At 46.4% G+C, this 57,671-nt stretch carries 50 protein-coding genes (2 of these 50 only partly in view); 44 read left to right on the top strand and 6 right to left on the bottom strand.

The features are described 5' to 3' along the window. Positions 1-620, top strand: the 3' portion of a protein-coding gene (locus ADS79_RS17570) for a YitT family protein (RefSeq protein WP_049739706.1). 268 nt of this gene lie to the left of the window's left edge; the window shows 620 of its 888 coding nt (coding positions 269-888); its start codon lies beyond the left edge, outside the window; its stop codon occupies positions 618-620. A 102-nt stretch (positions 621-722) separates the two neighbouring features. On the opposite strand, the gene ADS79_RS17565 is transcribed toward ADS79_RS17570, so the two are convergent. After that, the gene (locus tag ADS79_RS17565; RefSeq protein WP_049739705.1) at positions 723-1,226 is read right to left on the bottom strand and encodes a DinB family protein; all 504 of its coding nucleotides are present in this window, start codon (positions 1,224-1,226) and stop codon (positions 723-725) included. A gap of 297 nt (positions 1,227-1,523) precedes the next feature. Between ADS79_RS17565 and ADS79_RS17560 the strand changes: the two genes are divergently transcribed. The 10 genes from ADS79_RS17560 to ADS79_RS17515 all read left to right on the top strand — a co-directional run bounded on the left by ADS79_RS17560 (position 1,524) and on the right by ADS79_RS17515 (position 12,002). Continuing rightward, positions 1,524-3,554: a peptidoglycan D,D-transpeptidase FtsI family protein gene (locus ADS79_RS17560; protein WP_049739704.1), complete on the top strand. Its 2,031-nt coding sequence runs from the start codon at positions 1,524-1,526 to the stop codon at positions 3,552-3,554. Positions 3,555-3,656: 102 nt separating this feature from the next. Then, positions 3,657-4,574 (top strand): class A beta-lactamase, encoded by a 918-nt coding sequence (gene bla / locus ADS79_RS17555; RefSeq protein WP_049739703.1) that lies wholly within the window; start codon positions 3,657-3,659, stop codon positions 4,572-4,574. 269 nt (positions 4,575-4,843) lie between these two features. After that, positions 4,844-6,616, top strand: a complete 1,773-nt coding sequence (locus tag ADS79_RS17550; RefSeq protein WP_049739702.1) for a BlaR1 family beta-lactam sensor/signal transducer — start codon at positions 4,844-4,846, stop codon at positions 6,614-6,616. A gap of 109 nt (positions 6,617-6,725) precedes the next feature. Next, entirely contained in the window at positions 6,726-7,106 is a 381-nt protein-coding gene (gene blaI / locus ADS79_RS17545) for a penicillinase repressor BlaI (RefSeq protein ID WP_049739701.1), read from the top strand. Positions 7,107-7,351: 245 nt separating this feature from the next. Further along, on the top strand, positions 7,352-7,837 hold the full coding sequence (locus ADS79_RS17535) for an RrF2 family transcriptional regulator (RefSeq protein ID WP_049739699.1): 486 nt from the start codon (positions 7,352-7,354) through the stop codon (positions 7,835-7,837). A gap of 56 nt (positions 7,838-7,893) precedes the next feature. Continuing rightward, entirely contained in the window at positions 7,894-8,811 is a 918-nt protein-coding gene (locus ADS79_RS17530) for an NAD(P)/FAD-dependent oxidoreductase (RefSeq protein WP_049739698.1), read from the top strand. Between the two features lie 132 nt (positions 8,812-8,943). Continuing rightward, positions 8,944-10,260: a D-alanyl-D-alanine carboxypeptidase family protein gene (locus ADS79_RS17525; RefSeq protein ID WP_236700021.1), complete on the top strand. Its 1,317-nt coding sequence runs from the start codon at positions 8,944-8,946 to the stop codon at positions 10,258-10,260. Between the two features lie 226 nt (positions 10,261-10,486). Next, positions 10,487-10,744 carry a hypothetical protein gene (locus tag ADS79_RS36180; RefSeq protein ID WP_236700020.1) on the top strand — a complete coding sequence of 86 codons (258 nt, stop codon included), beginning with the start codon at positions 10,487-10,489 and terminating at the stop codon, positions 10,742-10,744. Then, positions 10,657-10,848 (top strand): hypothetical protein, encoded by a 192-nt coding sequence (locus ADS79_RS36850; protein ID WP_476727177.1) that lies wholly within the window; start codon positions 10,657-10,659, stop codon positions 10,846-10,848. The genes ADS79_RS36180 and ADS79_RS36850 overlap by 88 nt, the downstream gene beginning before the upstream one ends. Positions 10,849-11,021: 173 nt before the next feature. Then, positions 11,022-12,002, top strand: a complete 981-nt coding sequence (locus ADS79_RS17515; protein WP_049739697.1) for an NADPH:quinone reductase — start codon at positions 11,022-11,024, stop codon at positions 12,000-12,002. A gap of 158 nt (positions 12,003-12,160) precedes the next feature. On the opposite strand, the gene ADS79_RS17510 is transcribed toward ADS79_RS17515, so the two are convergent. After that, complete coding sequence (locus ADS79_RS17510; protein ID WP_049741039.1) at positions 12,161-13,525, bottom strand: FAD-binding oxidoreductase; 1,365 nt, start codon at positions 13,523-13,525, stop codon at positions 12,161-12,163. Positions 13,526-13,881: 356 nt separating this feature from the next. Here ADS79_RS17510 and ADS79_RS17505 point away from each other — a divergent pair, with 356 nt between their 5' ends. The 5 genes from ADS79_RS17505 to ADS79_RS17485 all read left to right on the top strand — a co-directional run bounded on the left by ADS79_RS17505 (position 13,882) and on the right by ADS79_RS17485 (position 20,860). Then, a complete protein-coding gene (locus ADS79_RS17505) occupies positions 13,882-14,946 on the top strand; it encodes an AAA family ATPase (protein WP_049739696.1) in 1,065 nt (354 codons plus the stop codon). A 3-nt stretch (positions 14,947-14,949) separates the two neighbouring features. After that, the gene (locus ADS79_RS17500) at positions 14,950-16,755 is read left to right on the top strand and encodes a vWA domain-containing protein (protein WP_049739695.1); all 1,806 of its coding nucleotides are present in this window, start codon (positions 14,950-14,952) and stop codon (positions 16,753-16,755) included. Positions 16,756-16,777: 22 nt separating this feature from the next. Next, positions 16,778-17,905, top strand: coding sequence for a hypothetical protein (locus tag ADS79_RS17495; protein ID WP_049739694.1), 1,128 nt, complete (start codon positions 16,778-16,780; stop codon positions 17,903-17,905). A gap of 214 nt (positions 17,906-18,119) precedes the next feature. Continuing rightward, entirely contained in the window at positions 18,120-20,003 is a 1,884-nt protein-coding gene (locus ADS79_RS17490; RefSeq protein ID WP_049739693.1) for a sigma-54-dependent Fis family transcriptional regulator, read from the top strand. Positions 20,004-20,029: 26 nt separating this feature from the next. Further along, positions 20,030-20,860 (top strand): lipoate--protein ligase family protein, encoded by an 831-nt coding sequence (locus ADS79_RS17485; protein ID WP_049739692.1) that lies wholly within the window; start codon positions 20,030-20,032, stop codon positions 20,858-20,860. A 16-nt stretch (positions 20,861-20,876) separates the two neighbouring features. On the opposite strand, the gene ADS79_RS17480 is transcribed toward ADS79_RS17485, so the two are convergent. Continuing rightward, positions 20,877-21,125 carry a cysteine-rich CWC family protein gene (locus tag ADS79_RS17480; protein ID WP_049739691.1) on the bottom strand — a complete coding sequence of 83 codons (249 nt, stop codon included), beginning with the start codon at positions 21,123-21,125 and terminating at the stop codon, positions 20,877-20,879. A 297-nt stretch (positions 21,126-21,422) separates the two neighbouring features. Between ADS79_RS17480 and ADS79_RS17475 the strand changes: the two genes are divergently transcribed. From ADS79_RS17475 to ADS79_RS17405, 15 genes are all read left to right on the top strand, one after another. Next, complete coding sequence (locus ADS79_RS17475) at positions 21,423-22,415, top strand: thiamine pyrophosphate-dependent dehydrogenase E1 component subunit alpha (protein WP_049739690.1); 993 nt, start codon at positions 21,423-21,425, stop codon at positions 22,413-22,415. An 18-nt stretch (positions 22,416-22,433) separates the two neighbouring features. Beyond that, positions 22,434-23,471, top strand: a complete 1,038-nt coding sequence (locus ADS79_RS17470) for an alpha-ketoacid dehydrogenase subunit beta (protein ID WP_049739689.1) — start codon at positions 22,434-22,436, stop codon at positions 23,469-23,471. Positions 23,472-23,568: 97 nt separating this feature from the next. Then, positions 23,569-24,894: a dihydrolipoamide acetyltransferase family protein gene (locus ADS79_RS17465; RefSeq protein WP_049739688.1), complete on the top strand. Its 1,326-nt coding sequence runs from the start codon at positions 23,569-23,571 to the stop codon at positions 24,892-24,894. A 12-nt stretch (positions 24,895-24,906) separates the two neighbouring features. Continuing rightward, positions 24,907-26,286 (top strand): dihydrolipoyl dehydrogenase, encoded by a 1,380-nt coding sequence (gene lpdA, locus ADS79_RS17460; protein ID WP_049739687.1) that lies wholly within the window; start codon positions 24,907-24,909, stop codon positions 26,284-26,286. A 192-nt stretch (positions 26,287-26,478) separates the two neighbouring features. Next, positions 26,479-28,086 (top strand): staphylopine-dependent metal ABC transporter substrate-binding lipoprotein, encoded by a 1,608-nt coding sequence (gene cntA, locus ADS79_RS17455; protein ID WP_049739686.1) that lies wholly within the window; start codon positions 26,479-26,481, stop codon positions 28,084-28,086. A 48-nt stretch (positions 28,087-28,134) separates the two neighbouring features. After that, positions 28,135-29,067 carry a nickel/cobalt ABC transporter permease gene (gene opp1B / locus ADS79_RS17450; protein ID WP_049739685.1) on the top strand — a complete coding sequence of 311 codons (933 nt, stop codon included), beginning with the start codon at positions 28,135-28,137 and terminating at the stop codon, positions 29,065-29,067. After that, on the top strand, positions 29,068-29,961 hold the full coding sequence (gene cntC / locus ADS79_RS17445; protein WP_049739684.1) for a staphylopine uptake ABC transporter permease subunit CntC: 894 nt from the start codon (positions 29,068-29,070) through the stop codon (positions 29,959-29,961). It abuts the gene before it with no gap. Positions 29,962-29,968: 7 nt separating this feature from the next. Continuing rightward, on the top strand, positions 29,969-30,790 hold the full coding sequence (gene cntD, locus ADS79_RS17440; protein WP_049739683.1) for a staphylopine uptake ABC transporter ATP-binding protein CntD: 822 nt from the start codon (positions 29,969-29,971) through the stop codon (positions 30,788-30,790). Further along, on the top strand, positions 30,777-31,520 hold the full coding sequence (locus tag ADS79_RS17435) for an ABC transporter ATP-binding protein (protein ID WP_049739682.1): 744 nt from the start codon (positions 30,777-30,779) through the stop codon (positions 31,518-31,520). Before cntD ends, ADS79_RS17435 begins: the two co-directional genes overlap by 14 nt. Positions 31,521-31,551: 31 nt before the next feature. Then, positions 31,552-32,766 carry a staphylopine family metallophore export MFS transporter CntE gene (cntE, locus tag ADS79_RS17430; RefSeq protein ID WP_049739681.1) on the top strand — a complete coding sequence of 405 codons (1,215 nt, stop codon included), beginning with the start codon at positions 31,552-31,554 and terminating at the stop codon, positions 32,764-32,766. 144 nt (positions 32,767-32,910) lie between these two features. Further along, positions 32,911-33,789 carry a hypothetical protein gene (locus ADS79_RS17425; RefSeq protein ID WP_049739680.1) on the top strand — a complete coding sequence of 293 codons (879 nt, stop codon included), beginning with the start codon at positions 32,911-32,913 and terminating at the stop codon, positions 33,787-33,789. 89 nt (positions 33,790-33,878) lie between these two features. Beyond that, entirely contained in the window at positions 33,879-34,931 is a 1,053-nt protein-coding gene (locus tag ADS79_RS17420) for an NAD(P)/FAD-dependent oxidoreductase (protein WP_049739679.1), read from the top strand. Between the two features lie 423 nt (positions 34,932-35,354). Beyond that, positions 35,355-36,188 carry a MurR/RpiR family transcriptional regulator gene (locus ADS79_RS17415; RefSeq protein ID WP_236700018.1) on the top strand — a complete coding sequence of 278 codons (834 nt, stop codon included), beginning with the start codon at positions 35,355-35,357 and terminating at the stop codon, positions 36,186-36,188. Between the two features lie 19 nt (positions 36,189-36,207). Next, on the top strand, positions 36,208-37,314 hold the full coding sequence (gene menC / locus ADS79_RS17410; protein ID WP_049741038.1) for an o-succinylbenzoate synthase: 1,107 nt from the start codon (positions 36,208-36,210) through the stop codon (positions 37,312-37,314). Positions 37,315-37,430: 116 nt separating this feature from the next. Next, on the top strand, positions 37,431-38,519 hold the full coding sequence (locus ADS79_RS17405) for a serine hydrolase domain-containing protein (RefSeq protein ID WP_049739677.1): 1,089 nt from the start codon (positions 37,431-37,433) through the stop codon (positions 38,517-38,519). Positions 38,520-38,806: 287 nt separating this feature from the next. Here the strand turns inward: ADS79_RS17405 and ADS79_RS17400 are convergent, their stop codons facing one another. Next, positions 38,807-39,622, bottom strand: coding sequence for a MerR family transcriptional regulator (locus ADS79_RS17400; RefSeq protein WP_049739676.1), 816 nt, complete (start codon positions 39,620-39,622; stop codon positions 38,807-38,809). A gap of 204 nt (positions 39,623-39,826) precedes the next feature. Here ADS79_RS17400 and ADS79_RS17395 point away from each other — a divergent pair, with 204 nt between their 5' ends. From ADS79_RS17395 to ADS79_RS17385, 3 genes are all read left to right on the top strand, one after another. Beyond that, complete coding sequence (locus ADS79_RS17395) at positions 39,827-40,675, top strand: MerR family transcriptional regulator (protein WP_049739675.1); 849 nt, start codon at positions 39,827-39,829, stop codon at positions 40,673-40,675. 255 nt (positions 40,676-40,930) lie between these two features. Continuing rightward, a complete protein-coding gene (locus ADS79_RS17390) occupies positions 40,931-41,692 on the top strand; it encodes a GNAT family N-acetyltransferase (protein WP_201783413.1) in 762 nt (253 codons plus the stop codon). 57 nt (positions 41,693-41,749) lie between these two features. Beyond that, on the top strand, positions 41,750-43,801 hold the full coding sequence (locus tag ADS79_RS17385) for a serine hydrolase domain-containing protein (protein ID WP_049739673.1): 2,052 nt from the start codon (positions 41,750-41,752) through the stop codon (positions 43,799-43,801). Between the two features lie 183 nt (positions 43,802-43,984). Here ADS79_RS17385 and ADS79_RS17380 read toward each other — a convergent pair whose 3' ends face one another. Then, positions 43,985-44,626, bottom strand: a complete 642-nt coding sequence (locus ADS79_RS17380) for an NAD(P)H-dependent oxidoreductase (RefSeq protein WP_049739672.1) — start codon at positions 44,624-44,626, stop codon at positions 43,985-43,987. 302 nt (positions 44,627-44,928) lie between these two features. On the opposite strand from ADS79_RS17380, the gene ADS79_RS17375 reads away from it, so the two are divergent. From ADS79_RS17375 to ADS79_RS17365, 3 genes are all read left to right on the top strand, one after another. Beyond that, positions 44,929-45,798: a sigma-70 family RNA polymerase sigma factor gene (locus tag ADS79_RS17375; RefSeq protein ID WP_049739671.1), complete on the top strand. Its 870-nt coding sequence runs from the start codon at positions 44,929-44,931 to the stop codon at positions 45,796-45,798. A gap of 54 nt (positions 45,799-45,852) precedes the next feature. Further along, positions 45,853-46,866, top strand: a complete 1,014-nt coding sequence (locus ADS79_RS17370; RefSeq protein ID WP_236700017.1) for an AraC family transcriptional regulator — start codon at positions 45,853-45,855, stop codon at positions 46,864-46,866. Positions 46,867-47,079: 213 nt separating this feature from the next. Next, on the top strand, positions 47,080-48,552 hold the full coding sequence (locus ADS79_RS17365) for an MFS transporter (protein ID WP_049739669.1): 1,473 nt from the start codon (positions 47,080-47,082) through the stop codon (positions 48,550-48,552). Between the two features lie 284 nt (positions 48,553-48,836). Here the strand turns inward: ADS79_RS17365 and ADS79_RS17360 are convergent, their stop codons facing one another. Beyond that, positions 48,837-49,655, bottom strand: a complete 819-nt coding sequence (locus ADS79_RS17360; protein WP_049739668.1) for a MerR family transcriptional regulator — start codon at positions 49,653-49,655, stop codon at positions 48,837-48,839. Positions 49,656-49,844: 189 nt separating this feature from the next. Between ADS79_RS17360 and ADS79_RS17355 the strand changes: the two genes are divergently transcribed. The 7 genes from ADS79_RS17355 to ADS79_RS17325 form a co-directional block, all read left to right on the top strand. After that, positions 49,845-51,050, top strand: coding sequence for an MFS transporter (locus ADS79_RS17355; RefSeq protein WP_049739667.1), 1,206 nt, complete (start codon positions 49,845-49,847; stop codon positions 51,048-51,050). 397 nt (positions 51,051-51,447) lie between these two features. Continuing rightward, positions 51,448-52,695 (top strand): dipeptidase, encoded by a 1,248-nt coding sequence (locus ADS79_RS17350; RefSeq protein ID WP_049739666.1) that lies wholly within the window; start codon positions 51,448-51,450, stop codon positions 52,693-52,695. A gap of 231 nt (positions 52,696-52,926) precedes the next feature. Then, entirely contained in the window at positions 52,927-54,978 is a 2,052-nt protein-coding gene (locus ADS79_RS17345) for a sigma-54 interaction domain-containing protein (RefSeq protein WP_049739665.1), read from the top strand. A gap of 87 nt (positions 54,979-55,065) precedes the next feature. After that, positions 55,066-55,620, top strand: coding sequence for a nitroreductase family protein (locus ADS79_RS17340; RefSeq protein ID WP_049739664.1), 555 nt, complete (start codon positions 55,066-55,068; stop codon positions 55,618-55,620). Between the two features lie 14 nt (positions 55,621-55,634). Next, positions 55,635-56,213, top strand: a complete 579-nt coding sequence (locus ADS79_RS17335; RefSeq protein WP_049739663.1) for a nitroreductase family protein — start codon at positions 55,635-55,637, stop codon at positions 56,211-56,213. A 120-nt stretch (positions 56,214-56,333) separates the two neighbouring features. Beyond that, complete coding sequence (locus ADS79_RS17330) at positions 56,334-57,569, top strand: M20 family metallopeptidase (RefSeq protein ID WP_049739662.1); 1,236 nt, start codon at positions 56,334-56,336, stop codon at positions 57,567-57,569. Positions 57,570-57,617: 48 nt separating this feature from the next. Then, positions 57,618-57,671: the beginning of a M28 family metallopeptidase gene (locus ADS79_RS17325; protein WP_049739661.1), read on the top strand. It continues 1,689 nt past the right edge of the window; 54 of the gene's 1,743 nt are visible here — the first part of the coding sequence; it begins with the start codon at positions 57,618-57,620; its stop codon lies beyond the right edge, outside the window.

The following is a 57,671-nucleotide window of genomic DNA, read 5'->3' as shown; positions in this document are numbered from 1 at the left end:
TTGCAATCAGTATGCTGTATGGGATCATAGCTCTTTCGGTGGCGACTTCCTTCATGCACCATGTAGAACCGATGGTTGCGAATGAACTGCTGGCGATTGTTTTCGGTGGGTTAATACTTGGATTAGGTGTAGGCTTGACCATTCGTAATGGTGGGGTCTTAGATGGAACAGAAACATTAGCAATTTTGGTTGAGAAACGGCTTCCATTTTCTGTTGGTGAAATCATCATGTTTGTCAATGTGATTATTTTCACTATTGCAGCTTTTGTATTCTCTTTGGAAAATGCGCTATTTTCGATGCTCACGTATTATGTGGCCTTCAAGACAATTGACATTGTTGTAAAAGGCTTAGATGATATGAAATCGGTCTATATCATTAGTGATAACACGACTGAGATTGCGGATGCGATTACAGAACGGTTAGGTCGAGGCGTAACGTATTTACACGGGGAAGGTTCTTATAGTGGGGAAGATAAGCGAATTATCTTGTGCGTCTTTACCAGATTAGAGGAAACCAAGCTAAAAGATATCATCAAGGAATTAGACCCTCAGGCATTTATTATTGCAACAGATGTATCTTCTGTTCACGGCGGTCGATTCAAGAAAAGAGATATTCACTAGTACGAAAACAGCGACAAAACGTAAGACCAGTAAAAGTCTTGCGTTCTGCCGCTGTTTTCCATTTTTATTGAATGCAGAAGTAGGAGCTCATGCTTCTCAGGGCTACATTTTCGGTGCTTGCATACCATATTTGGCCCATTCTTCTTTTGACGGACCATAAATGCCTGGAACGCTCAATCCTGCTTGTCGCATAAGAACCGTCATTTGTCCGCGATGGTGGTTTTGATGCAGGAGCAAAAACAGCAAAAGAGACCCATTCGGCATTTTTTGACCTAAAAAATCTATACATTCTTCCAAGGTCTGATCCGTCCATTGCGCTTTTAATGCATGAATAAAGGCATCACTGGTACGGTGATAGCTGTCTGCTATAAATTGGGCCGAAGCAGGAACCGGCCAATCTTCCTTCGGGGCTTCAAACGTTAGATTTGTATTTGAGGCAATGATATGAATAGCAGCTACCGTATGCCAAGCAATACGTCCTAATGTCCAATTTTCTGGCGTGATTTCTTGGTTAAGTGACTCATCGGTTAGATGATGGAGTAGTCTTTGTGTTGCCCCAGCTTCGTACTTCCAAGATTTTAAAAAATGATCTAAGCTTTGGAACATAAGAAATCCCTCCTAAGAATGGTTATATACTCATTTCCCTAATGACTTGGAATATCCTTCCATATTTAAAAATCCCTTAGTTTCCCTCAAGTAAACTCATAACTCGATTCAGCATGCAACGCTATGTTTGACACATGAAGACTACGTATGTAATATAATACTACAAATGTAGTCTATGTCGAAAATGAGGAGTTGTTCAACATGTAACAGAAAAATCCGTTGCGATACCCTAGTCATCCGCAGGAGTGGGAACGTAAAAAACAGCCCAAAAAGGGAAATGTTCAAGGTGAAAACAGCATGATTCCTCCATCGATTCAGATAGATAAAAAACAACGTGTCAATCGGTTACAGATTCTTTTTTTTCTCGTATTTTTGTTTTTTTCCACGATCATCGTTCGACTGATGCAGCTACAAATTGTAAAAGGTGATGAGTTTGCCAGCGAACTGATGAGCCGTTCGTATAAAAATGATCCGATTCCCGCAATGCGGGGTAACATTTATGACCGCACAGGGAATATCATTGCCGAAAGCCGTCCCTCCTTTGTCGTTGTATTCCACGAAAAGGATACGATGAATAAAGAATCCTATATCAGCATCAGTGAAAAATTGGAAAAGATTTTAGGGCCGGTAGACCGAGCCACTCTTTTGAAGAAGATGGATGTCGGTTATGCCTTTGAAAACGGGAACTACATCAGAGTCCCTCGGCAGATGCCGAAATACTTGGAGAAGGAATTGAAAAGCGATCTGTCACCCAAAGAGATGGCAGAAATAGAAGAGCGACGGGGAGAGCTGGAAGGTATCGAAGTCGTGATGAAGCCAATCCGCCAATATCATCCAAACCAAATCGCTGTGCAAGCAGTCGGCTACGTGCGACCCTACCATGTGGCAAATCAATTGGATATCGGCACGTACAAATCCGAGCAGGAGCGTTATTTGCCGAATCAATTTGTTGGTTTAGATGGAATTGAGCTTTCCTATGAAGCCGAGCTGAGGGGGCGAAATGGACATCGATTGTATGAAGTGGCCGCGGATCAAACTGTTGTAAAGGAGCTCGAGACAATATTGCCAGAGCGTGGCAATGACATTACCCTCACTATTGATCAGCGTGTCCAATTGGCGATTCGAGATTCCATCCGCGAGTTTCTCCCCAAGCTCCGTTCCACGATCTTCGAAGCTAGGTATGCGAAAAGCGCTTACGTTGTAGCCATTGAGATTAAAACGGGAAAAATCGTCTCCATGGTCAGCTATCCGGAGTATGATCCAAACGTTTGGATTGAAGGTCCTGATCAGAAAACATACGATCAAATCAAGTATGCAGTGACGAATGGAACGATTCGCGAGGCACCGTATGACGCAAGGCCTTTGACGGGCGAAGCAGCAGAAATGGAAAACTATAAGCACCCTCGCTCCATTGTGCCATCCGGTTCGGTTATCAAACCGATTACGGTGCTGCTCGGATTACAGGAAGGCATCATCAGCACAAATGATCAATGGCAGGATAATGGCGTGTATCAATACGGCAGGGGATCCGATCAAATCAAAAATGATAATCGCAAAGCTAATGGCATGATATCACCAGAGAAAGCGTTGCAGAAATCCTCGAATACATACATGGCGCGAATAGGGGAGGAGTTGTCTAAACGCAAGCGGGGCGCGTCTGCAAGTATCCTACAAAGCTATTATCATGCGTTTGGCTTGGGCATTCAGACGGGTGTTGATTTGCCAAATGAGAGTCGTGGAAAACAAGATTATCTGGTGATGAATGAAAATTACGGTCCTCTTGCAGCTATGGTTCAAGCTTCCTTTGGGCAGCAAATCAGAGCGACTACCATGCAGCTCGCGCAATATTCAGCGACTCTAGCGAACAAGGGTGTACGATTACAGCCTCAATTGGTAGAAAAAATTACGGGGACAGACGGTACGATTGTGAAGTCCTTTCAGCCGCATGTTTTGAGTGAGTTCCCACATCCTGATGCATACTGGAATTTAGTAAAAGAAGGCATGGTTTTGGTGACGAAGCCAGGCGGGACTGCAGTCCGTGCATTTGAAGGTCTACCATACAGTGTAGCAGCGAAAACGGGCACTTCAGAGCAAGACATCTATGTTCCTGTTACCAAAAGTGATCCCAAAACTGGGGAGAAGAAGATTCAATGGAAAATGCATGCGCGGATCACAAACGGGGTTAGTATTTCGTATGCCCCAGCAAATGATCCGAAGCTGGCTGTTGCTGTTGTCGTCCCTGAAGGTGGCTACGGCGGACGCTCGGCGGCAGTCATTACACGAAGCGTTTATGAAGCCTATGACAAATATATTGGCCTACAGAAATAAGGACAATTGAGCTGCAGGTAGGGAGTATTACGGTCATTCGTATTACGTATGTAATCTGTTGGTCGCAAAAAGAATTTAAAAAGGATAAGTGAGGGTAGCAGGATGAAGAAATTTTGGGTAAACAAATGGTTGGCGGGATTTGTCATCACCATGCTGAGTGGCTGTGGAATGAACCAAGACGACCTGGCAGTTGACCAGTTGAAAGAACCGAGTCATATCGAGACAGAAGGTACACTCGATCAGCAGTTCAAGCAATTAGAAAAGGATTTCGATGCGCGTCTTGGTGTTTATGCACTGGAAACTGGCACAGGCATGACGATTCGTTATCGTGATGATGAACGATTCGCGTACGCATCTACATTCAAGGCTCTGGCTGTCGGCGCAGTCCTTGTTCAAAGCCCTACTGAAGAGCTGGATAAACGAATTACTTATACCAGCAATGATCTGATTTCCCACTCTCCCATCACCAAGGAGCATGTTGAAAATGGAATGACCATCAGGGAGCTCTGCGACGCTGCTGTACGCTATAGTGACAACACCGCAGCAAATCTTTTGCTCAAGGAATTGGGTGGCCCGGAAGGCTTTGCAAAGGTACTGAAGCAGATCGGTGATGATGTAACCAACCCAGTGCGAATGGAACTGGAATTGAATGAAGCCACTCCGGGCGACATACGCGATACGAGCACGCCCAAAGCTTTGGCAAATTCACTTCAGGCGTTTACGCTCGGTGAAGTCCTACCAGCAGACAAACGCTTCATTCTTACCAATTGGATGAAGGAAAACACGACCGGAGACGAATTGATCCGTGCAGGTGCTCCTACAGGTTGGGTAGTCGGTGATAAGACTGGAGCCGGAAGCTTTGGAACACGCAACGACATTGCTGTTGTTTGGCCACCAGATCGCGCACCTATTGTCATTGCGATTTTATCCAGTCGCGATACAAAGGATGCGAAAGCGAACGATGCCCTGATTGCAAAAGCAGCCAAGATTGTACTTGATTCGCTAGGTAAAACCATGTAAAGCAGAATGGAAAAGCCCGCGAACTACTTAACTGTTAGTTTGTGGGCAATTCCCAGCAACAGATCGCGTTCATCTGCTTGCATGAAAAGTCTTACCCATGTACGATATTGTTTATTCGCGTTTTTCTCTTCAGATCCGTTCATTTTGCTAGTACATGTCATGCCTTCAAGTGTTTTCTTATGAGTGATTCCTACAAGATGGCAAGAGTGTCAAGGTGCTAAGCATCGGGAAAAGAAGATACCGTTGGTTTAAAGAGGGAGATGAGTAGCATGTTCATTACTCAGTTAATTTCAGGCTTTATCGTGTCTTCTTTTACTATTGCTGTCATCTTGCTTATGAAAAAGCTCTTTCGAAAGCACTTGTCTGCAAAGTGGCATTACAATTTATGGTACCTGTTGTTCATAGCACTATTGATTCCTTTCATACCCGCTCGTTTTTTCATGTTCGACGACCTCTTTTCTTTTTTACCCTTCCGTTCCTCTCAGGCAAGTGGAGTATTTGCTCCTCAGGCAGAAAATCCATCGAGAGGGAACGTAGATTGGATCAGTGATTTTTCCGTTTCTGTCCATCATGCAACACCTGCTTATCTGGATGATCTCATCGCTGTTATTTGGATTTGTGGCCTTGCTCTTTTCGTAATCCCTGCTGTTATTGCTTGGATGAGAATCAAGCGGATTCAAAAGAATATGTCCACTGTAAAAAATGAAGACATTCTACGACTGCTTGAAGAATGCAAACAGCAGCTTCATATCTCAAGGGATTTGGTTGTAGGGGAGTCTCCGTTTGTCAAAACTCCGATGATGTTTGGCCTTCATAAGGTTTATGTGGTCTTTCCGCTTCACTTTCAACAATGGCTAACGATGAATGATATCAAATACATTTTGCTTCATGAGCTGAATCACTACAAGAATAAAGACAATATGACGAATTACCTGATCGTTATTTTTCAAATTCTGTACTGGTTTAATCCACTTGTTTGGTTTGCCTTTAGAGAAATGCGATTGGATCGTGAAATCTCCTGTGACAGCGATGTTCTTAAAGCATTAGAGGAACAATCCTATCGTGAATACGGAAATACCATCATTCATTTTGTACACAAAGTATCCAGGCAAAGAAATTTAGTCTTTGAAAGTCAAATGGTGAGCTCCAAGGAACAATTAAAAAAGCGCATTCAAAAGATCGCATCCTTTCAAACGGAGTCTACGCAGCTGAAGAAAAACAGCATCGCGATTTTTATTCTGGCGGGTGTACTCGTTGCCAGTCAAATTCCACTCGTAGCGGCCATCGCCAGCGAAAATGCTTATTATCCATTTTCGAGAGAGAACACAGATTATGAGGATCTTAGCTCCTATTTTGAAGGGTATGACGGCAGCTTTGTCTTATACGACATGAAAGCCGATCATTTTCAGATTTATAACAAACAGAACAGTGAAAGAAGAGTTTCACCGGATTCCACTTACAAGATCTATATCGGCCTATTTGCTTTTGAGACCGGGATCATCACGAAGGACAATTCCACCCTCGCATGGAACGGTGAAGTGTATCCGTACGCTTCCTGGAATAAAAATCAAAATGTAAAATCGGCTATGGAAAGCTCCGTGAGTTGGTACTTTGAAGAACTGGACAAAAAAATGAATCTGAAAAGCTTACAGACCTATCTAAAGCAACTAAGCTATGGAAACGAAAACCTGTCTGGTGGTCTGGGGCAATATTGGATAGAGTCAACACTTAAGATTTCTCCCGTGGAGCAGGTTTTGCTTCTCAAATCGCTGTATACCAATCAATTGGGCTTTCATGAAAAAAATATCCAAGCGATCAAAGAGACGATTCAATTAGAAGAAAAGGATGGCGCTAAGCTTTCGGGTAAAACTGGCACAGGCACCGTAAATGATAAAACAGTAAACGGCTGGTTTATTGGATATGTAGAGAAAGAAGGGAACACCTATTTCTTTGCAACGAATATACAAAATGAAGATCATAGCAACGGAAGTAAAGCCGCACAAATCGCTCTGTCGATCTTAAAGAACAAAGGCATTTATTAAAAGATGCACCTGTGCGTTTCCTTTTCTGCGTGAGGAAAGTAGATTGACATCTTGAGAAGGCAAAGCTAGCATAATGACTACGAGTGTAGGATCGAGGGGGTGGATGAGAGTGTCAAACGAAGTGCCCAGTATCTCAGAAGCAGAGTGGGAAGTGATGAACGTGCTTTGGGAGAAGAAGCCGCTAACAGCGAATGAAGTCATTCTCTCCTTACAAGAAAAAATGGATTGGAAGCCGAAAACCATTCGTACGCTTTTGGATCGTTTGGTGAAAAAGAAGGTAGTCGGGGTAAATCAAAATCAAAAGTTGTATACTTTTTATCCGTTATACACGCAAGAAGAATGCCAAAAGGCAGAGGCGCAGACTTTTCTTAAACGAATCTATGGAGGAACGATGAAATCCATGCTGGTACAGTTTATTGAAGAGGAAGCGTTAACGGAAGAGGATATGAACGAGCTTCGTTCAATTTTGAATGAGAAGCCTAAAAAATGAGTGCTTGAATATATGTGTATCAAAAGCGTCAATGCTGGGGGAGCTTTATCCCAAGCTGTTGGCGCTTTTTGTGCAGTTCTGTGAGCAAGGAACTAAGCGCAGCTCCTTTCCTTTTTTTCAGCCACATACTGACTGCTCTAGGCAGAACGAAAAATCAAATCTGACATTGCACTTAAAAGCCGAATTGATTATCATGGATATTACAGGTCCGTAATAAAATAGATAGGAAGAAAGGAAGAGAAAGCATGCAGTTCTCCAAAAGTACAGATTACGCCCTTCATGCCTTACTGCATTTGGGTAATGCTAGTTCCGGACACAATGTCGGAATCAAGGAATTATCTGCGACACTTGGTGTTTCCGAGAGCTATTTATCCAAAATCATGTCCAAGCTGAGGCAAGATGGAATCGTGCGTGCTGTGCCTGGGGTGAACGGTGGTTATGAGTTAGCGCGAGAGGCCGAGCAGATTACGTTTCTCGATGTCATTCAAGTAATTGAAGGAAGACAGCGGCTATTCGAATGCTCAAATACGAGTTCACAGCAGCATCGGTTGTTAACGGAAGAAGGGAATCCAGAAAAGGATCAGGGATCTGCGGGAAAATGCGAATGCTTGGTTGAAAAGATAATGACGGGCGCGGAGTATCATCTGCACCAATACTTGCGGGAACATACGATTCAAACAGTACTGGATGAAGCTTTTAAGCGTTGTAACCAAGAAGAAAACAAGAAGTGATTCACTTCTTGTACTCTAATTATGGATATTATAGGTCTATGGAGGTATATTGAAGGATGAAAAAACAATTCTTTGATGTGATGATTATTGGTAGTGGCCCCGCAGGATTGAATGCTGCACTTGTGCTTGGACGGGCGAGGAAAAAAGTGATGGTGATTGATGAAGGTCGTCCGCGCAACGCCGTGACTCACAAGACACATGGGTTTCTTACACGTGACGGAATAAGTCCTGCTGAATTCAGGCGAATTGCGAAGGAAGAGATCAGCGTTTATCCCTCCGTGTCTTTTGAAGCAGACACAGCTGTGTCGATTCAAGGAACAGATGGTCATTTTGAAATTACGACTGAAAAAGGGAATTCGTTTTCCGGCAAAAAGGTGCTGTTCGCAGTTGGAATGAAGGATCAGCCGCTGGATATACCTGGACTACATGCGGTATATGGGAAAAGTGCCTTCGTTTGCCCGTATTGCGATGGCTGGGAGTTAAGAGACGAGCAGCTAGTCATTATCAACAAAGGAGCAGAGGTCATGCATTTCGCTCCCGTGATATCCGGTTGGTCAAATCGCTTTACGATCTGCACAAATGGCCCAGATGAGCTGACAGATGCTCAGCGAGAAGAACTACAGCGGCATCAAGTACCCGTTTTTGATTCACCGATTCAGTCGATCGAGTCACATGAAGGCATCGTACAGCAAGTGGTTCTCGAGGACGGAACGATCATTCCATGCCGAGGGATCTTTTTCAAACCCGAGCTGGTTACCGGATCGGATTTGCCGCGAGATATCGGATGCCACATCACAGAAACGGGAATGGTAGTCGTTGACGACTTTGGAAAAACAAGCGTGCAAGGAGTCTATAGTGCAGGAGACGCAACAACGCGAATGCACCAGGCTATTGCCGCTGCCTCAATGGGCGCAATCGTCGCTGCGGGTATAAACAATGAGTTGAATGCAGAGGTTTGGAAGCAAAACGATTGATGACAAGATACCCCTTTGACTTTCCAGCATGGAGAGAAAAGGGGTATTATTAATATTTCGGGTCACTCAGTTGCCGGACTGAAAGATTAGACAAACGACAAAGGCATTCTGAAGGGTAGAGGAGAGAGTAAATTGAGAGAAAACAAAGAAGGCAGCAAAACGTTTAAGAGAAAATACGCAAAAGGTAGAGACTATTTCATCAGCTTCATGATTTTGCTTTGCCTTTTTGTCATTCCCGTTTCTGCTTTTGCGGAAGCAGCCAAGATACCATCAATTCAATCAGTGAATCTGGAACTCAGATCGGCGGTGCTTGTGGAACCGGTAACCGGCCAGGTCTTATTGTCCATAAATGCAGACCAAGCGTATGCTCCAGCAAGCATGACGAAAATGATGACCGGATATATTATCGCGGATAAAGTCAAAAAAGGTGCGATTTCTTGGAACGATGTTGTAACAGTCAAGGAGAATGCTTCACAAACGATTGGGTCTCGCGCTTACCTCGCACTTGGGGAAACACATACGGTACAGGAGCTATTTACTGTCATGCTCGTTCATTCCGCAAATGACGCTGCCGTTGCCCTTGCGGAATACGTATCAGGCTCTGAGCAGCAATTCGTAACAGAAATGAACGAGGAAGCCAAGCGGCTGGGAATGGAAAAATCTTACTACATCAATGTATCTGGACTTGACCGTACAGATATGCCCCTACCATTTCGACCTCAGGAACAGGGGGAAAACGTGATGTCCGCAATGGACGTCGCAACACTGGTGAAATCGATTTTTCAGGATCATCCTGAGATGTTAGAGGTAACGAGTATGCCATCCTATCAGTTTCGCGCAACAGACAGAGAGCCTTTCGTCAACACGAATTGGATGCTGGAATCCAATAAAGATAGCCAATATAAGAAATACGCATATGAAGGACTAGACGGGTTGAAGACAGGCTTTACTGACAGTGCCGGGTATTGCTTTGCAAGTACCGCAGAGCGTGATGGAATGCGCTTGATCAGTGTTGTGATGGGAACAAAATCGATGTCAAAACGATTTACGGAGACGAAGAAAGTGTTGGACTATGGCTTCGATCACTTTGAGCTCAAGCAAGTGGTAGCTGCTAAGAGTACGCCAAAAGGCATGGAAATGGTTCTAGTCAAATCGGGTACAAAAACAGAGGTTCCCGTGCTGACTGAGCAAGCCGTTTCTTTTCTTGTTCCAAAAGGCTCAGATGCTTCACAGCTGTCCTATCAGACTAATTTTGTGCCACAAGAGCTCACTGCCCCTTTTGCCGCAGGAGCAAAAGCTGGAACCATTACGTACACGTACCAAATTGAAGGAAAGGATATGATCCAAGAGAAAACGGTTAACATGGTTGCTGCGGATGAGGTGGAAAAGGCAGGTTGGGTTCGACTGCTGTTCCGTTCCATTTGGGAAGTCGTAAGCGGTCTTTTTTGAGTTCAACCTCGCTCAATTTCCCCCATTTTGAACTTGAAACGGGCAATGAATTAGGGGGGTGAACGCCCCCATGAGGGTTGCAAAAGACGTTCGGCTTGACTATCGGTATGTGGTCACAAATCATGGGTGCAATTATTATACTCGCACCCTACGTCATTGGTAGAATAAAGCCTACTGTGCGTATGTTTTTGAACATGATCTTCTTTGGGTGTTTATCGATTTATTCATGTGGCTGAAATGGGTTCCCATCGGGGAGACAGTCATTGTACGAGGCGTACTGTTCGCTGCCGGGCTGCTCATCTATACTTTCGGTACAGGGATGTACATATCGCCACGACTAGGGGCAGGACCGCGTGACAGCTTTAGCTGGCTCTGCATGAACGAATGGGCTGGGGAATTGGCAAAGTCAGGATCGGAATTGAATGCACAGTTACATTGTTCGGCTTTTTACTCGGTGGCCCAGTATCGGTGGGGACACTGGTGACTGCTTTGGCGATTGGACCGTTAATCAAGCAGTTTATCCCGTTGTGGGAACGAATGATGGCAAAGCCGTTTGGAAAAGAAGCGGTGACCAATCTAGCTGAATAGATTTCTGTATGACCACCACGTTTGCACATCGCGTGGTGGTTTTTTTACATCTATAGAAACTGATAAAAGCAGAAGTACTTGAAATAGCCATTCACGTGTAATTAAATGGGAAGAGAAGCCATTTGCTAAGAAGTGATCGTTGTATATTCTCTTATAAAATGGGAGGAATAAAGTTGAAAGCGATTCAAATCATAGAGTTTGGTGGACCAGAAGTCTTGCAATGCGCTGAAGTAGCTGAGCCGACCCCGGCCCCTAATGAAGTTCGTGTACGACTGTTTGCTGCAGGTGTGAACCCGAATGAAACCTACATTCGTACAGGCACGTACTCCTTTTATATTCCAGAGCTGCCATACACGCCTGGTTTCGATGGAGCGGGAGTGGTGGATGCAATAGGGGAGGGAGTAACGCATCTCCATGTGGGAGATCGCGTTTTCGTAGCTGCCCTTCTAGCTAAGCGAAATACCGGTACGTATGCGCAAAAAGTAGTCTGTGATGAAACAGCGGTCCATCGCTTGCCGGAATCTATTTCGTTTGAGAAAGGTGCGTCTCTTGGCATTCCGGCACTTACTGCTTATCGGGCTTTGTTTCACAGGGCAAAAATGAAGCCAGGTGAGACCGTTTTGATACACGGGGCAAGCGGTGGTGTTGGTTTGTTGGCCGTGCAAATGGCTAAAGGCTTGGGAGCAACGGTGATAGGAACGGCAAGTACAGAAGAGGGAAAATCTTTGGTGAAAGCTTCAGGAGCCACACATGTACTCGATCACATTACAGAAGCTTCAATCGATAAAATCATGTCTTTGATACATGAGCGAGGACCCGATGTGATCATCGAGTTTCTGGCAAATGTGAATTTGGAGACGGATCTAAAGATAATCGCACCTTATGGCCGTATCGTCGTAGTTGGTAACCGTGGTAGCATTGAAATCAACCCGCGACTGGCGATGATGAAAGAAGCGGATATTTTAGGACTAGCTCTTTGGAATGTGCTACCCGCTGAGTACGAGGAGAGTTTGCATGCTGTTGAAGCTTTCCTGCAATCCGGTCTTTTACATCCGGAGATCGGAGAAGTATTGCCGCTTGAGGATGCCAATAAAGCTCATGAACAAATCATCGAGAAGAAAGCCCGTGGAAAGATCATCTTATCCGTTGATTAACGATCAAATAGGATATAGCAAGTAGAAAAAGCTCGCTAAATAACGAGCTTTTTCTCATTTTATCGTTTTTTCATAGATTATACGCCGGATATAGTATACCTTCGATTTCGCAGTTGGCATGGAGTACGGTCAGTTCCCTTAGATTCCTATCGTAGAATCTATAGACGGGCAGGAGGAATGCTTTGAGGGAACGTAAAGAGATTGTTCGGGTCATAGGCTGCCTTGACGCGGGTCAGTCGCTCAAAGTTACTGCCGTAATAAGCACTTGGCCAGTTCTTTATTGAAAGATCTGGCGCATTCACGTAAATGCCCCGGGTAAAGGGTAACATAGCCCGGCGAAAGTTCTCTACCCAGAGAGTTCCCCGTTTAGCCCCAGCCTTCGTGCGCCAGGTTGCCAAAGGTGTCATCGTATACTGCGCTTTACGATAGTAGTAAGCCGTTGCGCGATTAGGCACTTTGGCAACAGCACCTCCAAGCCCATGGAGAAAGATAGTGGCGGAGTAGGTAGGGGGTGATTCGACAAAACGACGAATAATGGAAATCCCCTTATCAGGTATCCGATGAAAGACATTTGGTCCTACACTTTTAAATGGCAAGGGAGAGGTTGGGGTCGTGGCTGCTACTCGGTCCACAGATTCGATCCAAGGTATCTCTTCAATGACAACCTTTCTTGGCGTACCAGCTCGAAGCAATGGCTGTAACAACTGGCGAAGCTTTTTTGCGGAGCCGAGGAAAACCCCTTGCATCAGTATCGGAAAGCTCTCTGAGGAATTCGATCTTTGCAATCCGGTGGCTATTCCGAGCGTGGGAGTAAGCTTTTCATTAGAGCCAGGAGCCGTGTAATTTTGCCATGCTCTCATCACCGGTTCAAGATCACGCAGTTCCCAGCTGATCTCAGCAAAGCCCACCGTCTCAATGGGATGAGTACGAAAGCGGAATGTCGTACAAATGCCAAAATTGCCGCCGCCACCTCCACGCGAAGCCCAGAATAAGTCAGGATTGCGGTTAGCGCTGGCATGAAGTATGAGACCGTTGGCGTCAACCATCTCTAATTCGAGCAAATGGTCGATAGTCAACCCATATGGTCGAGAAAGAATACTGTGGCCTCCTCCAAGAGTAACGCCAGCAATACCCGTAGTAGGACACACCCCGACTGGCACTACCAACCTTTCTTTCCAGAGGGCCCTATTCAAAGCGCCTCCCTTTATACCTGTTTGAACAGTAGCTGTGCCACGCTTACGATCAACATCTACCTGATGCATATCACTGACGTCTATGACGATCCCGTCATCAACTATAGATAAACCCTCGTAACTGTGTCGTCCAGATCGCATGCGAATCGGAACTTTATGATGGCGTGCCCAGCGTACTGCATTCACGACATCTTGTGTTTTCTTGGCGAAGACGATTACCCGCGGGAATTTGTTGAAGACGAGATTGAAATCTTTACGAGCATGGTTGTATTGAGGATTTCCAGGCAATACGATACGTCCGGTAAGCTCCGGTTCTCGGCCATGTCTCAGTATCCCTGGCGTTTGTCTCTTGGCATTTTGCGAAACGGCAAATCTTTTCTTGGCACTCCCAGTTTTTATCGTTTGTATAAAAAGCATTGGTTTGGATGCTCTTACTGTACGGAATTGCGGTTTTTCTCCGTTCAATCTACTCACATCCTAATCATCATGATGTCGACAGCTTCCAAAAACCGATCTTAATCACGCCGTAAAAGGAGGACTGTATTACATAAGGATGTTAGACCAATAGAAAATGTGTGGGTGAATGACGTCCTTCATTCGTCTAATTTCGGTGGGTGTCTTTTCTAACAGACAAAATGGTATGATATGACATAAGATTCCAATTCTAAGAAATGAAAGGAAGCATTATGAATTTAGGGTATACAGTTACACAGCAACAATTGATGGGTATTTTATTAAACGTCGCCGTGGTTCGGCCCGTGTTCATCTGGGGCGCTCCGGGTATTGGAAAATCATCTTTGGTCGAAAAATTTGCAGAGCAAGTGGGTCTTCCATGCGTTTCTTTGCTAGGTAGCCAGCTTGCACCTGAAGATATAATCGGTGTTCCGCAAATTGTGGACGGAAGAAGCAGATTTTGCCCGCCGGCTATGATCGCTCGGAAAGAGCCGTATTGCTTGTTCTTAGATGAATTAAACGCGTGCTCACAAGAAGTTCAGAAAGCCTTTTACAGTTTGATTCATGAAAAGCGTATTGGTGATTTCAAGCTTCCAGAAGGGTCGATTGTGATTGGTGCGGGGAATCGCGTGCAAGACAGCGCGATTGTGAAGCCGATGTCATCTGCCTTGATCAATCGCATGTTCCATGTGCAATTAAAGGTTTCCTACAAGGAATGGATGGAGTGGGCATACAGCGATGGCATCCATCCAATGATCATGCAATTTTTGGAAATCAGACCAGATTACTTATGGTCGCAACCGCCGAAAACCGAGGAGCCCTTTTCTACACCGCGATCCTGGCATATTCTTTCGGATGCCTTACATGAGTTCGGTGAAGATATTTCAAATGAGATGCTGGGGATATTGGCGAGCGGATGCATTTCCCCTCAGCATGCAGCGCAGTTTAAAGCTTTTCATAAAAACATCAACGGCAAGCACCAGCTGAATCGGATACTTGAAGGAGAAGCGGCGTTTCCCTCTGCTCCTGAGGATCGGGATGTCCTATATTTCTTGGCAGATTCGTTCCGCGCACAGATCATAAAGGAGCTGCCGACAGAAAAAGCATCTGTCCACGATCAACACAAACGGTTTGTCCATCGAGCAAAAGCCTTATTGAAGGACTTGAGCAGTATTTCGCTTGAGATGGCGCAGATGGTGGTTGCCAAACATGATGAAGGGAACTCGCTTCCGGATTGGTTTGTCGTGGAGGTTATTCGCGACTTGCCTAGACTGGCAATGGAAAGAAAGGATAAATAAAGCATGTCCAAGAAAAAGCAAGCACAGCTGGATGTCGCTCTTCAAAACTATTTGCAGGCGGTCAGCCTTCTTGAGAAGCACCCGATGTTTGCACCACTGTGTGCGCGTGTACACTTTATTCGAAAAGAGCATAATCTCTGTCCTGAAACAGGCTGGGCGATTGTGACCAAAGATGGAACGGTTCATGTTCATCCGACCCGAAGAGCAGAAGTACACGAGTGGGTGTACGTACTGGCTCACAACCTGCTACATCTCGGGTTTGGTCATTTTGTAGAGAAGGAGCAATCTGCCATTTGGAATATCGCCTGCGATTGCTTTATTGCAAAATTTTTGCAGGATATGAAGTTAGGTAAACCACCAGAGGAAATGTCATATGGCATTTCGTTTTCCGGAAAAAGCGAGGAAGAGCTTTATTCACACTTTCTCGATCAAGGAGTTCCCGAACATATGAAGTTGTTCGGGACTGGTGGAGAGAAGCAGGCTGATCTGGTTTTTGCAGATAAAAGTGTTCGCTATAGGTACAATCGAGATGTCAAATGGGAGGAGCTATTCGGAAAGGGATTAGCGCAAGCTGTACAAAGTGCTGTCAGTGTAGCAGGAGGCTATACGACTGTACTTGGTGGCGATGAAAATAGATTGTCCCCCGCATTAAAGGCAAAGAAGTGGTTTATTAACCATTATCCACTGCTTGCTTCTCTCGCAGCAAACTTTACGATTATCGAGGATCAGCAAATCTGCCAACGGCTGGACATTTCTGTTGCGGCGATTGATGTCACTACCCAAGAAATTTATTTCAATCCTGCGGCTGGACTTGATGAGGAAGAGAGCAAGTTTGTCATGGCTCATGAGCTACTGCACGCAGGACTGCGACATCATGAGCGCTGCCTGGGCAGAGACCCGTACTTCTGGAATGTCAGCTGTGATTATGTGATCAATCATTGGCTCTTGGAAATGGGCGTCGGTCGCTTGCCGGAGATTGGTGTTCTGCTTGATCAGGAGCTTAGCGGGCTGTCTGCAGAAGCCATCTATGACCGGATTGTCACGGATTTGCGGACGTACCGGAAGCTGTACACATTTCGCGGTATCGGACAGGGCGATATTCTAGACCACGGGGATCGTCGCTTTTGGGATATCAGGGAAGGAACGGCACTCGATGATTTTTACAAAGGGGCTTTGGCACAGGGCCTGGTCTATCATCAGGAGCTAGGGCGAGGACTGATTCCAGCGGGGCTGATGGAAGAGATTCGTGCCTTGGGACAGCCGCCGATTTCATGGGATGTGGAACTGGCAAGATGGTTTGATGATCATTTCACCCCTATGGAGAAAAGACGAACCTTCTCCCGTATGAGCAGGCGCCAATTCTCAACCCCTGATATCCCAAGACCTGCCTGGGCGTATCAGCAGACCGACCTGGAAGGCAGAACATTCGGCGTTGTTCTCGATACCTCCGGCTCCATGGATCAAAAGCTGCTGGGAAAAGCGCTTGGTGCCATTGCCAGCTACAGTCTGTCAAAGGATGTCCCGTTTGTACGTGTCGTGTTTTGTGATGCTGCCGCCTATGATGCAGGCTACCTGGCGACCGATGAAATAGCGGAAAAAGTGAAAATCAAGGGACGTGGAGGAACCGTTCTTCAGCCTGGAATTGATGTGCTTGAAAAAGCAGAGGATTTTCCAAAAAACGGACCAATCTTGATTATTACGGATGGCGATTGTGACCGTATCCGCATATCCAGAAATCATGCTTTCATTCTCCCAAAGGGAAAAAATCTGCCATTCGTTCCCAGAGGGCCAGTATTTCGCATTGATTAACAAGGAAAGAGGGGTACAGCAGATGGAGATACACCAAATCCCCGCCACCGTACAGTTGATAAAGCGTTCGAAATCAGAATGGAGCTCCTTTGCCTATAAAAAATGCCAGGATGTTTACGGGTACGACAGCAATGCGCTCAGACGATTTGCGGTGATCATACAGCTTCAATACGATAAAACGGTAAGCGAAGAGGACAAGGAATTTCTCGAGTTTTTGATGCAGCAGGAAATCGACATGCACAGAAGCCACCCATACCAAGGCGCACATGAATCAATGGATATCCTCGCGTACTTGCTGGCAAAGTTTAAAGACGTTCATCATATCCGGCTATTCGAGCAGGCAAAGCTATCCAACTTTGACACCTATTACGGTTTTGATTCCGAGTATTTGTTTTCCGCGGGAATTGAAGAAGCGATCCGATATGTCGAAGAAAATGACCTGTACACGAGCAGCTCCTATTTTCAAGGAATGGAAGATGAAATAAGGACGTTGTTTACAGCGGAATACATGGAGAGATGGCTTCAAACAAAGACCAGGAGCTATCCAATCAATCAGGAAGACGAGAGTCTCTCCACCCTGATGGATCGAGCTGTCGTGTTTGGCGATATCGCGGAAGCAAGAAGATTGCTGGCACAGCTGGAAGCTTCCTCGGGATCTGAGAAAAGTGACTATTCTTATTTGTACTATCGCTGCAAAGAGCTGGAAGAGTACGACAAAGCGTTGACCTACTTGACAAAGCTGACACCCTATCAGGAAGAAGCGTCCGATCGGGTATCACTCTCGCTCAAATTTGCGGGAATTTATATGGGCAAGGAGATATGGGATCAAGCGTTTGCCAGTGTCAAACAGTGCCAGCAGGAGCTGAATACCTTTACCTCGTGGAAGCGCAATGGTCTCGGCAGAAGCTTGAGCGAAGCCCTGCTGGACATCAGCCTGGGGGCAAGAGAATGGGATAGATCTCTAGCGAAAGAAGCGTATAGCTGGGCTGATCAAATGCTGAGAGTGACAAACAACGACAGCTATGTGATCCTGAAAAAGGCGCATCAGTGTGCCCGGATGCTTAGGCTCAGGAAAGATAAAAGACGGTATGGGAAAGAATGTAGGCTGGAAGCGAGAAGGATCAAGAAAATGATCGGAAGACGCTCTTGATCGTGTACCATGCCAGAGTGTGAGAGCTTCGTTTGAGACTAAAGCGATATTTCGTTCGTGCTCGCCTCTCTGGCGGTTTGGTGGTATGAATGGCGGGATAAAAAGCGGGGACACAATTCGATCATCTGAGGGCTGGACATGCCCTTGAAATTTCCGAACATTCAGTATAATCTTGAGGGGATGGATTGATTCGAAAGCGGAGGGTGGTTGATTCATGTTCGAGGAGAGCGTTTCGCTCAGGATGTGGAAACGTTTTGTTCATGAAGGTGTAATTGACTCAGCGCGAATCAACAAACGAATTAGTGAATCATGGTACCGCTGCAAGCGAAACAGTGTAAATCCTTATGCGGGTACTGGTCAAGTCGTCCTCGCTGGCGAAGCCTTGGCCAGAAAGCGGGAGAACAGTCGTCTATTTCTGGAGCTTGCCATGCCCCAGATCAGTCGGCTGTCTCCGTTTATCCACGATGTCGGGATGATCGCACTGGTCATCGATCCGGAGGGCTATGTGCTTAGCATGCAAGGGGAAAAGCATGCACTTGCGGATGCACACGCGATCAACTTCGTCGAGGGTGTACGCTGGACGGAGGATGAGGTGGGGACCAATGCGATCGGGACAGCCATTCAAGCAAAAGAGGCGATCATGATCAACGGGACAGAGCATTATTCAGTCGCCTCGCATCGGTGGAGCTGCTATGCAGCCCCGATCCATGATGAAAAGGGCGCATTGCTCGGGGTGATTGATGTTTCCAGTCGTCTGGAGAAAAGCCATCCGCAGACGATGGCTACAGTGATGACGCTTGCTTATTCCATTGAGCAGGCATGGATCAAGCAGCGACAGCAGGATGAGCTGGAATTAATTCGTCGCTCCCTCATGTTGACAGATGAAAACGAGCGGTTCGCACTGGTCTGCAACCGCGAGCAGCGGCTCGTCTTTGCAAGTAAAAGCGTACGGAAGCAAATCGGTAACTGGGCGGAGATGACACGCGAGGAAGTGGCGGAATACGGCTTTCATGAAGCGAGACAGGCACCCGTTTTTTCTGAACGGCATCTGGGCATCATCGGTTGGGCGATCGAGCTGGTGCCAAGCAGTTTGCGGACATCGCGCTTGATTGGAAATGGAATTCGGAACATCCCTTCGACGTTTCGCTTCAAGGGTGAGGCAGGGACAAGTCCAGCCTTCAGCTCCGTATTACAGGAGCTTGAACAGATTGCGCCAACGGATACGAATGTCGTGATCTACGGAGAAAGCGGTACGGGAAAAGAACTAGCAGCGCAGGCTATTCATGACAATAGCCCGAGAAGAGAAGGACCTTTTGTAGCGGTCAACTGTGGAGCAATTCCTCGTGAGTTAATGGAAAGCGAGCTGTTCGGGTACGTCGAAGGAGCATTCACAGGAGCTCGTCGACGAGGCTATCAGGGAAAACTGGCGCAGGCTAACGGAGGAACGCTGTTTCTTGATGAGATTGGTGAAATTCCGCCAGCGATGCAGGTAGCTTTGCTGCGAGTGATGCAGGAGAGAAGGGTAACACCCGTCGGAAGCAGTGAGGAGCTTGCGCTGGATATTCGTGTGATCGCTGCTACGCATCGCAATTTACGTCAGCAGGTGAGGGAAGGGACATTTCGCGATGATTTGTATTATCGGCTGCATGTACTGCCAGTCTCATTGCCACCGCTACGCGCACGAAAGGAAGACATACCGCTGCTCATTCGTCATTACTGCCAGAAAAACGGCTACCAGCTTACTCTGCCAGATGATATGCTGACAGATCTAATGTCGTATGATTGGCCTGGAAATATTCGCGAGCTATACAATGCTGTAGAGCGCATGCGAGTACTTCCTCAGGAGGATTGGAAGCGATTTCTGACAGGTCGGATTGCGTCCGCTTGGGAGGATGTTAGGCCAACTGATTCCGCAGCCAGCCCAACTGTTGATTCTGACCATCTAGATCTTGTCGGCCTGGGTTTTCGCGATCAGCTGGAGAGAAAAACGATTGTTCAGGCGCTGGAAAAGAGCGGCGGAAGTGCCTCGGTGGCGGCAGAGCTGCTGGGGATTCCACGCAGCACCTTTTATCGCAAGCTGAAAAAATATCGTCTCTAACGAGGAGGGGAAGGGAGTGGAAATCAATGCAAAACATACGGTCTAAAAATACAGTCCAACTTCTCGATACCACCTCCCGACCATATACCGGGGAAGTACTCGTTCCATTCAGTCTGGATGAAGCGTACGCACGTCTGTGTGCAAAAGACCCAGCGATGCCGTCTCTCATTCATCTTTGGCGGCATGAACGCGCGATGGTACTCGGATCCAGGGATGCCAAGCTGCCGCACGCAGTTGAAGCAATCCGTGAGCTGCAGATGAGAGGGTATGAGACGGCTGTTCGTCAATCGGGAGGTGCAGCCGTTCCACTTGCTCCTGGGGTCGTCAATCTGTCGCTTGTCATGCCGGCAGGAGCTGTCGATTTGAATCCCGAGCCGTTTTTTGTCCAAATGGTCGAGCTGATTCGGGCAGCTTTGGGAACAGACGGAGAGAGGATGCACAGCGGTGAAGTAGCAGGCGCTTATTGTCCTGGATCCTATGATTTGGCTATGAATGGTCTCAAGTTTTGTGGGATTGCTCAGCGCCGCTTAACGCGGGCTGTCGCCGTGCAGGCTTTTGTTAATGTAGAAGGGAGTGGACGTGAGTATGGGGAGCAGGTACGCGCCTTTTACCGAGTTGCAGCACAAGGTACCACTGTCCACAACTATCCTCAGGTGCAGCCCGAGCGGATGGCGAGTTTGGCTGAACTGGGAGTATCCGGAAGCGTAAGCGGATTTGCTGCCAGAATCCGCGAAGGGTTGAATGCGAATAAAGAGTCTGCAATTGCTGTGATGGATTCTTGTCCGCCGTGGCTTGAGGCTGAGGCTGGGAATGCACTGGATGCGTTGAAAGTAAGAAATCTGCTGGTCGGTTCATGAGGAACCGGCCTTTATTTTATAGGTCACTAAGGCTTTGCCTCCTCTGGGGAATCTCATCGCCGTATTTCTCCTTCTTGCTAAAACGCTCCAGACAAGCCTGGCAGATGCACGCCTTGCGCCTTTGCTCTGGGGGGATCAGCTCGAATATCTCCTTGGGAAAAGCGGCATGAAAGCACCAGCATTTCTTTGTCTGGGCGAGATGGCCACACCGATTGTCAGCACCACAGAGTGGACACTGGCTTGGCGAGATGGTTTTGTCAGGCATTGGGCTCACTCCTTAGAGAGGAATATACTTGCCATATCATTTTTAGACGCGATACGTTTCATTCAGTTGCACCATTAATGCAGCTGTTTGGGATGAGACAAAATGAGACAAAGTGGGATATCGTCTCATTTTGTCTCATTTTTTTGCTTGAAACAATCCGTAGAAAATAATCTGAAAAGACTGTCATATCAAGGTTATTCCTGCATACGGCGAGCTGGCACGCGGATTGCAAAAATACAAGGGCAAGAGCGATCGTCCGGTCGTTCCACAAACCAAGCGATGGAGGGGGCGTATCTGATGAAAGTAATCCAGGCGGAAGAGCAAGTGCTGTCCCGTGAAAAAGCGAAATGGATGTATCGCAAAATGCTGGAGATTCGGGAGTTCGAAGATGCTGTGCACGTACTGTTTGGACAGGGAAAGCTGCCGGGCTTTGTCCATCTGTATGCGGGAGAAGAAGCGATTGCAGTCGGGCTGGGCGCTCATCTGGATCAGAAGGACAGTATAACCAGCACGCATAGGGGACATGGTCACTGCATTGCCAAGGAATGCGACTTGAACAAAATGATGGCAGAAATATACGGAAAAGCGACTGGTCTTTGCAAAGGCAAGGGAGGATCGATGCACATTGCTGACCTGGACAAAGGGATGCTGGGGGCAAACGGTATCGTCGGTGGCGGATATCCGCTAGCGTGCGGGTCTGCTTTGACCGCCAAACTGAAAAAGACAAATGCTGTCAGCGTCTGCTTCTTTGGGGATGGTGCCAACAATCAAGGGACGTTCCACGAGGGACTGAATCTGGCGGCGATCTGGAAGCTGCCCGTCGTATTTGTGGCAGAAAACAATGGCTACGGGGAGGCGACACCGTTTACATATGCCTCCAGCTGCACACATATCGTTGATCGTGCAAGCGGTTACAATATGCCGGGGGTTCAGGTGGATGGAAAGGACGCATTGGCTGTATACCGCGCTGCTGAAGAAGCAGTTGCCCGCGCACGTCGCGGCGAAGGACCAACGCTGATTGAATGTATCACCTATCGCAACTACGGCCATTTCGAGGGTGATGCACAGAAATACAAGAAGGAAGTCGACAAGCAGGAGCATTTGAATGAACGTGATGCTATCTCTGTCTTCCGTGCCCATCTGGCGACATCGCAAACGCTGTCGGAGGCGGAACTGACCGAAATCGAAAACGAGGTCGCGGCTGCAGTACAAGAGTCGATTCGATTTGCCGAGGAGAGCCCGTATCCGGATGCTGACGAGCTGTTGACCGACGTATACGTGTCGTACTAAGAAAGGGGGATGGAAGAGATGACAAGAAAAATCAGTTTTTCTGCTGCGGTGAATGAAGCGATGAAGCAGGCTATGCGTGCGGATGAGAATGTGATTTTGATGGGGGAAGACGTCGCGGGTGGAGCACAAGTGGACCATTTGCAGGACGATGAAGCATGGGGCGGCGTACTTGGAGTCACCAAAGGACTGGTGCAGGAATTTGGGCGTGAACGCGTACTGGATACCCCGATTACGGAAGCGGGCTATATCGGGGCAGCGATGGCAGCGGCAGCCACTGGCATGCGGCCGATTGCCGAATTGATGTTCAATGATTTCATTGGCAGCTGCCTCGATCAGGTCATGAACCAAGGGGCCAAGTTCCGCTATATGTTCGGTGGCAAGGCACAGGTGCCGGTCACCATTCGGACTATGCACGGTGCCGGATTCAGGGCGGCTGCACAGCATTCCCAGAGCCTGTATGCGATGTTCACGCACATCCCGGGGGTCAAGGTAGTCGTTCCATCTACGCCATACGAGGCCAAAGGCTTGCTGCTCGCCTCCATCGAGGACAATGATCCCGTCATTTTCTTTGAAGACAAGACGCTGTACAACACGACAGGGGAAGTACCAGAGGAATATTACACGATTCCACTCGGCAAGGCGGATATCAAACGGGCGGGTAGCGATATCACGATTGTAGCTATCGGCAAGCAAGTGCAAACCGCGCTTAAAGCAGCAGAGCAGCTTGCAAAAAAAGGGATCGAGGCAGAAGTGGTAGACCCACGGACATTGTCACCACTTGATGAGGAAACGATCCTCGCTTCCGTCGCGAAAACAAACCGGCTGATTGTGATTGACGAGGCCAATCCGCGATGCAGCATCGCTACGGATATCGCTGCGCTTGTGGCAGACAAAGGCTTTGATACACTGGATGCGCCGATCAAGCGGGTTACAGCGCCGCATACGCCAGTCCCGTTCTCGCCAGTACTGGAGGATTTGTATCTGCCTTCGCCTGAGAAAGTGATCCAGGCCGTATCAGAGTTGATCGGGGACGCATCGATCACCGCTGTTTCATAATAGTGTCCGGGGAGCACCCGACTAGTGGCAGAAGCGAACGTCGGGTGCCCTCGCCCCTGTAAGAGGGGACTATGTTGGCAGGAGAGGAGAGAAGAAAATGGCAGAGAATATCATCATGCCCAAGCTGGGGATGGCAATGGTGGAAGGGACGGTCATCGCTTGGAAGAAGCAGACGGGGGAACCCGTGAAAAAAGGAGAGGGCATCGTCGATATTAGCTCGGAAAAAATCGAGATGGAGGTAGAGGCTCCCGCTGATGGTGTCCTGCTCAGCATTAACGTGCCGCCAGGAGGGGTTGTTCCCTATGGAACGGTTCTAGGTGCGATTGGTCATCCAGGTGAGCTGGTAGCAGTCGCATCAGCACCTGTGGCGGCTTCGGGAAATGCCCAGGCGGAATCGGCTGCCTCATTGGCCATTCAGAAACAGCAGGGACCCCCAACCAGTATAGAGACAGCAGCGACTCCTCTTTCCCTACAGTCGCGCAATAGCATCAAAATATCCCCTGTTGCTCGTAAAATGGCCGAGGAAGAAGGAGTCGATTACACACTCCTGATTGGAACAGGGCCACAGGGACGAATTACCAAAGAAGATGTGGAGCGGGCTGTCCTCTCTCGCGGACATTCACAAGCGGAAGCAGCGCAGGAGAAAAGCGTGTCTGATGCGACAACTGCAAGTGGCCAATCGACAGTGGATCACAACACAGCTGCAACAGCTTCAGAACTTCAGCCGGTTCAAACAGCAGAGCGCATCCCGGTTACAGGCATGCGCAGGGTCATCGCGGAACGGATGCATACGAGCTTACAGCAGAGTGCACAGTTGACGATCAACATGCGGGCGGATATTACGGAGCTTTTACAACTGAAGGAAAAGCTGTCTGCTGAAATAGAGGCTCGGCACAAGCTGAAGCTGTCTGTTACGGATTGGATTGCCCGGGCCGTAGTGCTTGCACTCCTGGGTCACAAACAAATGAACAGCGCGTTTCTAGAGGATCGCATAGAGCGATATGAAGCGGTTCATTTAGGGATCGCGGTAGCATTGGAAAAGGGTCTCGTCGTTCCAGTTATCCGTCATGCAGAAGCAAAAACTCTTACCGAGCTGTCACATGAAATAAAATCAGCCAGTACAAAAGCGCGGCAAAATCAGCTTGCGCCCGAAGAAATGAAAGGCTCTACCTTTACGATCACCAATCTTGGCGGCTATGGTGTGGACACCTTTACGCCAGTCTTGAACCCCCCGGAAACAGGCATCCTTGGCATCGGAGCAGCGAGAGATACACCGGTTTATATCGGTGACGAGGTACAGCGACGCAGCTTGTTGCCACTATCCCTGACTTTTGATCATCGGGCGTTGGACGGAGCGCCTGCGGCTGCATTTTTGGCCGAGGTCAGACGATATCTCGAAGATCCATACAGCCTGCTGATCTAGGAGGGAGAGCGCATGTATGATATTGCTATTATTGGCGGAGGTCCCGCCGGTTACGTAGCTGCTATCACAGCGGCACGGCGTGGTAAAAAGGTGGTCCTGATTGAACAAAAGGAGCTTGGCGGCACATGCCTGAACGAAGGCTGTATGCCAACCAAGGCGCTGCTTGAATGTGCAGAGACATATCAGCATGTTTTGCATGCCGAGCGTTTTGGCATCGAGGGAGCTGGAAGTCAGGCAGAGGTCAATTGGGAGAAGGTACATGATTACAAGCAGGGCATTGTTCGGAGCCTGACAGGTGGCGTACAGTATTTGATGAAGCGCAATCAGGTACAGGTTATACGCGGCAGTGCATCCTTTCAAAATGAACATACCTTGCAGGTCCAGACTCCAGACGGTATCAGTGTAATGGAGGCAGAAAAATATATCGTAGCGACAGGGGCTGAGCCTATCGCTCTTCCTTTTGCACCATTTGACGGAGAATGGATCCTAGACAGCAGTCACTGTCTATCGCTTCCCGCAACTCCACCTGTGATGCTCATCGTAGGAGGAGGGGTGATTGGCTGTGAATTTGCTTCTGTGTATAGTCGCATGGGAAGTCGCGTCATTGTGGTCGAAATGGCAGGACAGCTCCTGCCCGGAGAGGATGCTGATATTGCGGGTATTCTAGAAAAAAGTCTTCGAAAGTCTGGAGTTGAGATTCATCTCGAAAGCCGTGTAGAATCACTGGAGCGAGCGAGCAAAACAGCACACTTTTTCACAGCGGATGGTGTGAGCGAGGTACAGGCGGATGCGGTGTTAGTGGCAATTGGACGCAAGCCGCGTGTATCTGGTATCGGTCTGGAACAGGCGGGTATTCGTGTCACGTCACGCGGAATTGTAGTAAACGAGCAAATGCAGACAAATCAAGCCCATATTTATGCAGTCGGGGATGTGGCTGGTGGCATCCAGCTGGCGCATGTCGCTTTCCACGAAGGCGAAGTGGCTGCTCTTGGAGCATGTGGGGATGAGGTCACTGTCAATTTTCGGGCTGTTCCGCGCTGTATCTATACTGCGCCAGAGGTTGCCTCGGTCGGTTTGACAGAACGTCAGGCTCGGGAACAATATGAAGGACTACTTATTGGTGAGTTCCCTTTTTCGGCGAATGGCAAAGCAATGATCTTGCAGGAGACGGTTGGGAAAGTAAAGGTGCTGGTAGAGCCTGTCTATCATGAGATTGTCGGCGTAACATTGGTTGGGCCAAGCGCAACTGAGCTAATCGGGCAAGCAGCGCTCCTGCTGCATACGGAGATGACAGCAGATGCGATGGAGAGCTTTATCGCTCCACATCCTACACTCTCGGAGGCAATGCTGGAAGCAGTTCGAGGGGCACTCGGACACGCCGTTCACGGTTAAGTTTACGAAAAAAATAGCCAAGCAGAAAACCAGAATGGCATTCATTCTGGCTTTTTCTTGTTTTTGTACCATTTTCCAATAAATCGAATGTTCAAGGACAATTTTAGATTGACAACGATAATAGTAATCATTACGATATACTAATATCAGATAAAACGTAATGATTACTTTTTAAGGGAGTGTTACAAACAGATGCATAAAGCAACCCTACCTGGGCTATTGGCGAGCATTTTTGCCGTCAGCTTACTGATCGGATGCAGCGACAACAAAAGCAGTGTCGGGGAAATGCCGCACAAAGCGCGAGAGCTCGTCTATGCAACGGCGAAAGACATCAACGATATGAACCCACATTTGTATCCCGGCTCAATGGCAGCACAAGGGATGGTGTACGAATCGTTGGTCGAAAACACGCAGAACGGGATCAAACCACTGTTGGCAGAATCCTGGGACATCTCTGAGGGTGGCAAGGTCTACACTTTCCATTTGCGAAAAGGCGTTACTTTCCACGATGGAGCAACCTTTAACGCCGAAGCGGTCAAACAAAACATCGAGGCGGTGCAGCACAATGCCAGCAAGCATACCTGGATAAAACTGTCCTCGAAGCTGAAAGAAGTGCAGGTAATTGATGAGCATACTGTCCGATTCACACTTACGGAGCCGTATTACCCGACGTTGCTGGAGCTATCAATGACCCGCCCCTATGTATTTCTGTCGCCAAACGATTTCCAAAATGGAGAAACGAAGAACGGCGTAGCAGGGTTCAATGGTACAGGACCCTATAAACTGGTCGAGCATGTGACCGATCAATACGCGCGCTTCGAAGCAAATGAAAATTACTGGGGTGGCATGCCCAAAGTGAAGCGAATAACAGCCAAGGTGTTGCCTGCTGGTGAAACAACCCTGCTGGCGTTGCAAAAAGGCGAGGTTAACTTTGTCTTCACGGATGATCGTGGCACAGACAGTATCGATGTGGAAGCCATGAATCGACTGACACAAACGGGTACATATCAAATTGTTCGTAGTGAACCGATGAATACGAAGATGATCGTTGCCAACAGCAGCAGGTCGGACAGTCCCGTCAGCGAAAAGGCAGTCCGCGAAGCGATCTGGCACTCCATTGACAGGAAAACCATTAACCACAGTGTCTTCAGCGAGACGGAAACGGCCGCGGAAACGCTTTTCTCTTCTAACGTTGCTTACGCCAATATTGGATTACAGAAACGTGAATATGATCCTGGGACCGCGAAGCGCCTGTTGGAGCAGTCTGGCTGGTTCGCAACAAAAGAGGGTGAGCTTCGGCAGAAGGCTGGTCGCCCACTCTCGATGAAGCTGTATTACGATGTCAACTCCTCTTCACAAAAAACACAGGCAGAGTTGATTCAAAACGAGGTTTCCAAGATCGGCATGAAGCTGGATTTGATTGGAGAAGAATCAAGCTCTATCGCGAAGCGGAGATCAAACGGAGACTACGATTTACTGTTCAATCAAACATGGGGACTCGCCTATGATCCGCAAAGCACGATTGCTGCTTTTGCTGCCGAGTCGTCCTACCGTCATACAACAAGCGGAATCCCAGAAGCGAAAGAACTTTACCAAAAAATCGACGAAGTGATGATATCGGCTGACGAAAAAACGAGGCAAGCATTGTATGCAGACATTTTGACCATCGTACATAACGAAGCTGTCTTTATACCACTGACAAACGGCAGCGTAACGGTAGTCGCTCCGGCTAGTCTGCAAGGCGTCTTGTTCAAGCAAACGCAATTCGAGCTGCCGTTTGAACGGATGCATTTTGAATAGGAGAAATAATAACGATGATCCCGCAAAGGGGTGTGAAAGAAACGTACTATGGGCGGTTACCTTGTAAAACGAATTATGATTGCGATACCGTTACTCGTTGTCATTTCATTTCTGGCATTTGTGCTGAACCAATTGTCACCGTTGGACCCTGCTGAGATTATCTTACGTGCGCAAGAAGTTCCGGTAGTAACCGATGAGCTGATCACGGAAACGAGAACTGCGCTCGGCTTGGACCGCCCGCTGTTTGTCAGGTATGTTGATTGGCTGTCTTCTTGCCTACAGCTTGATTTCGGAAGCTCCTATGTGACGGGGAAGCCCGTATGGTCCTTGCTCGGTCCGGCTTTGCTGAACACACTCAAGCTGACAATTGTATCAGCGGTATTCATTATCATTCTCTCCATTGTGCTGGGCATCGTCTGCGCTTTGAGAGAGGGAAAAGTGCTAGATATATCGGTTCGTGGCATTTCCTTTTTCGTAACCGCGATGCCGACTTATTGGCTTGCGGCGTTGATGGTCTGGTATTTTTCCGTGAAGCTGGACTGGTTTCCGACGAGTGGAATGGACTCTTATAGCAGCTACGTCTTGCCAGTAGCGGTTATTGTTGTTGGTTACGCGGGTATCTATTTCCGGTTGATCCGCAGTTCCATGCTGAGTAATCTACATGAAGACTACGTGCTGTATGGCAGAGCGTGCGGCTTGCCAGAGAGTAGAATTATCCTGCATATTTTGCGCAATTCCTTACAGGTAGCAGTCTCGGTTTTCGGTCTTGCCATTCCCGTTATTTTGGGCAGCACAGTTGTCGTGGAGAACATTTTCGCATGGCCCGGTCTCGGTACACTGACGGTTAAATCGATACTTAGCAGGGATTTTCCCATTATTCAGGCGTATGTCCTGGTACTTGCTGCTGCCTTCGTGCTGTTTAATACCATGTCCGATATCATCAATGTGTTCCTGAATCCCAAGCTACGAAAGGAGTTATAGATGAAGCTGCTCGTGCAACTGATGAAGGATAAAGTAGCGGCTGTATCACTTGCTGTCGTCGCGTCCACGCTAATAATTGGTCTATGCGCACCACTTTTTGCACCGCATGATCCAAATGAGGTGCATATGGAGCTGCGCTTTGCAGAGACATCCTGGCAGTATTGGCTTGGCAACGACCATCTCGGCCGCTGTGTTCTTTCTCGGCTCATTTACGGTATTCGACCCAGCGTTCTGTGGGTGCTCGTCGCGTTAGCTACATCTGCAAGTATTGGTACTGTACTCGGTTTTGTCGCAGGCTATTTCAAGGAAAAGACCGATGCGTTCTTGATGCGGATTTGCGATTGCATGCTTTCATTTCCGGGGTACGTCATGACACTTGCGATTGTTGGCATGCTGGGGGCTGGGTTGGAAAATATATTGCTCGCATTTGTCATGATGAAATGGGCGTGGTTCACCCGTGTCATTCGAACTGCCGTCCTGCAGTATGCGGATGCCGATTATGTAAAGTTCTCTAGGACGCTTGGAGCTGGACATTTCCGCATCATGGCGAGGCATATCATGCCGGTAGCTCTACCGGAAATCGCGGTTATCTCCAGCAGCAGCTTCGGGTCCATGATTTTGCAAATATCCGGCTTGTCTTTTCTCGGCCTGGGTATTCAGGCACCACACGCAGAGTGGGGCATGATGCTGAATGAAGCGAGATCGGTCATGTTCTCCCGCCCTGAGCTAATGGTGATTCCAGGTCTGGCCATTATGGTAATCGTGTCATCCGTCAATTTTCTGTCCGATGCGCTCCAAACTGCTCTCGATCCAAAATTGATGACGGGCAGACAAGGAATGAAAGCACGCATCGGTACTTTCTTACCGAAGCTGCGAGGGAAGGAGGCTGCGTAAGCCAGTTATGAATATCCTTGAAGTCGAACATTTGAAAATATGGGACAGTCTCACTGGTCGCATCCTTGTTACGGACAGCTCCTTCCACCTCAGTCAAGGGGAATGCCTTGCTATTGTTGGAGAAAGCGGCAGCGGGAAGTCACTGACCTGCCGGGCGTTACTACGTCTGAATCGGTCAGGGCTTCGCCAGTCAGGGGACATCATCCTGAATGGAATCAATCTTTCTGGTCTTCCCGAGAAAGAGATGCGCAAGCTAAGAGGAAATAGACTCTGCATGATTATGCAAAATGGCATGCGTGCATTTGATCCGTCTCGTCCAGTCGGTGCTCATCTGCGGGAAACGCTTGCTGTACATACTCCTTGGAGTCGCAGTGAGAGGAGCGAAAACGTTAAACGAGCGATGGAGAGCGTTGGCTTCAATGATCCTTGTGCAGTATTGGCGCGTTATCCGCATGAATTGTCCGGGGGCATGCTGCAGAGGGTCATGATTGCTCTCGCTATCGTTCTAGAACCAGACATTCTCATTGCTGACGAACCAACGACAGCGCTAGATGCCGTTACACAATTCGAGGTTGTGGAACAGTTCGAGCAATTGCGAAGCCGGCTGGGCAGCTCAATGATATTTGTTTCACACGATTTGGGTGTAGTCAAACGGATTGCTGATAGGGTTTTGGTTATGAAGGACGGAGAAATCATTGAGCAAGGCGAAACAGGGGAGATTTTCTCTAGCGCGCAGCATCCGTATACCCGTTACTTGGTTTCGTCAAAGATGGCGCTTCAACGTCATTTCAGGCAGCTGATGGGAGGCGATGGTGTTGCTGAAGGTTGATGGTGTGAACAAATCATACAAAAAAGGTGGATGGTTCGTTAAAAAGTGGCAGCAAATCCTTCACGACATCAGCTTTGAATGGAAGCAGGGAGAATGCCTTGGCATTATCGGTGAAAGCGGCAGCGGCAAATCGACGCTGGGACGTTTGTTACTGGGCATTGAAAAGCCAGATCAAGGCAGCATCACGTTTGCAGGTAAACCCGTGGCAGGCCGCCATGCGAGAAGGGGAGGCATCAGTGCGGTATTTCAGGATTATACGTCGTCTATCAATCCGTTCTATACAGTCGAACAGGCGATGCTCGAGCCGCTAACGCTGGCAAAAGAGAAGCCGGAGCTGCGCAGAAGTAAAATGGAGCATCTGCTAGTACAGGTTGGGCTGGATGCCTCCTATTTTCCCAAATACCCTCATGAGCTATCAGGTGGAGAGGCACAGCGCGTATGCATTGCCAGAGCCATTTCCACAGAGCCCGCATGCATGGTGCTCGATGAAGCGATTAGCTCGCTAGATGGCTCAGTTCAAGTCCAGGTCCTGGATTTACTAAAGTGCTTGAGGGTCACGCATGGAATGGGTTATATCTTTATCACTCACGATATCCAGGCAGCTGCTTATTTGTGCGACAGGGTCATGATCGTGAAAAATGGTCGGATTGAGGAGCTCGTCGATGTCGAACGTTTGAGTAGCGTCCAATCTCCTTATGCAAGGGAGCTGCTGCAAAAGATCATGGTATGACCGAACCAACGAATGGGAAGGAGCAGTAGCGGTGAAAGGAGCCTTATCCTGGCCGTTTATGCGGCTGTATTTGCTCACGTTATGCTATTTCAGTGGAAATTCAATTTTAAATGTCATCATCCCGTTGAAAGGGGAAGCATGGGGAGCTTCCAATACGACGATTGGCGTCATTATGGGGGCGTATCTGCTTACAACCATGCTTTTCCGCCCATGGGCTGGCGGGTTGATTCAACGACACGGCCCCATTAAGGTGCTGCGCGTTATACTGGTTGTCAACGGAGCTGCGCTCGTGATGTATGCATTTACGGGTCTTGGTGGATATTTAGTCGCGCGCGTACTGCAGGGGGTATGCACAGCCTTTTTCTCTATGGCGCTGCAGCTTGGCATCATTGACGCACTTCCCGAAAAGGATCGTTCGCAGGGTATCTCCATGTATTCGTTATGCTCGTACATGCCAGGCATGATTGGACCTTTGCTGGCGATAGGCATATGGCAAACGGGTGACATGAACATGTTTGCAGGAATCATGCTCGTCATCGCTGTGCTTACAGGAGGAGTGGGCTTTACAGCGAAAATGGACAATCAGTCTACCGCATCCACAGGAGAATCTGAACCACGTAACCAAAGTGCTGCGATGTGGCAATCCTTCGGTCAATTGGTACAAAATCCTCATTTGTTCAAAAGTAGTGTACTGATGCTGAGCGCGTCGCTAATATTTGGCGCCGTAACTGCCTTTGTTCCGTTGTACGCTGCGCAGATTGAAAGTGGGAGCACTGCTGTTTACTTGATGCTACAGGCGGCAGTTGTCGTTGCGGCACGCTTTGTGCTCAGGAAAAAAATTCCGTCAGATGGCAAGTGGCATTCATTTTTTATGATGGGTACGATGTCGCTGCTTGCTGCGGCTTCACTGTGCGTTAGCCTCGCTACAAATGTCGGAGCCATTTTGTTCTATGCTGGTGCGCTCTTAATGGGCGTCGCACAGGCGCTTCTATATCCAACACTGACGACCTATTTAAGCTTTGTATTGCCAAAAGAAAACCGCAATGTGCTGCTCGGACTGTTTATCGCGATGGCCGATCTTGGTGTCTCGCTGGGAGGTATTGTGATGGGACCAGTGGCGGATTTGACCTCGTATTCCATGATGTACATGCTTTGCGCAGTCCTTGGTACAGCAATGATGCTCGTTGCCTACAACCAGCGCTCGCTATTAGCGGAGACGACTGCAGAAGAGAACAAAGCTATCTAAACGTTTCGAAAAAAGAAGGAGCTTTAAACACTATTGCCTAAAATAGGCAATTTTTTTATAATACATACGTATCACGTAGAGCGTCAATTGCCTTTTGCATATTGTCTATCATTCGCGATGAAATCATGACGAGGAGCGATTTGTGTGCAAATTCAAAAAGGATCGGACTTCCTATCCATCAACCTATACTCCCTACAAGGAAACAAAGCAAAGCCTAGCCTGAAAGCTGGTTATATTCCTGAGCTTGCACACCCTGATAAAGTAGAACTAAGCTCCATGACAACGTCAAGACAGCTCCCCGAGGATGCCATTAAGCATAATCCGGCACAGTTTTTCTTTAGTACAGATGTGAACGCGTCACTCGATCGAGTTCTGGATGGACAATCGCAAGAGTTCAAAGACGCCATCAATCATATTTTTGAATCCAATTTTTTTAATAACACCTCAGACTTTACGGACGAAGAAAGATCCGAATTAATTGAAATGGGAATGGCCAAAGCAAAGTTTTTGGCAGAAACATATTTAAAGGATAAGGATGCTTCACAATTTTTAGATACCATCCATCTTTTAGCTGGAGTATCGAAAACGAGAAAAGTAGACCCAGCTACAGGTGGGGTGAGCTATATAGAATTACCACAGAAACCACAAGGTGCCCCAGACGATTATATAAACCCTAGCAAATTGATGGAGCGATTTGATCCGGAAGCCTTTAAAAAGTATCAAGCAACGGAAACGAATGCAACAGAGCGTGCCAGTCTCCTCATCCAGTTTGTCAAAAAACAGCGGTTCCACCCAGAGTGGAGGACTACCTATCTCAAAGAACAGGACAGTCTCATGCAAAATCTAAAAAACACGCCCATTCCCAATCGATTCGAAGATGTTGACGCATCGAATCTGTCACAATTCGAAAGCCAGGTAAAGGAAAGAATGGCTGCAATACCGTTTGCGAATCAAGACCTTTTAAAAAGGAATTTGACTTCTTTCATCCATCTGCTGGGCAAAAATGATAGTGCTCACGCTTAGCCCTTCCTTTTGTCTGTTCCTCGTAGTTTAAAAACCGATGGGCATGACTTCATCTTAGGTCGTGACCAATGCATACCATGGAGGATTTCATGCATACAAAACAAAAGATTGTCGTTGTCGGTGCAGGCATTGTTGGTGCAGCGATGACCTATCAATTATCAAAGCATAATCAAAATGTCACTTTGATCGAGAGTCATTCAACAGCTGCGTGTGAAGTGACCGAAAAATCATTCGCCTGGATTAATCCGTCTGGGCGAGTTTTTTCTAAATCCCGTCCTTTATACGATGCAGTGCTCGCGGAATACCATGCACTAGAAAAAGAGCTACCTGGCCTGAACATCAATTGGCATGGGGCACTTACTTGGGGAATTGCTGCAAATAGTGAGGATAGTCAGATCCAGAGATTGAATCAGCAGCAAATGTTCGAATTGGAACCAAACTTGGTCGAATACCCCGAGGAAGCTAATTTTGCCGATAAGGAAGGCGCCTTAGATCCGGTACTCGCAACAAACCTTCTTATAAAAAAAGCTCAAGAAAACGGAGCAACAGTTCTCTTTGATACAAAAGTGATCCAAATACAAAAAGAGGATTCTGTCGTAGTTGGCGTACATACGTCCAATCAGTTTATTGAAGCGGATGTGATTGTCCTTGCTGCCGGTACCGCAGTACCCGGACTTTGCCTGCCACTTGGCATCGATGTACCCGTCGCTCCTTCACCTTCTATTCTGATTCGGATGAATGCGAAGGAAAAAATCATTCATTCGCTCATTTCTAACGAGAAATTTGAAGCGAGACAACCCAACAGCAAAACATTACTTGCGGCGGAGGATTATATCGATGAGTCAGGAGAAAATGGGCCAGAGGCAGTTGGAAAACGAGCCTTTGAAACGCTGCGCTACAGTTTGCGTGGCGGGGAGAATTTGACACTGGAAAGTATCAGTGTTGGATTGAGACCGATGCCGGAAGACGGGTATCCTATTGTTGGATTTCATGATCGGGTACAGGGGCTCTATCTAGCCGTGATGCATCCAGCAATTACACTAGCACCTCTGGTAAGTCGTTTAGCAGCAAAGGAAATTATCGGAAATATGCAAGTGGACGAACTAAGCAGTTGGCGATTATCCAGGTTTTCCGTTTCATAATTGCGATACCGAATGACTGTTTTCGGTTAAGAACTGGGTAAACCTTTAGGGTTTGCCTTTTTTGCGTTTGAAGCTAAGAAGCTGGAATTCATTTCGTTTTGATCGTGATCCACCACAAGGATGCACGTTTCATCCGCGAGGTGTGTAATGTATGGACATCTGTAAATCGGTTCGGCCCATGCCTACTGAGGTAGAACCCGGTCATGTTGTAGCGTGTCACTTATACGCTTGATGAGAAACAACCGTAGTAAAGGGTTTGCCTAGCTGTTAATAGCCTAGGTAGGTCCTTTTCTCTTTCAGTCAGAAATCGCTTTCAAATTTTAGGTTGATGCGGAGTTAAAAATTCGTTATGATATATTTTAAGGAGTATTTAATTCTACATATTGAGCGGAGATGTTTATGATAACGAAGACCTTTCAACAAATGATCAAGGAGAAATACCAAGATCTTTCACCTGGACAAAAAAAAGTTGCAGAATTTTTAGTAACTTCACTGGAACAGAGCGCACTTTCTACCATTTCTCAGATTGCGCGTGAAGTTGGAGTCAGCGAAACAACCGTCATTCGATTGTCTTATGCACTTGGTTTAAACAGCTTTTCTGAAATGCAAAAAATGATCAGAGAAGAGATGCTTAGCCAGAAACAACACGCTTCTCATGTGATTTTGCCTTCTGAGGAGGAAGAAGGAAAGGTTACGAACATATTTGCTCATTCTATCCAACATGAAAAGAAAATATTAGATTGTTTGGTTAACCAGGTGAGAGAAGAAGATATTTGGAAGACAGTAGAGCTATTGATGAAAGCTGACCGAATCATTGTTGGTGGCTTTCGGGAATCATACACAGCTGCTTACTGGCTTTACTACAAATTGAATCAGCTTCGTGATCATGTCTTCGTTTCATCACCGACTGGTTATCATCCGGAAACATTGGCTAATTTTACAGAAAAATCAGTTGTGTTATTAATTTCCTTGCCTCGCTACTCGAAGGAAGCTCTCGTTTTGGCAGAACAAGCAAGAGAACAAAAGGCTACCTTAATTGCCATGACTGACCGACCTTTATCGCCAATCGGGCAGCTTGCAACGATTACATTGACTACCGGAGAGAATCCAGAGATTTTTACGGACCACATCTTGGCACTGCTTAGTCTGTCAGAATTCATAGTCATGGGAATACATCAAAGAGATGAGAAAAATGCTCGCGAACGACGGAAAAAACTTGAACAAATCTACAACCAAGCAGGGTTATTTATCGAGTGAAATGGAGAGAGGGAACATGATGAAGATGAAGCGTGTGATTGTCAGACGATTGAAAATGGAATTAGTTCATCCCTTTACGACAAGTCTGGGAACAGAAAGAGATCGGGAATTTCTCCTCATCGAAATTCAGAATCAGGACGGACTATCTGGATGGGCGGAATCGGTTGCAAGTGCGGACCCTTTTTATAAAGAAGAAACGGTAAAAACGAATATGCACATCATGGAGGATTTCCTCATCCCGATCATTTTGAAGGAGCAAATCAATCACCCAGACGATGTATCACAGTTCTTTTCGCATATTCGTGGAAATTATATGGCGAAATCGGCCTTGGAAAGTGCCGTCTGGGATTTATACGCGAGAGAAAAGAATATATCCTTGGCAACTGCTTTAGGAGGAGTCAAAAAGCAGATCGAAGTAGGGGTTAGCATCGGAATCCAGGATTCTACAGATGAGACGTTGCGTAAAATTGAACGCAGTCTGTCTGAAGGGTACAAACGGATCAAAATAAAAATCAGACCGGGCTGGGACGTTGACGTAACGCGTAGTGTACGCAAAGAATTCCCAACGATTCCACTGAAGGTGGATGCAAACTCTGCGTACAGCTTGGAGGATATTGATCACTTAGCACAATTGGACGAGTTTCAATTAATGATGATCGAACAGCCTTTGGCTCACGACGATTTGATTGATCACGCTGAATTGCAAGCTCGAATGCAAACCCCTATATGTTTGGATGAAAGCATTCACTCTGCGGAGGATGTGCGGAAAGCCCTTAAATTAGGGAGTACAAAAGTAATCAACATCAAAATTGGACGAGTTGGTGGCCTGACAGAAGCCAAAAAGATCCATGATCTATGCCAACTGCACAACATACCTGTTTGGTGTGGAGGAATGCTCGAATCTGGAATAGGCAGGGCTCATAATATTGCAATGACCTCTCTCCCTAACTTTACATTACCTGGAGATACGGCTGCTTCCTCTAACTATTGGCATGCCGATATTATTAACCCAGAGGTTACAGTAGACAACGGGATCATAACCGTGCCAGATGGGGTAGGAATCGGCTACGAACCTGATCGGAACAAAATAAAAGCCCTTACGCTGGAAGAAAAAGTTTATGGATAAGTAGTATTCCTGTCTATCTTGCTTAATCCATGCCAGGGAACGCATAGTCACGTATAGTCATTAGCAAGCTGCATCCATTTTTGTATGAAACCTGATCCCGAGAGGAGTTATGAAAAATGGAACGACAAAGCAATTCGCTAGAACAGCAATTCATTCAGCTTGAAGAGCTATTTACGACTTTAGCAGATAAAAAGAAATTCAATGGAAACATCATGGTGCTCGATAAAGGCGTTCCCTTATACAAGGGGGCGTTCGGTTACGCACAGCTGGCGTCCTCTACGATGTTGAATACCGATTCAGTTTTTGAGCTTGCGTCTGTTTCCAAAGCATTTACCGCGATGGGCATCATGATATTGCAAGAACAGGGAAAAATCAGCTACGAGGACACAATCGAAACATTCCTTCCTGATTTTCCGTATGCAGATATTTCTGTACATCATCTGCTGACACATACGTCTGGTTTGCCGGATTACATGGCGTTATTTGAGCAACACTGGGACAGGTCTAAAATTGCCGCAAACCAGGATGTTCTTGAGCAGCTGAAGCTCCATAAGCCAGACATCCATTTTCGCCCAAATGAAAAATATGAATATAGCAATACCGGATATGTATTACTCGCCTTAATCATCGAGCAAGTGTCGGGAACTAGCTTTGCTGATTTTATGGAACAACGAATCTTTTATCCACTGGAAATGGAGAAGACTCGCGTTTACAACCGGAGATATACTCAGAAGTCCATTGACAATTACGCTTATGGATACGTTTCTGCCCATCATTTGGGAAAATACTGTTTGCCAGACGAATTAGCAGATCACGATTTTGTGATTTATCTGGATGGAATTCAGGGAGATGGAGTCGTTAATTCAACACTCGAAGACTTGAGAAAATGGGATAGGGCCTTATATACAGAGAAGCTGGTAAGCAAAGATACCCTAGAAAAAGCCTTTTCACCAGTTCTCTTGGCAGACCATCAACCTTCTGATTATGGGTATGGCTGGCGGATTCGCAATGATTCCGGGGTAGGAAAGGTTGTTTGCCACGGAGGGGGATGGCCAGGATATCAAACCTGGTTAGGCCGTTATCTTGATCATGACAAAACATTCATTTATCTTTCCAATATGGAACAGGACGGAGAAAGGACACAAGCGATTATAGAGGCTGTGGAGAATATCCTTTTTGATCGGCCCTATCGGATTCCGGAATAATCAAAGAAAACATCGCTTTCCACTTAGCCGGGTAATACCGGCTTATTTTCTTTAGGAAAATGTTTGGATTTAGCCTGGTTATGCCGATGCTATCTCACTTTCTGTACCATATAATGCCACGTCCGTTCATGAAAGAGAAAGTGACGTGTATACAACCACGTCCGCAATATAGCATTCTCCTGGCTTTGGTTTATGCTCTAAAAAATACATTGCGAGTAGCATTTTAAAGAGGTTCCGTTTGCCAAATATGCGAAAGCTCTCCCACGAATGGTGCTTTGGCTGCTGCTTCATGTAGGAGCCGTTATCCCATTTAACCGACATCGATCCCTTTCAGAATTTGGAGTCGGTTCAATCAAGGCTTGGAGCTCATAATGCAGCTCGTTTTGACTAAAGAGAGATAAATACGATCTCTCAATGAGGATCACGGGTCCTTGGAGAACGTAAGACTGTGTGGCGGCATAGGCGTAAAACTGTTCAATGGCTTGTGCGAGCTCAGCATCATCCTGTACTAATTTCTGGGTAGTGAGATAGTTGCCGCTGGGTATGGAATAATCGCCAGGGGCTTGTGTTTCCGTGTATAAAGTAATCGTGCTCGTTTCATTTTCGATAAAGTAAATATCTGATTCGAACAAGTTTGGAATGTATTTTGCCCGATCAGCCAACAATTTGGCATGAAGCTGCGTTTGTGCATCCATTTCAAGCCAAGGTGCCAAATAGCTCTCAGCTCGCCATTTGACTTGGTAGTGATAGGGGTGAACGGTAAAGTTTTGTTGTTCATACAATATCTTATTTATGAATTGCTGAAGCTCTTGAAGGCGAAGCAACTCATCATTGATTTCTACCAAGGAACGTTTGAGCAGCTGTTCGTATTGATCCGCAGAAAAAGATGTCATGCATTCTTTAATAGATTGGACTGACACTCCCAATCTGCGAAGCAACAGAATATGTGCGAGCTGGTAAACTTGATCCATGCTGTACATGCGATACTGATTGTTGTCGACGTAAGCAGGAAGAAGGACTCCTTTCTCCTCAAAATAACGAATTTGGTGAACAGACACGTTCATAAGCTTAGCTAATTCACTGATTGTAATTTCACTCTTCATAAAGGCTACTCCTATGGATTGGATGTTGTGAACTACCCCAAGATTAAACCCTAGGTCTGTCCTAAGGTCAAGCGGAGCGTTTAGAGGAACAAGGGGAGTGAAGATTTTGTTCTTTCCCTTTCTATGGTTTATGATGTAACATGTTTGAAAACTGCTTTGTGCGTAAACGAGGTAGTGCTTTTTTACACTTGCAGATCTTCAAGAATGAAGGTGATTATTATATATACGATCGGTGAATTTGCGAAAATTAGTAAGGTATCTCCTAGAATGCTAAGGCATTATGACAAGATTGAATTGCTAAAGCCTAGTTTTATCGAACAAAACGGGTACAGATATTATAGCGACGTGGAAATAAATAAAATTTCGATGATAAAGCAATTCAGAAGATATGGTTTTTCGTTAGAAGAGATCAAGTCCGTATTATGTAAAAATGATGTGGAATATACAAAACAGACACTGCAACTTAAGATCGATCACCTGCAACAGTCAACAACAGAACATCATTATTTAATACGGGAGCTGGAAAATCAACTTAGAGCAACGTTGGGAGAAGATACAATCTTTCAATCGAAACCAAACTTCGATATCGTAATCGGGCATCGCAGCGAATTCTTGGCATTATGTCAAAGAAAACGAACGAATGAAGCAGCAATGGATCAAATGATCCTAGAGCTCTATGAAGTGCTTGAGACAAGCGATTTAGTAATGACTGGAACACGTATGACAATCTTTCATGTAACCAATTACATGTATGATCCTGAGGATGCAGATATCGAAGTATGTATTCCGGTCAACGCTGAATATAACAAGGGAGCGTTTTATACCAGAATCATCGAAGGTGGATTGTATATGAGCACGATTTATATCGGTAGTTATGACGATATTAATCATCCTTACCAAGCGCTCATTGCATGGTCAAAACAGAATAACTATTCAATCATAGGACCATCCGTAGAACGATACTATCGAGATTGCGGAGAAACGAATAATCAATCTGAATACGTCACAGAAATATGCATTCCGATTGCAAGTCACACGATTATTGGTCAATGAAGTGAAACCGTTTTGATCATCCCAATCAAATAGCCGTGGATTTATGATCCACCATATTTTTTAGACAAATCAAAGACATAATAAATCTGCAATATCCTTTGTGAGTTTCTGAACTCGTTGAGTAGGAGGAGAGATATTGACGTTAACACAATGTCAGGGTATAGAATGTGTTTTACATTCGGAGCAGGACAATTTTGTAAGAAGAGAGCCTGCTTCGTTGTAAAAACTATCTCAGCCTACTAGGAAGTGAACAGAATGAGGAACCAACCAAGTCGAGTAACAAGTATGCCCGTATTTTCACAAACGATCACTGACTTTTGGCGAGCATCATTTTTGAATGGAGACGTCCTCTATAGCGATGAATCCTTAACTGTCACAATCAACCCTGATCTTGACGAAGAGAGTCGGGTCATGGTGCTGGAAACCTCAGACGGTCGGGTTATGGCAGTCCTTACGCCTGCACTGGCAGAGAAGGTAGGTCTTCATCTGCATCAAGAACTGTCTGAAGCAATCTTTCGTCGGAAATTGGATGAGGCCAATGTCACTTTGCACGGCGCAGACTATCTCTTTTATTTTTCGGAAGCGGATAAAATCGAATTGCTGCAAGAAACACTTGAAGGTGACTTGCGCCGGTTAACAGAGCAAGATAATGCCTGTTTTTCCGCGTTTCAGTCCTCCGCCTCGGAACAAGACTTGGATGACGCCCAAGTGGAATTGGATCATTGGGCGGTGTTCGGCTCTTATGAGCAAAATCGCTTGGTCTGCGCTGCGAGTATGTACCCCTGGGAGGACGACTTGCAAATTGCAGATCTAGGTGTGCTGACTCTGACCTCTTTTAGAGGAAAAGGGCATGCCCGCAAAGTGGTGCGCTCCATTTGTAAATACGCCTATGGTCAAGGATATGTACCCCAATACCGATGCCAACTCGATAACCATTCGTCTACGTTACTTGCAAAAGCGGCGGGTCTGACCCTGTTTGGAAAATGGGAAGTAATTTCTCCCGACTCCGCAAACTGACAGTCCCATATCCTGTTTCATTTAGAAGAAAAATAAACCGATCAGGAGGAAGCTGTTATGAAGAAAAAGCGGTCTAAGGTGTTATCTGCTGCCCTTGCGCTGACCCTGCTTGCACCAGCCGGAGCAATGGCGTCCAACGTCGCTCCTACAGTTGTTTCAAGCCAAGGATTGGGGAAAACCGCAGCCGAGAAGGCTGAGCTCCTACTCGAATCTACGGAAACGTTTAGTGTTCAATATGCGCTGATTGACAACGGTAAAATCATGATTTCTGGACAGACTGGCAAGAACGATAAGCCACTGACCAAAGATACGATCTACGGTATCGGTTCGGTCAGCAAAGTATTTGGAGCTGCGGCTGTCATGAAATTGGTCGACGAAGGGAAAATCGATCTGGATACGCCCCTCGTCCAATACATAACCGATTTCAGGATGAAGGACGAACGATATAAGCGCATCACACCGCGCATGCTGTTGAACCACTCGTCTGGTCTGCGCGGTACAGGAGCTCCGAACGATTCTTTATTCGAGGATAATGATCCTTACGCCCATGATACGATTCTGCAGACGTTGTCCGAGCAGACCTTGAAGGCGGACCCAGGTGCATTCTCGGTATATTGCAATAGCGGCTTCACGCTTGCCGAGATTCTCGTTGAAAGAGTAAGCGGAATGAGCTTTACCACATTTATCCATCAAAATTTTACAGACCCATTGAAGATGAATCACACAAAGACACCTATAGATGAGTTGAAAGGTAACAAGATTGCCGCATTATATGCTCCAGATTACGATAAGCAGCTTCCGAATAGTTTTGTTAATGTGATCGCAGAAGGGGGAATCAATTCCACTGCAGAAGATATGGTAAAATTCTCGCAACTCTTTACAGGACAGGCAAATCACATCCTTTCTGACAATTCGGCACGGGCGATGGAACAGGAGGAATACAAAAAAGGCATTTGGCCGGAAGATTTGGATGATAGCAACAATTACGGTCTGGGTTGGGACAGTGTGAAGCTATACCCGTTCAATGATTATGGTATAAAGGGATTGGCCAAAGGTGGGGACCTGTCTGTGTATTCTGCGTCACTTGTTGTCCTTCCTGAGAAAAAGATGGCAGCTGCTGTGTTGTCATCGGGCGGGAGTAGTAGCACAAATCAACTGCTGGCAAACGAATTGCTTCTGCTAGCGCTCCAGGAAAAGGGCGAGATCAAGAGCATCAAGCCGGACAAATCATTCGGTAAGCACGTAAAGGCAAAAATACCACAAAATGTCTTGAAGAGCGCAGGCTATTACGCCACCAGTGATACACAATTCCAAGTAGAGATCAGCAAAGACGGAGAGCTGTCCCTTCCAGACGATCCAGAAACGAGGTACATCTATACTACGGATGGAAGCTTTGTAAATGAGGACGGAACGACTAAGGTCAGCTTCGTCACTGAAAAAAATGGACGCACGTATTTGTGGAAGAGAACCTACGATGGATTACCGGGATTGGGACAGGGAGCAACGTCAGAGTATGCGGCAGAGAAGCTGGAAGACAACAAGCTATCGAAGGAGACTGCCGCAGCTTGGGCAAAAAGGGAAGGAACGAAGTTTTATCTCGTAAACGAGAAATTCAGCTCTGAAATGTATTTCTTTGAGCAACCGGTCATGGAAATTAGCCTCACTGACGGTCTGCAAGGATATTGGCAGGACAAAAAGATTACAGGCCCGAATACGGCGACAAGTCAGATCCAGATTCCAGGAATTGCAGGCCGTGATACGACTGAAGTCCAGTTCTACACCGAAAACGGCATCGAGTATGTAAAGATAAACGCGTCCCTATTAGTGAGCGAGGCAAATGTAAAACCGATTTACGCAGGAAATCAGTCCAAGATCACAGTACCAGCGAACGGGAATGCCCAATGGTATACTATCCCGGCAAAGGCAGCAGGCAAAACGATGACGGTCAATTTACCAAAGAAGAGTGCTTTCGCGGTATACGATGAAGATGGAGGATATCCACTTATTCATTCCATTGTCAATGGCAACAATAACGTAACTCTTCCGAAAAGTGGAACGATCGTATTTGTTGGCTCACCAGGCTCGGAATTTACGATATCGATGAAGTAGGCTGTACCCAAAAGTTTGGTTCACTGCGACTTAGAGAATCTCGGTTAGGCATCATCTGCTGTTGATCAAACAGAAATGAAGTACCCTCCAAAAATTGAACCCGCGACAGACATGGACGAGTAAATAAAGTCCTAGACTGTGGCGGGTTTTTGAACGAACACACTCTCTCCTATGAAGCAATCGTTAGAAGCGTTGGGCAATCTCTCGCGCTTGTTGAATTGCTTTGTCTTTTATCACAGGCTCTTGGTCAGGTTTCACTGCCATTCCCTCCACAAATATCCCAGAAAAGCTAGTTACTCCAATGAATTCCATAATAGATTTCAGATGGCGGTGCCCCATTTCTAAGTCATCATCATCTGAACCTGGTGACAAGAAGCTTCCACTTGCTTGAATATGAACAGCTTTTTTATCACTCATCAAGCCAACTCGACCGACATCGGGTAAATATTTGAAAGTCTTACCCGCTATGCAGATGGAGTCGATGTATGACTTCATAACGGGTGGGTATGAATAATTCCAGATCGGAGTAACAAATACATATTTATCTGCGTCGACAAATTGGTCAACCAGCTCGTTCATACGGCTCAGTTTCATTCTTTCTGCTTCGGTCAATTGTGCAAATGCCCTACCAGCTTTTAGTTTGTCCCATCCGCTAAAAATGTCTTTATCAAGCTGTGGAATATCCATTTGATACAAATCAAGATGGATCACTTCGTCATTTGGATTGGCAGATCGATAAGTCTGTACGAATTCTTTCCCTACTAACATGCTGTATGATTTCTCGTGATCTTGTGGATTTGCCGTAATATATAATACCGTTGCCATAATGATAATCCCTACTTTCGGTTATTTGAATAATTCTCCAAGAGCTTGTAAGGTGTAAGTCGCATCGGGTACGATTATATTAGGGCTATTCATTTTTGATTGCATGTGAAGCACTCCTATTATTTGGATTAGAACCAATCTTGGCTCCTTACTATGCTGACGGATTGCACACATGGGTTTGTGACAAGAATTTTTTTGTGAAACGAAAACCAACGGATAACTGGCGTTTTGTCACATTGCTCAGATTTCATCCGTCAGTCTTATAGAGGGTTTTTTTATTTTGGAGCGAGGGAGTTTGAATGATGAGTGATCAGATCTGGTTGGCGAATAGATTCGAAGCACACAGGAAGCACCTTCAGGCAGTAGCTTATCGTATGCTTGGATCATTGAACGAGGCAGAGGATGCGGTGCAGGAGTCCTGGTTACGTCTTAGTCGTGCGGAAGCGAGTGGCATTGAGAACATGGGGGGATGGTTGACCACCGTTGTCTCACGGATTTGTCTCGATATGTTGCGCTCGCGAAAATCTAGGCGAGAAGAATCGATAGAAGCTCAGGCTTCAGATGCTATTACAAGCCAAGAGAACATCATTGACCCTGAACAAGAAGCTGTATTGGCTGATTCTGTTGGTATTGCACTGCTTGTCGTGCTCGGTAATTTGAATCCTGCGGAGCGCATCACGTTCGTGCTGCACGATGTTTTCGCTTTGCCTTTCAATGAGATTGCTCCTATAGTAGGTAAGTCGGAAGTCGCGACAAGACAGCTTGCAAGCAGGGCACGCCAACGAGTTCGCGGGGCTAAAGCCGTAGGCGAAGTCGAGCTTGATCACCAGCGCGACGTAGTCCAAGCATTTCTCGCTGCAGCACATGCAGGTGATTTCGATACGCTAGTAGCCGCGCTCGATCCAGACGTTATTCTGCGTGACGATCGTCAAACAGGATCTGCAAGAGTAACGCGAGGAGCGGTTGCACTGGCGCAACAAGTTTCAGGACGTGCACAGAAAGCCGCACAACTAGCCCTCGTGAACGGAACAGTAGGAATCATAGTCGCTCCTCAAGGAAAAATGCTTTATGTACTCAAATTTACGATGAATCAGGGAAAGATCACCGAAGTAGACTTGATCTCCGAGTATGAGCGCATAAGCCAGCTTGATCTTGCTCTATTGAACGATTGAAAATAATGAGGTAGTATTCAATTCAAGGTCAACATCAAGGAAGTGATGTTCACAATGATTTTAAATGTAACCACAGTCCATGATTTATTTGATCAATTTACGATAATGGTAGAGGGACCTGTCGAGCAAAGCAGCTGGGAGCAGAGGCTTACCATTCCTTCACATATAGGGAAGGGAAGCGTGACAAGGACACGAATTCGCCCAGGTATGGAAATCATGCTAACGGATATTACATTCGAACAAGATATGAAGCTTCAAATCCAGGAAGCTTGTCAGTTGTTTGAATTGAGTTATTGTGTTAGCGGTGAAATACATTGCGAATGGAATGGGAAGAGCAGCCATACGAGCTCACAAACTGGCAATGTGACTTTTCTGGAAGATGTAAAAGTCTATGAAGAGAAAAAGGCGGGCATCCGTAATCAGTTGCTGGAAATAAGGCTCACCCCGAACGAGTTGTTGTACTATGCAGGAGATTTGACGGAAAAACAGCAAATGGAAACGTGGCTTAGGCATTATCGGGGAAATATCGATCGTTACACAGAAACACCAGCTATTCAAAGATGTGTTTCCGAAATGATCCAATGTGCACATCGGGGCACGATGAAACGGCTCTATATGGAAAGTAAAGCACTAGAGTTTATCGCCTTGTTTGGCGAGTCCGATGGTTACGATTCTGGTGGGGGCAATATGTACCTTCGCCGAGAAGATATTAGCAAATTGCAGCAAACCCACGAGCTGGTACAAAATCATTTTGAACAACCATTTTCCATCCGCGAGTTAGCTAAGCGGGTTGGAATGAATGAATTCAAGCTAAAAAAGGGATTCCGCGAATTGTATGGTATGACGATCTTTGAGCTCGTTCGCCAAAAACGGATGGAGAAAGCCCTTTGGTATATGGAAGTAGCGCATTTGAACGTTGCTGAAACTGCTGCGTCGGTCGGCTATAGCAACGCTAGTAATTTCACGACGGCTTTTCGCAAGCACTATGGCTGCAATCCTAGTGAATATGTAAAACGTATCAACCAACTGGAATTGGAGCGAAACAGACAGCTGAATGGATTAAACTAACCAAAAGCTTCAAGCAGGCAGGACATATGGTTCGAAAACGAGCTATATATCCGCTTGCTTGAAGTTTTTTTGCTCCCTTAATCACATGCAAAGCTCCCTGAACAGGTAGAGAAACAAGGGAAGGTGGATGATAATCAGGTTTGTCAGTTCCATTCATTTCGGACGAGATAGAACAGTTTACAGGCGAATGGAGCGTTTAAGGAGGAAATGCAAATGCCCAATCATCCATCGACCACAGTACTCGCATACGAAAAACCGGAGCAGCAGGTTGATCCTCGTCGTTGGTACGCACTGGCGGTTATCCTGCTCCCAATCTTGCTCAATTCATTAAACACCTATATGATTCAGGTCGCACTCCCACTGATACAGGACAGTCTTCTAGCCAGTTTTTCCGATGCCCAACTCATTGTCACCGGCTTTTCCCTCAGTCTAGCCGTAGCACTCATCATTAGCGGGAAACTAGGCGATATGTTCGGTAAAAAAAGGCTACTGTATATCGGGGTAAGCGGATTTACGCTTATGGCATTGCTAGGTGGGTTGACTTCAAATCCAACTCTTCTGATTGTCATTCGGATTGTGCAGGGGCTCGCCGCGGCACTCATCCAACCGCAGGTATTGTCCTTGCTGCAGGTTAACTTTCTACCTCGGGAAAAAGGGCTCGTTTTCAGTATTTACGGCGCGATACTTGGATTCGGGTTTGCTTTTGGTCTCATCCTGGGAGGTATTCTTGTCAATTGGAACCCGTTTGATCTCGGTTGGCGAACCGTATTTTTTTTCAATGTTCCCTTCGGAATTCTTGTTCTTCTCTGCTTGCCAATTCTACCAGAGACACGTGGGAGGGGGATGCAAAGTGTTGATTGGAGCGGTATTTTCTTCCTCATTAGCGGGTTGTTTCTGCTTGTTTATCCGTTGTCCGAGGGGCAAAAACAGGGATGGCCGCTTTGGATATGGGGGTGTCTGATCCTATCGCTTCTGCTTCTGCTAGCATTTATTTCAGTCGAAATCCGAAAACAAAAACAGGGTGGAGCACCGCTAATTGATTTGTCTATATTTAAACAACATTTATTCAAGGTAGGAATGGCCTCGGTTGTTTTGATTTATCTCAGCATGTTCTCTTTCTTTTTCGTGTTAACATATTACTTGCAGTTCGGACTCCATTATGATGCACAAGCCACGAGTCTCATGTTTTTACCGTTGGGCTGTGGTTTTTTCCTAACTTCTCTGATGTCATCACGAATTGTACAAAAATGGGGGATGGTTGTCCTTAAAATAGGCGCTCTAGCAACGGGCATCTGTTGTTTTTTATTCATTGTGTTGCTGCAGGTCGATGCTGTACATCTGCTGCAAAGTCCGTATATTGTGCTTTTACTCGTATATGGCTTGGGACTAGGATTGGTCACGACGCCTCTCACCCGCGTCGTACTAGGGACAGTCCCCTTGAAGGACGCAGGGACAGGATCAGGCTTGTTCAATACATTCATGTATTTGTCGGGCGCGTTAGGTATTGCATTGATCAGTATCTTGTTCTCTGCTGTACTGCGACAGTCTTTGGCAAGCGCTGCCCTGTCTGATTATGTAAGAGCGTTTTCCACCTCGTTAGCTACTTGTGGAGGATTGGCTCTTGCTGCTTTTGTTTTCCTTTGTTTCCTGCCTGAGAGCAAGGATCAGCTGAATGAAAGACAGTGAGGTAATATCTCGAGTCTTGCGTACAAACAAAATAAGCGCAGATAAATCAACGGACCGATTTATCTACGCTTGTTTTTTATGTCATCCAAAGTCGTTTACAGGTTAATAAAATAGCTATAAAAATCTTTTATTGTTGTTGGTGAGTAGCTTGTTCAATTCCACTCCAATAAAGCTTCCAAATACTGTTTGCCTTCTCTTCAAATCCAATATTTCCGTAGTAAACCATGTGTGAAAAGAGGTAGCCGAGGACTTTGTTATGGGGTCCAAGACTATCACTTCCTTTTTTATGACACCCCCACTGAAATCCGAATGATGAAATTATCCGGATCCTCTTCTGTGAGATAATTGAGCATCTCCACTTCGTACACATCAGTACAGACCCTCAAGCCCTTGCTGTTCATGTACTGTTTCAGAGCTGAGTAGGTAGACGACATCGATTCATACGATCCAATATGATCCAGGACAGCGTACTTTCCTTTGGGTCTCGTAACCATTTTCTCTGTTTGAATAGGGGAGATGAGTTTATACGCAATGTAGTTTGGATAGTAATTTTCAGCGTCAAATCGTTCCTTGCTCAGGATTGACCACAGCGGAAACTCATGAAGAATGAGGTGCTTTTCTGAATAATCGCGATGTTCTCGTAGCTTAATAGCATATTCTTGCTCGTCCACACATTGTTCTACTCGTGTAGTAATGAAGTATTGCGCCTCACATTCCTCGACCATCGGAGTTTCCCTTAGGTCATGCATGGCTGTCTGGGTCATTTCGACAGCGCCCTTCAAAAAATATTGCATTTTTTGGATTCGGAGATGCTCCAGTTCCAATTCTCGCTGTTTCTGTTGAATCAAGTTAACAAACATGGTTGAATTCTGGTTCTGAAAAAAATCCTTAATCTCTTGCAAGGAGCTGCCTGCCTTTTTGAGTACATTGATGATATCGAGGGTGTAGCACTGCTTAAAAGAGTAAAAGCGATAGCCCTTTTCGTTAACAAAATCAGGCTTTAAAAGACCAATCTCATCATAGTGAAACAGGGTGTGCTTCGTAACGCCACAAGTTTTTGCCATCTCACTAGTAGTAAAATATTTTTGCTGGATTTTCGACATGGATTGCCACTCCCAAAGTTTTTCATTCCATACTTTTTTTATAAAGAAATTATATAATGAATGATTTATCCTTGACTATAGGGTTACCCGATAGTTTACATTCGTAAACGTACAAAATTTAGCAACAACGAGAAATTCTCTACGTTCTAGAATGAACATTCCGTATGTTTGCGTTTGGAGGAAAAAAGCATGACATTATTATTAAAAAATCGGGGATCCGTATTGATTCTGATGTTCAATATTTTCCTCGTTTTTACCGGGATTGGCTTGATCATACCCATCATGCCTAAGTTCATGACGGAATTGGGCATTAACGGGAGTACCGTCGGCTTGCTGGTTGCTGCCTTTTCGCTGACACAGCTTCTTTTTTCACCAATTGCCGGCCGTTTGGCTGATACATTCGGAAGAAAACGGATGATTGTCAGCGGTTTAATCGTATTTGCTTTGTCTGAATGGATTTTCGGAATTGCCAGCTCCTCGGAGCTTTTGTTTGTCTCCAGGCTGCTCGGAGGTATTAGTGCAGCTATGATTATGCCAGCTGTAATGGCTTGTGTGGCGGACGTCACGACGATGGAAGAACGCGCAGCTGGAATGGGGTATATAAACGCAGCGATCACAACTGGTTTTATTATTGGACCAGGTATTGGCGGATATATTGCTGAATTTGGGATTCGCGTCCCTTTCTATACCGCTGCAATTGCGGGGATTGTTGCAGCAATGGGTACATTGTATTTCTTGAAGGAGTCGCATCAGGCACAGAAAGCATCATCCCATTCTCCAACTACAGAAAAACAGGGAAACCGTTTTCTCGCTCAGCTTCGTAACGTCTATCGAGAGCCGTATTTTCTGAGCTTGATCATCGTGTTTGTGATGTCGTTTGGACTCGCCAACTTTGAAACAGTTTTTGGACTGTTTGTTGATCATAAATTTGGGTTCGGTCCGAAAGACATTGCCTTTATCATTACATTCGGCTCGATTGCCGGAGCGGTGGTACAAGCGACTTGCTTTAGCTGGATTTTGAACCGTTTTGGTGAGAAGCGTGTCATCTCAGTCTGTCTATTTTTTGCCGGTTTATTTATTCTCATGACACTTTTCGTACACAAATTCTGGGCCATTTTTGCGGTCACCTTTATTATCTTTTTAGCAATCGATATTTTGCGTCCGGCCATCGGTACACAAATGTCGATGATTGCTCGGGATCAACAAGGCTATGTTGCTGGTCTCAACTCAGCTTTTACGAGTCTCGGGAATATTGCCGGGCCAGTCGTAGCCGGAGTGATGTTCGATGTGAATATTAACTTCCCGTATGTACTCGCAGCTATTGTTTTGCTTCTCTGCTTCGGCTTATCGCTCAGAGGGAAAAAGAGTAAGCAGCTGGACGCAGGAGCAGCTTAATACGTGGCTGTGGCTTGAAGCTCTGGAAAAAGAATGACTTTTATTTACTCCCGATTCGTTTTTGTGTCGGGAGTTTTTCTTTTGTTCATGTCCCTTATATCTGACACGTGTTCTGTGGACCAATGAAAGTGAGCAAAAGGGAATTCAAAAAATTGCGGTGACTTAGGGTACGTCATTAGGGTGTAGCAGGTTCCGATTCGACTGTTCTTGTCTTGCCCATGTATGAAAATCCCTTCTAAAACGTCCTCATTCTTCTAAAAACTCTCTATTTGGCATTGGCATCGAACATGCAAGTGAACCTTACTGGAAAGATCATGTTAGAGCTTCCGCATGTGTCCGATGCAGCAGCAACTCCACCCGATGTCCAATCGATTAAGCAAAGAAAGGTGTGATTTTCATGCAAAAAAAGGATTACAGAGGGTATCGTGCTTATCAGTATTTAGAGCCAGGTGTTGACTTTAAAGAGTTTAAGCTATCAAAGGAAACGGGCTTATTCCCACCGTACACGATTCCGCTGACAGAGGCGCAAGAAGAGCGGGCAAAACGGCTTTTTGAAGAAAACCTCGTCATCTCTCTTCATGACCATATGTTTGTTGCACCAGAGAATCTGAATGAATTCTTCGAGTTTCGCCGGTGGGGCAGGGACAGCATGGGATATGAAGGACTGAGCCAATCTGGTCTCGATTGCGTTTTTGATAATCTCATGAATGGAACCGCTATGATCACCTCTCGCGCGGGCTGGAAATGGGATGATATCCTGTTTGACCTCGGTATGCGGTTGTGTGATATCGCTCATCAGGACATGGTTGTTCTCGGACTTACTACAGATGATATTCGGCAGGCAAAGAAAAACAAAAAAATCGCCTTCGTTGCTTCATTAGAAGCATCCACGATGATCGAGAATGAGCTGGATCGCTTGGATATTCTTTATGGATTTGGCGTTCGCTGCATGGGGATCGCCTACAGCGAAGGTAACTCGCTCGGATACGGATTGAAAGAAAAAAATGACGGCGGATTGACAGAGTTCGGTAGACAGGCAGTACGCCGCATGAACAAGCTCGGGATCGCTATCGATATTTCTCACTCTGGGGACAAAACCTCACTGGATACGATTGAGACGAGCGAGAAACCGATTTTTATTACCCATGCGGGAGCTCGTTCGCTCTGGGACTCAAATCGTCTGAAGCCGGATTACATCATTCAAGCATGTGCAGAGCGCGGCGGTGTTATCGGTATTGAGGCGGCTCCCCATACGACGATGACGAAAAATCAGCCGAAGCACAACCTTGATTCTTTCATGGAGCATTTTGAGTATTGTGCGAACCTGGTTGGAATTGATCATGTTGCTTTTGGACCGGATGTATTGTTCGGCGACCATGTCGGTATCCATCGCGTTTTTGCCAGTGCCTTATCGATATCAGCTGCTCATGGTAAGAAGGATTTTGAGGAAGTTGATTATGTTGAGGGGATCGAAAATCCGACCGAAGCGTTTCCGAATATCGTCCGGTGGTTGATCACACGCGGTTATTCTGATGAAGATATCGCCAAAGTGATAGGTGGCAATATTATGCGTGTTCTCGATGAGGTATGGTATAACCCGAAAACAATGGGCGTAGGCAAAGAAGACGAAAAAGCCACTGTCTGATCTTGATTTGACTTCTCAAGGGCCATTTTAAAAAAAGCAGTAATATACGCTCAAGATAGTTCTCGCTTAGCATTTTTCGTGCTAATAGGAGATCTATCTTTCTTTATATCCATGTCGTTCGTTCCCAATAAATTCCAATTAGATCAAAAATTTTTAGCCTCTATTAACCAGAGGGGTTCCCATACTAAGATGATAGAGAAATGTCAGTATGAATATCTGGGGAGGGATACTATGGATAAGCGAACGCTTCTGGTTGTGGCAAAAGATCATCGAACACATACTGTTTTTGCCAATCAAATCCATGATTATTTCCAAAATCGCATTACGATCCTCCATGAGTCGAAAGTCTCCAATACGGATGAGGTCGACTTCGTACTCGCATCATCAGCAAAAGTCATTGAGGGATGGAAAATACCAAGCGAGAAATTGATCATCGCAAGAAGAGCTATTAACATCGCCAAAATGGAAGAGTTGGTGACCCTCCCCGCGGACGTTCGTTGCCTCGTTGTCAACAACATGCTGGAAACGTCGTATGAAACGATTGAACTCTTGCGGAATCTCGGTTTTCAGTTTGATATGGTTCCGTACTATCCAGGATGCAAGCAGCCAATTGACGGCATTTATACCGCGATTTACGCAGAGGGAGCAGAACTGCTGCCACGTGGTATGCAAAAGGTCGTGAATATTGGAATACGCCCACTCGATGTGTCTACGATTATCGAGTTGGCTGTCAGGCTAAACGCCAACGTGGATCGAGCCAATCTGTATTCCGCCAGGTACCTGCGGGAGATCATCGAGCACAACAAACGCTTTTTCCGGACGTTGAATCAAATGAAAGAATTGAACAAGCATCTGGATACGATCCTCAATACCGTGCATGAAGGCATTATCACGACTGATCCGAACCAAACGATCATTCAAATCAACCAGGCTGCGAAAAACATCCTCGGCATTTCTGGTCTAAGCAAAGAATTGATAGGGAAACCCGTTGACGAAGTGCTCCCGTGGCTGGCTCTTCCCGAGGGAAAAGAGCAAGGAGAGGTCAATAGGGTGCAAGCCGTCAATCATCTGAATCTGGTCGTGAATAATATACCGATCACATTGGAAGACGAAAAGATTGGTGTGGTGACGGCCTTTCAAGATGTAACCAACCTCCAAAAGGTAGAGCAGGAAGTACGAAAGGAATTGCAGGGAAAGGGACTGTCCTCCAAATACACAATCAAGGACATCATCGGAAAAAGCGAGCGCCTAACTTCAACACTGGACGTACTCCAAAAAATTTCTGCTACCGATAAAACGGTCTTGATACTCGGTGAAAATGGCACAGGAAAGGAATTATTCGCGCATTCGATCCACAGCTTGTCCAAGCGCAGAAATGGCCCCTTTTTGCCTGTCAATTTCGCTGGCTTGCCAGAATCGCTAGCGGAAAGTGAGCTGTTTGGATACGAAGGCGGATCTTTTACCGGAGCGAAGAAGAACGGAAAGCCTGGACTATTCGAGCTTGCTCATAATGGGACTCTTTTTCTGGATGAAATCGGAGACGCTTCTCCTTCCCTGCAAGCACTTTTGCTTCGGGTGCTCCAAGAGAAGCAGGTTATGCGAATCGGGGGACAACAAATTATTCCCATCGATGTTCGGATCATTGCGGCAACCAATCGCAGTTTGAAAGACCTCGTCGAAGAAGGGAAGTTTCGCCAGGACTTGTACTACCGTTTGTTTGTTCTGCCGTTGCGTGTTCCATCATTGCGGGAGCGACGGGAAGATATCCCGCTACTCATCGAGCATTTTGTAAAAGAGAATACCGTTATCAAAGTGAACATTGAGCCTGCTGTCATGCATCGGATGCTCACTTACGACTGGCCGGGAAATATTCGGGAGCTTAACAGCGTCGTGCAGTACATGACAAGTGTAATGAGTGGAAACACAATAACAGAGCTGGATTTGCCAGAACAGTTTCGCGAGGTCGAACAACAGCTGCACAAAACCAAGAAAGGAGATTTGGAGGAACTGGAGGCTAAGGGAGAACTATTTAGCTTCTTTGTCATCCTGGAATGTCTAGAGCAAGCGAAAAGTAGACTGGAGTGTGTCGGGAGGGGAAAAATCGTCGAATTTGCTCTGCGAAAAGGTGTTCCGATTACGGACCAGCAAGTTCGGCATCGTATGGACAGCTTAAAGGATTTGGGATACATCTATTCTGGACGTCGTGGCCAAGGCAGCCGCATCACAGACAAAGGCTTGCACATGCTGTCCATGATGAAGCAGACGATGGAATTACGCGCGTGATTTTAGTTCGGAATATTCAAAAGATTATACCTCCTCATTTCCCATCATTCTGAATGATTCCATTTTCTATCGAAGGGAGTAAGTGTTGTGATCCATACTTCACGAGCCGAATGGCTAGAAATCATGAATACGATTATTAATGTCCGCAGTTACCAGGAGTTGTCAGTTCCAGAGCTAGCACTAGAGGATGTACTTTATGCTTTTTCATTGGGACCTTCACTAGCAAATATACAACCATGGGAACTGCTGATGGTGAAAGGATCAGACGAGAGAGAGAAACTGATTGCCTCCACACTGGACCCGTTTCTGACCCCTGGCAGTCTTGGTGCCCAAGCATGGATAAAGAGCGCGCCAGTCATTGTCGTTGTGATGATTGAAAAAAGAAGAGCGCTGGTTCGACTTGGAGAGCGAGGGGAGATATTTGCGATCCAAGATACTTTTTGTGCCATACAAAACGCACGTCTGGCTGCGGCGGTGCATGGACTTAGTACGTCGGTCATCCGGGAATTTGACCCGCACATTTTGCAAAAAAATCTGGAACTCCCTTGGTACATAGAACCAGTCGCTATTCTCACCATCGGCTACAGCGAGGAAGAAAAGGAGATTCCACCGCGACTTACAGTGGCGGAGATCATTTCGTAAAAGAGGTGGACAGGATGAATTCAAAATCCAACTATGCCATTCCTGCGATTTTTGAACGGGTCAGCAAACGCAAGTTCACTGAGCAACCTATTGCACCCGAAATACTTGAGCAGCTTTTACTCGCAGCAACGCGAGCCCCCTCGAGTGGCAATATGCAGCCTTGGGAGTTTATTGTCATTGACGAGCCGGCTACGAAACTGGAAATTGTGCGCTCGACTTACAGTGGCTACTTTTCTAAAGGAAAGAATTATCAATATTGGATCGCAGATGCGGCTGTCGTGATCGTCGCTTGCACCAACGTAAAACGGACGGTTGCTCGCTACGGCCCCGCCGGAAAAGAATGGGCACTCATTGATTCGGCTGCCGCTGTCCAAAATCTGCTGCTAACTGCTACGGCATTGGGCTTGTCAGGCTGCTGGGTAGGGGGAATCAATGAACAGGCGATCAAAACAACGCTTCAGATTCCTGACTACGTTCGGATTATCGGGTTAGTTCCGATCGGCTATTCAGTGGAAGATGCCTCTCCGAAAAGTCGCCTACCGCTCAAGTGGGTTACGCATCATAATGCCTATAACGTTCCTTTTTATGATTAGGTTGTCGCTCACACCCTAAGGTAACACAATCCCCCTCCAAGAGACCGAAATCAGGCACATTTCAACTTGTTTTGATTGGCATAGACATTGCTACTGTTCATCCTCGAGGAGGGGTTACTCATGAATGAAACCAAAACGCAGGAACTATTCCAGGTGGTCGAGGGGATGCGGCCACAGATCATTGAATTCCTTCAGCGCCTTATTCAAATTCCAAGTGAAAATCCGCCGGGAAACTACAATGAAATATGTGATTTTTTAAAACAGGGGCTGACTGAGCTTGGCTTTGAGGTGCAGGTCATCTCGGTACCGGATGAGATGACACATGCAGCAGGGCTTACGACTCCGCGAAAAAATGTGGTTGCGACTCTGCGTGGATCGGGTGGGGGAAGGAATCTGATTTTCAATTCGCATCTCGATACGGTACCAGCGGGAGATCCAGAACAGTGGGAATATCCACCTTTTTCTGGGGCGATTGCGGATGGGCGCATTTACGGTAGAGGAGCCACAGATTCCAAAGGACGTTTAACTTCATACATCATGTCGGCAGTGGCGGTAGCTAGGTCCACCATTTCGCGAAAGGGAGACGTCATCATTGCGGCCACTTGCGATGAGGAGACGGGTGGTATTTTAGGGGCAGGCTATCTCAATCAGAATGGGCATGTACATGGCGATATGGTGATCGTAGAAGGCTACAGCAATCACATCGTTCGTGCGATGGCAGGCGTTTTGCAGCTACAAATCGTCACGGATGGAATTCCGGCTCATGCAGGCTACAAATGGAAGGGCTTGAATGCAGTAGAAAAGATGGCGAAAGTGGTACAAGGATTGGCGCAGTTACAGGAAGAGCTGGAGCGAGAGCCTTCCTCCATTCCGGGAATGAAATACACTACGGTCAATGTCGGAACCATACGTGGAGGAACAAAGGTAAATGTCGTTCCTGCAACATGTGAGATCGAAGTGGATTTTCGCGTCATTCCCGAGCACAGCCTCGATCAGATCTATAACCGAGTTTTATCGATCTTACAATCGTTGGAGCAAAAGGATCCCACATTTAAGGCCAAGCTGATACGGATCACTGATTTTCAAACGGAGCCGACAATCACAGATGAAAGCTCACCGCTCATTTACGAGCTGCAAGAAGCCGTACAGGAGGTAACTGGCCGCACCTTGCCTGTCGTAGGAATACTGGCTCAATCAGACACACGCTGGTTCATCCGGAATGGGATACCAGGTATTAATTTCGGACCTGGCACCAGTGAGAATAACATCCATGGCTTTAACGAATCTATGGAGATCGAAGACTTGATTCAGACGACGAAAATTTTGGCTGTCCTCACGAAAAATATCGTCAGCTAATCTCTGGTACACCTATCCAAAAAACGAAAAGGGAAAGAGGACCGTGACATGAACAAATGGCAGACGCTCATTCCAGAAGAACACCTCCTGCAGCAGGTGTCG

Origin of the sequence: Brevibacillus reuszeri (assembly GCF_001187725.1) — a bacterium.
GTDB lineage: Bacteria > Bacillota > Bacilli > Brevibacillales > Brevibacillaceae > Brevibacillus > Brevibacillus reuszeri.
The sequence above is the reverse complement of the archived record's forward strand: the minus strand, read 5'-3'. Positions and strand labels throughout refer to the sequence as shown.

What these genes read in the sequence shown, in the direction of transcription:
- ADS79_RS17360 (WP_049739668.1), bottom strand. Translation starts at nt 49,655, where the DNA reads ATGTCGAAAATCCAGCAAAAATATTTTACTACTAGTGAGATGGCAAAA.
- ADS79_RS17355 (WP_049739667.1), top strand. Translation starts at nt 49,845, where the DNA reads ATGACATTATTATTAAAAAATCGGGGATCCGTATTGATTCTGATGTTC.
- ADS79_RS17375 (WP_049739671.1), top strand. Translation starts at nt 44,929, where the DNA reads ATGAGTGATCAGATCTGGTTGGCGAATAGATTCGAAGCACACAGGAAG.
- ADS79_RS17345 (WP_049739665.1), top strand. Translation starts at nt 52,927, where the DNA reads ATGGATAAGCGAACGCTTCTGGTTGTGGCAAAAGATCATCGAACACAT.
- ADS79_RS36180 (WP_236700020.1), top strand. Translation starts at nt 10,487, where the DNA reads ATGTGGCTGAAATGGGTTCCCATCGGGGAGACAGTCATTGTACGAGGC.
- ADS79_RS17470 (WP_049739689.1), top strand. Translation starts at nt 22,434, where the DNA reads ATGACAAGAAAAATCAGTTTTTCTGCTGCGGTGAATGAAGCGATGAAG.
- lpdA (WP_049739687.1), top strand. Translation starts at nt 24,907, where the DNA reads ATGTATGATATTGCTATTATTGGCGGAGGTCCCGCCGGTTACGTAGCT.
- opp1B (WP_049739685.1), top strand. Translation starts at nt 28,135, where the DNA reads ATGGGCGGTTACCTTGTAAAACGAATTATGATTGCGATACCGTTACTC.
- ADS79_RS17565 (WP_049739705.1), bottom strand. Translation starts at nt 1,226, where the DNA reads ATGTTCCAAAGCTTAGATCATTTTTTAAAATCTTGGAAGTACGAAGCT.
- ADS79_RS17550 (WP_049739702.1), top strand. Translation starts at nt 4,844, where the DNA reads ATGTTCATTACTCAGTTAATTTCAGGCTTTATCGTGTCTTCTTTTACT.
- ADS79_RS17380 (WP_049739672.1), bottom strand. Translation starts at nt 44,626, where the DNA reads ATGGCAACGGTATTATATATTACGGCAAATCCACAAGATCACGAGAAA.
- ADS79_RS17495 (WP_049739694.1), top strand. Translation starts at nt 16,778, where the DNA reads ATGGAGATACACCAAATCCCCGCCACCGTACAGTTGATAAAGCGTTCG.
- ADS79_RS17400 (WP_049739676.1), bottom strand. Translation starts at nt 39,622, where the DNA reads ATGAAGAGTGAAATTACAATCAGTGAATTAGCTAAGCTTATGAACGTG.
- ADS79_RS17475 (WP_049739690.1), top strand. Translation starts at nt 21,423, where the DNA reads ATGAAAGTAATCCAGGCGGAAGAGCAAGTGCTGTCCCGTGAAAAAGCG.
- ADS79_RS17505 (WP_049739696.1), top strand. Translation starts at nt 13,882, where the DNA reads ATGAATTTAGGGTATACAGTTACACAGCAACAATTGATGGGTATTTTA.
- ADS79_RS17535 (WP_049739699.1), top strand. Translation starts at nt 7,352, where the DNA reads ATGCAGTTCTCCAAAAGTACAGATTACGCCCTTCATGCCTTACTGCAT.
- menC (WP_049741038.1), top strand. Translation starts at nt 36,208, where the DNA reads ATGAAGATGAAGCGTGTGATTGTCAGACGATTGAAAATGGAATTAGTT.
- ADS79_RS17405 (WP_049739677.1), top strand. Translation starts at nt 37,431, where the DNA reads ATGGAACGACAAAGCAATTCGCTAGAACAGCAATTCATTCAGCTTGAA.
- ADS79_RS17560 (WP_049739704.1), top strand. Translation starts at nt 1,524, where the DNA reads ATGATTCCTCCATCGATTCAGATAGATAAAAAACAACGTGTCAATCGG.
- ADS79_RS17420 (WP_049739679.1), top strand. Translation starts at nt 33,879, where the DNA reads ATGCATACAAAACAAAAGATTGTCGTTGTCGGTGCAGGCATTGTTGGT.
- ADS79_RS17500 (WP_049739695.1), top strand. Translation starts at nt 14,950, where the DNA reads ATGTCCAAGAAAAAGCAAGCACAGCTGGATGTCGCTCTTCAAAACTAT.
- ADS79_RS17485 (WP_049739692.1), top strand. Translation starts at nt 20,030, where the DNA reads ATGCAAAACATACGGTCTAAAAATACAGTCCAACTTCTCGATACCACC.
- cntD (WP_049739683.1), top strand. Translation starts at nt 29,969, where the DNA reads ATGAATATCCTTGAAGTCGAACATTTGAAAATATGGGACAGTCTCACT.
- ADS79_RS17335 (WP_049739663.1), top strand. Translation starts at nt 55,635, where the DNA reads ATGAATTCAAAATCCAACTATGCCATTCCTGCGATTTTTGAACGGGTC.
- ADS79_RS17480 (WP_049739691.1), bottom strand. Translation starts at nt 21,125, where the DNA reads ATGCCTGACAAAACCATCTCGCCAAGCCAGTGTCCACTCTGTGGTGCT.
- ADS79_RS17365 (WP_049739669.1), top strand. Translation starts at nt 47,080, where the DNA reads ATGCCCAATCATCCATCGACCACAGTACTCGCATACGAAAAACCGGAG.
- ADS79_RS17390 (WP_201783413.1), top strand. Translation starts at nt 40,931, where the DNA reads ATGAGGAACCAACCAAGTCGAGTAACAAGTATGCCCGTATTTTCACAA.
- ADS79_RS17465 (WP_049739688.1), top strand. Translation starts at nt 23,569, where the DNA reads ATGGCAGAGAATATCATCATGCCCAAGCTGGGGATGGCAATGGTGGAA.
- ADS79_RS17385 (WP_049739673.1), top strand. Translation starts at nt 41,750, where the DNA reads ATGAAGAAAAAGCGGTCTAAGGTGTTATCTGCTGCCCTTGCGCTGACC.
- ADS79_RS17415 (WP_236700018.1), top strand. Translation starts at nt 35,355, where the DNA reads ATGATCAAGGAGAAATACCAAGATCTTTCACCTGGACAAAAAAAAGTT.
- ADS79_RS17350 (WP_049739666.1), top strand. Translation starts at nt 51,448, where the DNA reads ATGCAAAAAAAGGATTACAGAGGGTATCGTGCTTATCAGTATTTAGAG.
- cntC (WP_049739684.1), top strand. Translation starts at nt 29,068, where the DNA reads ATGAAGCTGCTCGTGCAACTGATGAAGGATAAAGTAGCGGCTGTATCA.
- cntA (WP_049739686.1), top strand. Translation starts at nt 26,479, where the DNA reads ATGCATAAAGCAACCCTACCTGGGCTATTGGCGAGCATTTTTGCCGTC.
- ADS79_RS17330 (WP_049739662.1), top strand. Translation starts at nt 56,334, where the DNA reads ATGAATGAAACCAAAACGCAGGAACTATTCCAGGTGGTCGAGGGGATG.
- ADS79_RS17395 (WP_049739675.1), top strand. Translation starts at nt 39,827, where the DNA reads ATGAAGGTGATTATTATATATACGATCGGTGAATTTGCGAAAATTAGT.
- ADS79_RS17530 (WP_049739698.1), top strand. Translation starts at nt 7,894, where the DNA reads ATGAAAAAACAATTCTTTGATGTGATGATTATTGGTAGTGGCCCCGCA.
- bla (WP_049739703.1), top strand. Translation starts at nt 3,657, where the DNA reads ATGAAGAAATTTTGGGTAAACAAATGGTTGGCGGGATTTGTCATCACC.
- ADS79_RS17490 (WP_049739693.1), top strand. Translation starts at nt 18,120, where the DNA reads ATGTTCGAGGAGAGCGTTTCGCTCAGGATGTGGAAACGTTTTGTTCAT.
- ADS79_RS17370 (WP_236700017.1), top strand. Translation starts at nt 45,853, where the DNA reads ATGATTTTAAATGTAACCACAGTCCATGATTTATTTGATCAATTTACG.